Origin of the sequence: Pseudomonas sp. UBA7500 (genome assembly GCF_002478435.1) — a bacterium.
Taxonomy (GTDB): Bacteria; Pseudomonadota; Gammaproteobacteria; order Pseudomonadales; family Pseudomonadaceae; genus Aquipseudomonas; species Aquipseudomonas palmensis.
Genome location: NZ_DLNW01000006.1, coordinates 56895 through 113567, shown reverse-complemented (window position 1 = coordinate 113567; position 56673 = coordinate 56895). Strand labels below are relative to the sequence as shown.

Annotated in this window: 52 protein-coding genes, 1 tRNA gene, 1 pseudogene and 1 riboswitch (2 of these 55 running past the window's edge); of the genes and pseudogenes, 29 read left to right on the top strand and 25 right to left on the bottom strand. The window is 64.4% G+C overall.

Annotated elements, in window-relative coordinates:
• The 5 genes from B4I46_RS05520 to B4I46_RS05500 all read right to left on the bottom strand — a co-directional run.
• On the bottom strand, positions 1–345 hold the start of the coding sequence (locus B4I46_RS05520; protein ID WP_286898958.1) for a LuxR C-terminal-related transcriptional regulator. 2376 nt of this gene lie to the left of the window's left edge; only the first 345 of its 2721 coding nucleotides appear in the window; it begins with the start codon at positions 343–345; its stop codon lies off the left edge, out of view.
• A gap of 252 nt (positions 346–597) precedes the next feature.
• Positions 598–1962 carry a DUF1329 domain-containing protein gene (locus B4I46_RS05515; RefSeq protein ID WP_043864362.1) on the bottom strand — a complete coding sequence of 455 codons (1365 nt, stop codon included), beginning with the start codon at positions 1960–1962 and terminating at the stop codon, positions 598–600.
• A 25-nt stretch (positions 1963–1987) separates the two neighbouring features.
• On the bottom strand, positions 1988–3871 hold the full coding sequence (locus B4I46_RS05510) for a DUF1302 domain-containing protein (RefSeq protein ID WP_043864361.1): 1884 nt from the start codon (positions 3869–3871) through the stop codon (positions 1988–1990).
• A 337-nt stretch (positions 3872–4208) separates the two neighbouring features.
• Positions 4209–5891, bottom strand: a complete 1683-nt coding sequence (locus tag B4I46_RS05505) for a fatty acid--CoA ligase (RefSeq protein WP_054916228.1) — start codon at positions 5889–5891, stop codon at positions 4209–4211.
• A gap of 132 nt (positions 5892–6023) precedes the next feature.
• Positions 6024–6653, bottom strand: a complete 630-nt coding sequence (locus B4I46_RS05500) for a LysE family transporter (RefSeq protein ID WP_043864359.1) — start codon at positions 6651–6653, stop codon at positions 6024–6026.
• 188 nt (positions 6654–6841) lie between these two features.
• Between B4I46_RS05500 and B4I46_RS05495 the strand changes: the two genes are divergently transcribed.
• The 3 genes from B4I46_RS05495 to B4I46_RS05485 all read left to right on the top strand — a co-directional run bounded on the left by B4I46_RS05495 (position 6842) and on the right by B4I46_RS05485 (position 9680).
• A complete protein-coding gene (locus B4I46_RS05495) occupies positions 6842–7804 on the top strand; it encodes a 2-hydroxyacid dehydrogenase (RefSeq protein ID WP_104572244.1) in 963 nt (320 codons plus the stop codon).
• Positions 7805–7846: 42 nt separating this feature from the next.
• Positions 7847–8845: a class I SAM-dependent methyltransferase gene (locus tag B4I46_RS05490; protein WP_058540649.1), complete on the top strand. Its 999-nt coding sequence runs from the start codon at positions 7847–7849 to the stop codon at positions 8843–8845.
• 38 nt (positions 8846–8883) lie between these two features.
• A riboswitch (yybP-ykoY riboswitch) is annotated at positions 8884–9005 on the top strand.
• An 87-nt stretch (positions 9006–9092) separates the two neighbouring features.
• Positions 9093–9680 carry a TMEM165/GDT1 family protein gene (locus tag B4I46_RS05485; protein WP_043864356.1) on the top strand — a complete coding sequence of 196 codons (588 nt, stop codon included), beginning with the start codon at positions 9093–9095 and terminating at the stop codon, positions 9678–9680.
• A gap of 87 nt (positions 9681–9767) precedes the next feature.
• On the opposite strand, the gene B4I46_RS05480 is transcribed toward B4I46_RS05485, so the two are convergent.
• Positions 9768–10583 (bottom strand): M48 family metallopeptidase, encoded by an 816-nt coding sequence (locus tag B4I46_RS05480; protein WP_043864476.1) that lies wholly within the window; start codon positions 10581–10583, stop codon positions 9768–9770.
• Positions 10584–10737: 154 nt separating this feature from the next.
• On the opposite strand from B4I46_RS05480, the pseudogene B4I46_RS25560 reads away from it, so the two are divergent.
• Both B4I46_RS25560 and B4I46_RS25555 read left to right on the top strand, forming a co-directional pair.
• Positions 10738–12024: pseudogene (locus tag B4I46_RS25560) on the top strand (HAMP domain-containing protein); the annotation flags it as partial.
• Positions 12025–12036: 12 nt separating this feature from the next.
• Positions 12037–12879 carry a methyl-accepting chemotaxis protein gene (locus tag B4I46_RS25555; RefSeq protein ID WP_371917308.1) on the top strand — a complete coding sequence of 281 codons (843 nt, stop codon included), beginning with the start codon at positions 12037–12039 and terminating at the stop codon, positions 12877–12879.
• Positions 12880–12964: 85 nt separating this feature from the next.
• Here the strand turns inward: B4I46_RS25555 and B4I46_RS05470 are convergent, their stop codons facing one another.
• The 3 genes from B4I46_RS05470 to B4I46_RS05460 are packed head-to-tail and all read right to left on the bottom strand — an operon-like array spanning position 12965 to position 14037.
• Complete coding sequence (locus tag B4I46_RS05470; protein WP_043864354.1) at positions 12965–13585, bottom strand: SOS response-associated peptidase; 621 nt, start codon at positions 13583–13585, stop codon at positions 12965–12967.
• A gap of 9 nt (positions 13586–13594) precedes the next feature.
• A complete protein-coding gene (locus B4I46_RS05465; RefSeq protein ID WP_054916231.1) occupies positions 13595–13855 on the bottom strand; it encodes a putative signal transducing protein in 261 nt (86 codons plus the stop codon).
• Entirely contained in the window at positions 13855–14037 is a 183-nt protein-coding gene (locus B4I46_RS05460) for a CPXCG motif-containing cysteine-rich protein (protein ID WP_054916232.1), read from the bottom strand. Before B4I46_RS05460 ends, B4I46_RS05465 begins: the two co-directional genes overlap by 1 nt.
• 123 nt (positions 14038–14160) lie before the next feature.
• Between B4I46_RS05460 and B4I46_RS05455 the strand changes: the two genes are divergently transcribed.
• The gene (locus tag B4I46_RS05455) at positions 14161–15324 is read left to right on the top strand and encodes a 1-acyl-sn-glycerol-3-phosphate acyltransferase (RefSeq protein ID WP_043864351.1); all 1164 of its coding nucleotides are present in this window, start codon (positions 14161–14163) and stop codon (positions 15322–15324) included.
• A 107-nt stretch (positions 15325–15431) separates the two neighbouring features.
• On the opposite strand, the gene B4I46_RS05450 is transcribed toward B4I46_RS05455, so the two are convergent.
• On the bottom strand, positions 15432–15692 hold the full coding sequence (locus B4I46_RS05450) for a hypothetical protein (RefSeq protein ID WP_054916233.1): 261 nt from the start codon (positions 15690–15692) through the stop codon (positions 15432–15434).
• 163 nt (positions 15693–15855) lie between these two features.
• On the opposite strand from B4I46_RS05450, the gene B4I46_RS05445 reads away from it, so the two are divergent.
• Entirely contained in the window at positions 15856–16062 is a 207-nt protein-coding gene (locus B4I46_RS05445; RefSeq protein ID WP_043864349.1) for a hypothetical protein, read from the top strand.
• A gap of 72 nt (positions 16063–16134) precedes the next feature.
• Here the strand turns inward: B4I46_RS05445 and B4I46_RS05440 are convergent, their stop codons facing one another.
• Positions 16135–16719 (bottom strand): YajG family lipoprotein, encoded by a 585-nt coding sequence (locus B4I46_RS05440; RefSeq protein ID WP_043864348.1) that lies wholly within the window; start codon positions 16717–16719, stop codon positions 16135–16137.
• 791 nt (positions 16720–17510) lie between these two features.
• Here B4I46_RS05440 and mqo point away from each other — a divergent pair.
• Positions 17511–19016: a malate dehydrogenase (quinone) gene (mqo, locus tag B4I46_RS05435; RefSeq protein ID WP_043864347.1), complete on the top strand. Its 1506-nt coding sequence runs from the start codon at positions 17511–17513 to the stop codon at positions 19014–19016.
• A 54-nt stretch (positions 19017–19070) separates the two neighbouring features.
• Here the strand turns inward: mqo and B4I46_RS05430 are convergent, their stop codons facing one another.
• From B4I46_RS05430 to B4I46_RS05420, 3 genes are all read right to left on the bottom strand, one after another.
• Positions 19071–19358, bottom strand: coding sequence for a PA4642 family protein (locus B4I46_RS05430; RefSeq protein WP_054916234.1), 288 nt, complete (start codon positions 19356–19358; stop codon positions 19071–19073).
• A 71-nt stretch (positions 19359–19429) separates the two neighbouring features.
• The gene (locus tag B4I46_RS05425) at positions 19430–19897 is read right to left on the bottom strand and encodes a hypothetical protein (protein WP_043864345.1); all 468 of its coding nucleotides are present in this window, start codon (positions 19895–19897) and stop codon (positions 19430–19432) included.
• Between the two features lie 154 nt (positions 19898–20051).
• Positions 20052–20609, bottom strand: coding sequence for a hypoxanthine-guanine phosphoribosyltransferase (locus tag B4I46_RS05420; protein WP_043864344.1), 558 nt, complete (start codon positions 20607–20609; stop codon positions 20052–20054).
• 166 nt (positions 20610–20775) lie between these two features.
• On the opposite strand from B4I46_RS05420, the gene upp reads away from it, so the two are divergent.
• Positions 20776–21414: a uracil phosphoribosyltransferase gene (gene upp / locus B4I46_RS05415; protein ID WP_054916236.1), complete on the top strand. Its 639-nt coding sequence runs from the start codon at positions 20776–20778 to the stop codon at positions 21412–21414.
• 2 nt (positions 21415–21416) lie between these two features.
• Positions 21417–22691, top strand: a complete 1275-nt coding sequence (locus tag B4I46_RS05410) for a uracil-xanthine permease family protein (protein WP_043864342.1) — start codon at positions 21417–21419, stop codon at positions 22689–22691.
• Positions 22692–22778: 87 nt separating this feature from the next.
• On the opposite strand, the gene hemH is transcribed toward B4I46_RS05410, so the two are convergent.
• Together hemH and B4I46_RS05400 are read right to left on the bottom strand one after the other, a co-directional pair.
• Complete coding sequence (hemH, locus tag B4I46_RS05405; RefSeq protein WP_043864341.1) at positions 22779–23795, bottom strand: ferrochelatase; 1017 nt, start codon at positions 23793–23795, stop codon at positions 22779–22781.
• A 12-nt stretch (positions 23796–23807) separates the two neighbouring features.
• Positions 23808–24710 carry a TIGR01777 family oxidoreductase gene (locus tag B4I46_RS05400; RefSeq protein ID WP_043864340.1) on the bottom strand — a complete coding sequence of 301 codons (903 nt, stop codon included), beginning with the start codon at positions 24708–24710 and terminating at the stop codon, positions 23808–23810.
• Positions 24711–24895: 185 nt separating this feature from the next.
• On the opposite strand from B4I46_RS05400, the gene B4I46_RS05395 reads away from it, so the two are divergent.
• The 5 genes from B4I46_RS05395 (at position 24896) to B4I46_RS05375 (ending at position 29999) form a co-directional block, all read left to right on the top strand.
• The gene (locus tag B4I46_RS05395; RefSeq protein WP_043864339.1) at positions 24896–25882 is read left to right on the top strand and encodes an NAD(P)/FAD-dependent oxidoreductase; all 987 of its coding nucleotides are present in this window, start codon (positions 24896–24898) and stop codon (positions 25880–25882) included.
• A 112-nt stretch (positions 25883–25994) separates the two neighbouring features.
• Complete coding sequence (locus B4I46_RS05390; protein WP_043864338.1) at positions 25995–26951, top strand: YbgA family protein; 957 nt, start codon at positions 25995–25997, stop codon at positions 26949–26951.
• Positions 26941–27831, top strand: a complete 891-nt coding sequence (locus B4I46_RS05385) for a MerR family transcriptional regulator (RefSeq protein WP_043864337.1) — start codon at positions 26941–26943, stop codon at positions 27829–27831. Before B4I46_RS05390 ends, B4I46_RS05385 begins: the two co-directional genes overlap by 11 nt.
• Positions 27832–27859: 28 nt before the next feature.
• Positions 27860–29287, top strand: coding sequence for a deoxyribodipyrimidine photo-lyase (gene phrB / locus B4I46_RS05380; protein WP_054916240.1), 1428 nt, complete (start codon positions 27860–27862; stop codon positions 29285–29287).
• Positions 29288–29297: 10 nt separating this feature from the next.
• Positions 29298–29999, top strand: a complete 702-nt coding sequence (locus B4I46_RS05375; protein ID WP_158255585.1) for an SDR family NAD(P)-dependent oxidoreductase — start codon at positions 29298–29300, stop codon at positions 29997–29999.
• 57 nt (positions 30000–30056) lie between these two features.
• On the opposite strand, the gene B4I46_RS05370 is transcribed toward B4I46_RS05375, so the two are convergent.
• The 6 genes from B4I46_RS05370 to hemA all read right to left on the bottom strand — a co-directional run bounded on the left by B4I46_RS05370 (position 30057) and on the right by hemA (position 35410).
• Positions 30057–30575: an acyloxyacyl hydrolase gene (locus tag B4I46_RS05370; RefSeq protein WP_043864335.1), complete on the bottom strand. Its 519-nt coding sequence runs from the start codon at positions 30573–30575 to the stop codon at positions 30057–30059.
• Positions 30576–30689: 114 nt separating this feature from the next.
• Positions 30690–31481, bottom strand: a complete 792-nt coding sequence (gene murI, locus B4I46_RS05365) for a glutamate racemase (protein WP_043864474.1) — start codon at positions 31479–31481, stop codon at positions 30690–30692.
• Positions 31474–32229, bottom strand: coding sequence for a molybdopterin-synthase adenylyltransferase MoeB (locus B4I46_RS05360; RefSeq protein WP_043864334.1), 756 nt, complete (start codon positions 32227–32229; stop codon positions 31474–31476). The genes murI and B4I46_RS05360 overlap by 8 nt, the downstream gene beginning before the upstream one ends.
• The gene (prmC, locus tag B4I46_RS05355) at positions 32223–33053 is read right to left on the bottom strand and encodes a peptide chain release factor N(5)-glutamine methyltransferase (RefSeq protein ID WP_286898928.1); all 831 of its coding nucleotides are present in this window, start codon (positions 33051–33053) and stop codon (positions 32223–32225) included. Before prmC ends, B4I46_RS05360 begins: the two co-directional genes overlap by 7 nt.
• A complete protein-coding gene (gene prfA, locus B4I46_RS05350) occupies positions 33054–34136 on the bottom strand; it encodes a peptide chain release factor 1 (RefSeq protein WP_054916244.1) in 1083 nt (360 codons plus the stop codon).
• On the bottom strand, positions 34133–35410 hold the full coding sequence (gene hemA / locus B4I46_RS05345) for a glutamyl-tRNA reductase (protein ID WP_286898924.1): 1278 nt from the start codon (positions 35408–35410) through the stop codon (positions 34133–34135). Before hemA ends, prfA begins: the two co-directional genes overlap by 4 nt.
• Positions 35411–35587: 177 nt before the next feature.
• Here hemA and B4I46_RS05340 point away from each other — a divergent pair, with 177 nt between their 5' ends.
• From B4I46_RS05340 to B4I46_RS05300, 9 genes are all read left to right on the top strand, one after another.
• Entirely contained in the window at positions 35588–37318 is a 1731-nt protein-coding gene (locus tag B4I46_RS05340; RefSeq protein WP_286898921.1) for a tetratricopeptide repeat protein, read from the top strand.
• Between the two features lie 4 nt (positions 37319–37322).
• On the top strand, positions 37323–37940 hold the full coding sequence (gene lolB, locus B4I46_RS05335; protein WP_043864329.1) for a lipoprotein insertase outer membrane protein LolB: 618 nt from the start codon (positions 37323–37325) through the stop codon (positions 37938–37940).
• Complete coding sequence (ispE, locus tag B4I46_RS05330) at positions 37940–38788, top strand: 4-(cytidine 5'-diphospho)-2-C-methyl-D-erythritol kinase (protein ID WP_043864328.1); 849 nt, start codon at positions 37940–37942, stop codon at positions 38786–38788. The genes lolB and ispE overlap by 1 nt, the downstream gene beginning before the upstream one ends.
• 34 nt (positions 38789–38822) lie before the next feature.
• Positions 38823–38897: transfer RNA gene (locus B4I46_RS05325), tRNA-Gln, on the top strand.
• Between the two features lie 47 nt (positions 38898–38944).
• On the top strand, positions 38945–39886 hold the full coding sequence (locus B4I46_RS05320; protein WP_010225730.1) for a ribose-phosphate pyrophosphokinase: 942 nt from the start codon (positions 38945–38947) through the stop codon (positions 39884–39886).
• A gap of 138 nt (positions 39887–40024) precedes the next feature.
• The gene (locus B4I46_RS05315; protein WP_043864327.1) at positions 40025–40621 is read left to right on the top strand and encodes a 50S ribosomal protein L25/general stress protein Ctc; all 597 of its coding nucleotides are present in this window, start codon (positions 40025–40027) and stop codon (positions 40619–40621) included.
• Between the two features lie 75 nt (positions 40622–40696).
• Positions 40697–41281 carry an aminoacyl-tRNA hydrolase gene (gene pth / locus B4I46_RS05310; RefSeq protein WP_043864326.1) on the top strand — a complete coding sequence of 195 codons (585 nt, stop codon included), beginning with the start codon at positions 40697–40699 and terminating at the stop codon, positions 41279–41281.
• A gap of 21 nt (positions 41282–41302) precedes the next feature.
• Positions 41303–42403: a redox-regulated ATPase YchF gene (ychF, locus tag B4I46_RS05305; protein ID WP_054916246.1), complete on the top strand. Its 1101-nt coding sequence runs from the start codon at positions 41303–41305 to the stop codon at positions 42401–42403.
• A gap of 179 nt (positions 42404–42582) precedes the next feature.
• The gene (locus B4I46_RS05300; protein WP_116052796.1) at positions 42583–44787 is read left to right on the top strand and encodes an OsmC domain/YcaO domain-containing protein; all 2205 of its coding nucleotides are present in this window, start codon (positions 42583–42585) and stop codon (positions 44785–44787) included.
• A gap of 99 nt (positions 44788–44886) precedes the next feature.
• On the opposite strand, the gene metE is transcribed toward B4I46_RS05300, so the two are convergent.
• Positions 44887–47175 carry a 5-methyltetrahydropteroyltriglutamate--homocysteine S-methyltransferase gene (gene metE, locus B4I46_RS05295; RefSeq protein ID WP_286898914.1) on the bottom strand — a complete coding sequence of 763 codons (2289 nt, stop codon included), beginning with the start codon at positions 47173–47175 and terminating at the stop codon, positions 44887–44889.
• 208 nt (positions 47176–47383) lie between these two features.
• On the opposite strand from metE, the gene B4I46_RS05290 reads away from it, so the two are divergent.
• The 5 genes from B4I46_RS05290 to B4I46_RS05270 all read left to right on the top strand — a co-directional run bounded on the left by B4I46_RS05290 (position 47384) and on the right by B4I46_RS05270 (position 53996).
• Positions 47384–48760, top strand: a complete 1377-nt coding sequence (locus B4I46_RS05290) for a pyridoxal-phosphate dependent enzyme (RefSeq protein WP_043864322.1) — start codon at positions 47384–47386, stop codon at positions 48758–48760.
• Positions 48757–49923: a trans-sulfuration enzyme family protein gene (locus B4I46_RS05285; RefSeq protein WP_043864321.1), complete on the top strand. Its 1167-nt coding sequence runs from the start codon at positions 48757–48759 to the stop codon at positions 49921–49923. Before B4I46_RS05290 ends, B4I46_RS05285 begins: the two co-directional genes overlap by 4 nt.
• Before the next feature lie 101 nt (positions 49924–50024).
• Entirely contained in the window at positions 50025–50555 is a 531-nt protein-coding gene (locus tag B4I46_RS05280; protein WP_043864320.1) for a sigma-70 family RNA polymerase sigma factor, read from the top strand.
• On the top strand, positions 50552–51520 hold the full coding sequence (locus B4I46_RS05275; protein ID WP_235593668.1) for a FecR domain-containing protein: 969 nt from the start codon (positions 50552–50554) through the stop codon (positions 51518–51520). The genes B4I46_RS05280 and B4I46_RS05275 overlap by 4 nt, the downstream gene beginning before the upstream one ends.
• A gap of 85 nt (positions 51521–51605) precedes the next feature.
• On the top strand, positions 51606–53996 hold the full coding sequence (locus B4I46_RS05270) for a TonB-dependent siderophore receptor (protein ID WP_043864319.1): 2391 nt from the start codon (positions 51606–51608) through the stop codon (positions 53994–53996).
• Between the two features lie 7 nt (positions 53997–54003).
• Here B4I46_RS05270 and B4I46_RS05265 read toward each other — a convergent pair whose 3' ends face one another.
• Positions 54004–55359 (bottom strand): amidase, encoded by a 1356-nt coding sequence (locus tag B4I46_RS05265; protein WP_058540628.1) that lies wholly within the window; start codon positions 55357–55359, stop codon positions 54004–54006.
• A 13-nt stretch (positions 55360–55372) separates the two neighbouring features.
• Positions 55373–56673: the 3' portion of an MFS transporter gene (locus B4I46_RS05260; RefSeq protein ID WP_286898910.1), read on the bottom strand. Its footprint extends 31 nt past the window's final position; the window shows 1301 of its 1332 coding nt (coding positions 32–1332); its start codon lies beyond the right edge, outside the window; the stop codon is at positions 55373–55375.

The following is a 56673-nucleotide window of genomic DNA, read 5'->3' as shown; positions in this document are numbered from 1 at the left end:
GAGCAGGCCCAGGGCCTGGTTGCCCAGGTCCGGGCAGAACTGCTGCAGCCCTTCGAGCAGGCGCTCCAGAAAGCGCCCGGGGTCACTGTCGCGCTGGCTCAGCCCCAGCCACAGGCTGCCCCACGAGGCCGGCAGGCTCTGGCAGAACTCCACGGCCAGCGAGCTCTTGCCGAAACCGGCGGGCGCCGAAACCAGCAGCAGTCGACCGCTAAGGCCGGCGTGCAGGCGCTGGCATAGCCGCGGGCGCGGCACGTGCCCCTCGGGCAGTGGTGGACGGTAGAAGCGGCCCTCCACAGCGCTGATGGCCTGGCTGGCGAACCCTTGCATACGCGACAGATCAGTCATGGCCGGCTCGTTTTAGTTGGAAGTCTTCGGCAGAACAGACCCGCCGAGACTAGCGCTTTAAACGGCACATTTGAAGATGATTGGCGCAGAGGTCGGAAAAAAGACTACAACAAAAAGCGACAAAAACTCACGAAGCGCAGCATTGCGTGCAATTCATCCCGCATTGCCCCTCACGGCCTGTTGTCGGGCCACACACAGAAACGCCCCGGGCAAGCCGGGGCGTTCTGGGGATCACACGGAGGAGGTTCTAACTCAGCGCACACCATCCTGGCGCAGCGCTGCCGGCTGGAAGTCGGCCTTGCTGGCAGTGAAGTCGAAGTTGTAGGCCTTCTGCTCTTCGTTCTTCATGCCCAGCGCCAGGTAACGGCCCGACTGCAGGTCGTAGATGGCTTCCAGGGTGTACCACGGCACCTGCTTGTTGTAGTAGTCCTGGGCATGTGCCTCGGATACCCGCCACAGCTGGCCGCGGCCGTCGTACTGGTCGATCACGGCCGCTTGCCAGGTGTCTTCGTCGATGTAGAAGTCACGCTTGGCATAGATGTGCCGCTGGCCCGGTTTCAGGGTGCCCACCACATGCCACACGCGACGCAGCTCGTAACGGGTCAGGTCCTGGTTGATATGCCCCGGCTTGATGATGTCGGCATACTTGAGGCTCGTCGAATCGAGCTTGTAGCTGTTGGAGGCAATGTACATCTCCTTCTTGCCTTCCAGCTTCCAGTCGTAGCGGTCCGGCGCACCGTTGAACATGTCCAGGTTGTCGGAGGTACGCAGGCCGTCAGCGGCGGTACCCGGGCCGTCATACGACACTTGCGGGGCCTGGCGCACGCGGCGCTGGCCAGCGTTGTACATCCAGGCCTTGCGCGGCTCCTTGACCTGGTCGAGGGTCTCGTGAACCAGCAGCACGGTACCGGCCAGACGCGGCGGGGCGGTCACTTTCTGCTTGAAGTAGAACAGCACGTTGCCAGGGTTGGCCGGATCGAAATCCTTCAGGCGATCGCGGAACATGAACTGTTCCTCGAGCTTCACCATGCTGTAGCTGCCGTTCTGCTGCGGCGTGGCCTGGTTCACCACACGCGTGACGCCACCGCCACGGTAGCGGGTGATGTGGTTCCAGATCACCTCCACACCGCTTTTCGGGATCGGGAACGGAATCGCGATCTGGAAGTTCTCCAGCCCGTTGCCGCCAGCTACCAGGTTGGTGGTGGTGGCGTTCTTCTTGATGGCGGCGAACACCGAGTCCGGCACCGTGGAGCCACGCTGGGTCGGGTACACCGGCAGCTTGAAGGTGTCCGGATAGCGCTTGAACATGGCCAACTGGCCAGGGGACAGCTTGTCCTTGTACTGGTCGACGTTCTGCGCGGTGATGGTGAACTTGGGCTTGTCGTTGCCGTACGGGTCGGACAGGAAGCCCTTGGCATCGACCGAACCGGCCGTGGTGCTCAGGGGCTGCCAGGCGGTGATCGAACCGTCGGCATTGCCGGCCTTCTCGGCGCCCATCGGGGTCAGGCTGGTGCCCAGTTTGGCGGCTTCGTCGGCGGACACCGCCGCCATCACGCCGGTGGCGAGCAGCGACAGGCTCAGCACACCGATTTTCAACAGACTCTTGGTTGCTTTCATGATCTTGGTCTTCCCGGATCAGTGCTTAGAAGTTCACGCCGAAGCTGAGGGCGATGAAGTCGCGGTCATCCACGGTGGTGTACTTGCCATCGAAGAAGTTGGTGTACGACAGGCTCGCGGTGTAGGTGTTCTGGTATTCGGCGTCCAGGCCCAGGCTGACCGCCTTGCGCCCTTCCTCGAAGTTGCCGCCCGGGCCTGGCGAGTAGCCGGACACGTCATGCGACCAGGCCACGCTCGGCTTGAGGTTGACCCCGGCGAACACATCGTTGTAGTCCCAGATCACGCGGCCACGGTAGCCCCACGAGGTGCTGGTGGTGTAGCCGTCCTTTTCGCACTTGCGGCTGCGGTTGGCGGAGGAACCACCGCCAGGCGCGGCGCCACCGATGGTGCCGGCGTTGAGGATGTCCGAGCAGGTGTTGAGGCCGAAGGTATCCGGCAGCGGGCCAGGGCCATACACCGGATCGCGGCCGTAGCGCAGCTTGTCGGCGCTTTCCAGGCCGCCCACGTGGGTCACGCCCACTTCACCTACCACGGTCATGCGGCTGGCGCCCATCACCTGGTCGAAGAAGTGCGTCAGGGTGGTCTGGAACTGGGTGATTTCCTTGCGCTTGTAGCCGTGCAGGTCGGTATCGGCCTGGCCCTTGAGCAGCGAGGCATTGCCGAACGTGCCGCCCAGCTGGGTGACCCCGGCGTACAGGATGTCGGTGGTGTTCAGCTGCACCGGTGCGTTCGGCCGGTAGCTGATTTCACCGCTCCACGCGGTGCCGGTAGGCAGGGTGGTGGAGAAGCTCAGGCCGTACAGGCGGATGTCTTCGGGATACTCGACGAAGTACTTGGAGTTGCCCGCCACGATGGCGGCGCCGGTGCGCGGGTCGACCATGCCGGCAATGGCGTAGGCCTGTGCAGAAGCCCCCGTGGCGCTGAAGATCGGCGCACGGCTGTGGTAGTTCATGGCGTAGGCGCCGAACTCGGTATTGAGCGGTTCGAACATGTAGCGCAGGGCAACACCGAACTGGCCGCTGTCACGGGCATCGCGGTCGGGGCCGCGCGCCACCTTGATGCCTTCCTCGTTCACATCCACGCCGAAGTTGGCCAGGCCGGCGATCTGAGCCGGGGTCATGGTGCGGCTGCTGGACAATACGCGCAGGTTGTCGGTGCAACCGTCGGCGATGATGTCCGGCTGGGAGAAGAAGGTGCCGCAGTTGTCGACGACGGTCTGGTCCCATTCCAGCTGGTAGAAGGCTTCGGCCGACAGGTTGTCGGTCAGGCTCTGGGAGATGTAGAACATGTTGACCGGGATCAGGCCTTCCTTGATCTCGGCACCCGGGCGGCGGAACGCGGAAACGTCGATCGGGTTGATCGAGTTGATGCCACCACCGATGAAGGTACTTTCACCCCAGCTCACCACCTGCTTGCCGAAACGCACCGAACCCGGCAGTTCGCCAATCGAGTAGTTGTGGTAGACGAAGGCGTCGAGCAGCTCGGCACCGGACGACTTGGCGCCCTCTTTGCGGTTGGAGTCGCTGATGTCCTTGAACTGGCGGTGTTCGTCCTTGAGTTCGAAGTCGTACCAGTACTTGCCACGCACGAACACGCCGGTGTCGCCGTACTTGAGCTCCAGGTCGTGGATGCCCTTGAAGATCTTCGAGAAGGTCTCGCCGCGCTTGAAGTTCAGGTGGCCGTCGTCGGAGGTCTGCGACAGCCCCTTGCCGCCGTTGTTGACGCCGATCAGGTTCTGGTTCGGCTTGGCCGTCGACCAGCTGGCCCCCACGGACAGCGACGAGTCGAACTGACCTTCGATTTCACCGATGTTGAAACTGACGCCGAATGCAGGGCCGGCGAGCGTAGAAGCGAGGCTGACGGCCAATGGCAATTTCGCCCGGCGCCAGAACAGATTTACTGATGTCATCGACGCTACTCCATGTACTTTATTTTTATGGCAGTGAGTCCTTTGAGAAACGCATCGAACGACCGACGTGAATACGCCTGCTGGTCGACCAACGTGGCAGTGCGCAGTCATTTGCGCGGGCCCCCGTCCCTAAAAATCCCCTGACCCGACTATAGCCAGCAGGTACCTGTGCTTGATCCCTCTAAAGTGTGATTTGCACGTTGGTACTACACCCAAAGAGCTGATTCGCTCGCCAACTGCGCGGGCAGCGGCAAGGATGGCCTATTTTTTCGCTTTGACAAGGCGCGCAGGTGTCTGGCGCAAGGGTCGCACCCGCCAGGGCGCGACCGGCCCGCCTTCAGAGGGTGGACAGAAATGCGCTGTTGCTGGCCTGCCAGTGGCTGATGTCGACGCGGATGCGCTTCTTGTCCAGCTTGCCCACGCTGGTCTTGGGAATTTCGGTAACAAGGGCGATCTGGCTGGGGATTGCCCACTTGTTGATCATGCCCAGCTCCACGTAGGGCTTGAGGTGCTCCTTGAGCTCGCGGGCGTCGATGCTGGTGCCGTCACGCACCACCAGCAGGGCAAACGGACGCTCGCCCCACTGCGGATCGGGTACACCCACCACCGCCACTTCGCGCACCGAGGGGTGGCGGCTGACGAGGTCTTCGAGGGCCAGCGACGACACCCACTCCCCGCCGGTCTTGATCACGTCCTTGATGCGATCGCGGATATCGACCACGCCCATGCTGTCGATGGTCGCCACATCCCCGGTGTGCAGCCAGCCGCCCTGCCACAGCTCGGCGCCTTTCTCCGGTTCGCGGAAATACCCCATGCTCAGCCACGGCGCGCGCAGCACCAGTTCGCCCTGGGACTCGCCGTCAGCCGGCAGGAAGCCGCCTTCGGCATCCATCACCGCGGCCTCCACCAGCGGCACCGGCACGCCGGCCTTGATGCGGTAGCTGATGCATTCGTCGTCGCTGCCGGCCAGCAGCTCTTCGTTGAGGTGGGCACAGGCCACCAGCGGGCAGGTTTCCGACATGCCATAGGCCGCCGTGAGCTGGATGCCCTGGGCCTTGGCCGACTCATACAGGGCGCGGTTGAGCGAGCTGCCGCCGATGATGATCTTCCAGCCGCCGAAATCCTGGCCCTGCGCGCCCTTGGCGTTGAGCAGCATCTGCAGGATGGTCGGTACGCAGTGCGAGAAGGTGACCTTTTCGTCCCGCCACAGCTGACACAGCATCTCCGGCTCGTAGCGCCCCGGGTAGACCTGCTTGAGCCCGAGCATGGTGGCCACGTAGGGGATACCCCAGGCGTGCACGTGGAACATCGGGGTGATGGGCATGTACACATCATCGGTGCCCAGCAGGCGGATGCTGTCGATGCTGCCGGTCACGGTAGCCACGCCCAGGGTGTGCAGCACCAGCTGGCGATGGGTGAAATACACGCCCTTGGGGTTGCCGGTGGTACCGGTGGTGTAGAAGGTGGTGGCCACCGAGTTCTCGTCGAAGTCGGGGAAGTCGTAGGTGGTGGCCGCGCCCGCCAGCAGGTGCTCGTACTCGCCCACCAGGTTCGGCAGTTCGGCATGCTTGTCGGGGCCGTCGGTGAGCAGCAGGGTCTTCTCGACCGTGGTCAGTTGCGGCGCGATGGACTGATACAGCCCGATGAAATCGCTGTTGACCAGCACGAAGCGGTCTTCGGCGTGGTTCATGGTGTAGAGGATCTGCTCGGGCGACAGGCGCACGTTGATGGTGTGGGCCACCGCGCCGATCATCGGGATGGCGAACATGCACTCCAGGTAGCGATGGCTGTCCCAGTCCATCACCGCCACGGTGTCGCCGGCCTTGACCCCGGCTGCGGTGAGCACGTTGGCCAGGCGCGCGATGCGCTCGCTCAGGGTCAGGTAGTTGTAGCGCAGCTGATCGCGGTACACGATCTCGCGGGTTTTCTCGTAGCGGCTGCCCGACATCAGCAGGCGCTTGATCAGCAGCGGGTATTCGTAAGCGCCCGCAGCGGGGGCGATAATCCTGGTTTGCAGCATGGGAGTCCCTTTTTCGAGTACGCAGGCATGGCAATACGGCGCTTACTCTAGAACGGGACGGGGGCGCTCAAATCAGCCAAAGGAATGATTTGCGCGCCCGCAGGGATGACAGGCCAATGGCCATCAACCGCCTCAGTGCATCTCGGTGAAGGCGATCTTGATACCCAGCGCCACCAGCACCGCGCCCATGCCGCGATCGAACCAGTGGCCCATGCGCGCAAAGCCGGAGCGCACGCGGGCGTGGCTGAACAGCAGGGCCACCAGGCAGAACCACAGGCCGGTGGCCAGCGCCAGGTAGGCCCCGTAGCCGGCCTGTATCAGCAGCGGCGTGTGCGGGTTGATCACCACCGTGAACAGCGACAGGAAGAACAGCGTGGCCTTGGGGTTCAGGCCGTTGGTCATGAACCCTGCCACAAAGGCGGCACGCGGGGTGCGCGCCACGGTCGAGACCTGCACGCTCTCGCTGCCGGCAGGCGCCGGGCGGGCACGCAGGGCCTTGATGCCGATGTACACCAGGTAGGCCGCAGCCAGCCACTTGAGCACGTTGAACAGCATGATCGACTGCGACACGATCAGGCCGATGCCCAGCAGCGAATAGCCCACATGCAGGAAGATCGCCGTGCCCACGCCGAAGGCGGTCCAGGTACCGGCGCGCCGACCGTGGGTAACACTTTCGCGCACCACCACCGCAAAGTCCGGGCCGGGGCTGGCCACGGCCAGCAGGTGGATCAGCGCAACGGTGAGAAATTCTGCCCAGTACATGGGGTGACGCTCCTGGCAAACGATCGGGTGGCGTACCTTACCCACTGCCTGGCAGTTCTGAAAGATACAGTTACAAGTGAATCGGCACAGTCACCTCTCGTGCAGCCGGATGCCTGGCTTTACGCCCACGGCGATGCAGGCTCTAATGCCCCACTACCTGCTCAAACCACACCCCAGGAGCCTGCCCCATGACCTTGCGCCGCGCTGTATTCCTCGACCACAGCTCCCTGGACCTGGGCGACCTCGACCTGAGCCGCCTGCGCGGCTGCTTCGATGAACTGCAGTTGCATCCGACCACTGCCCCCCACGAAGTGGCCGAGCGCCTGCAGGGCGCGAGCGTGGCGATCACCAACAAGGTGCACCTGGACGCCGCCGCCCTCGCCGCCTGCCCCGACCTCAGGCTGATCCTGGTGTCGGCTACCGGCACCAACAACGTCGACCTGCAGGCCGCGCGTGCCCAGGGCATCGTGGTCAGCAACTGCCAGGGCTACGGCACGCCCTCGGTGGCGCAGCACACCCTGGCCCTGCTGCTGGCGCTGGCCACTCGCCTGCCCGATTACCAGCAGGCGGTGGCCGACGGCAAATGGGCCCAGGCCAGGCAGTTCTGCCTGCTCGACTTTCCCATCGTCGAACTGGAGGGCAAGACCCTCGGCCTGCTCGGCCACGGCGAACTTGGCGGTGCGGTGGCGCGCCTGGCCGAAGCTTTCGGCATGCGCGTGCTGTCCGGCCAGTTGCCCGGCCGCCCGGCCCGCGATGATCGCCTGAGCCTGGCCGAGCTGCTGCCGCAGGTGGATGCGCTGACCCTGCACTGCCCGCTCAACGACAGCACCCGCAACATGATCGGCGCCGCCGAGCTGGCCCTGCTCAAGCCCGGCGCGTTCGTGGTCAACACCGCCCGTGGCGGGCTGATCGACGAGCAGGCGCTGGCCGACGCACTGCGCAGCGGGCACCTGGGTGGCGCCGCCACCGACGTGCTCAGCGTGGAGCCTCCGGTCAATGGCAACCCCCTGCTGGCAGGCGATATCCCGCGCCTTGTGGTCACCCCGCACAGTGCCTGGGGCGCGGTCGAGGCGCGCCAGCGCATCGTCGGCCAACTGGCCGAGAACGCCGAAGCCTTCCTGCAGGGCAACCCGCGCCGAGTGGTCAGCTGAGTTCTGCTAGAATTCGCGACTTTTTGCAGAGGGGCGCCGACCATGGACCCGCGTAGTGAAGTGTTGCTCCGTCAGGCCGAGCTGTTCAAAGGCCCCGTGTTGCTGGCCGGCCTGCCCGCCGACGACCTACTGGGCAGCCTGCCCGATGCCCGCGCCTGGAGCTGGCACGCCGGCGACCAGGCCGCGCTCGAGGCGCGATTTGCCGGGCGCAGTCACTATGGCGTGGAGGTGCCGCCGGTGGCTTTCGACGGCGCCGTGCTGTTTCTGCCCAAGTCCCGCGATCTGGCCAACTACCTGCTCAATGCCCTGGCCTCGCGCCTGGGTGGGCGCCAGCTGTACCTGGTGGGTGAAAAGCGCGGGGGTATCGAGGGTGCGGCCAAGCAGCTGCACGCCTTCGGCAAGCCGCGCAAGCTCGACAGTGCACGCCATTGCCAGCTGTGGCAGGTCACGGTGGACACCCCGCCAGAGGCGCAGCCGCTGGAAAGCCTGGCGCAACGATTCGAACTGCCACTGGCCGAAGGCCCGCTGCAGATCGTGAGCCTGCCCGGGGTCTTCAGCCATGGCCGGCTGGACCGCGGCAGCGCGCTGCTGCTGGATAACCTCGAGCAACTGCCCGTGGGCCATGTGCTGGACTTTGGCTGCGGCGCGGGCGTACTCGGCGCGGCGATCAAGCGCCGCTACCCACAAAGCCGGGTAACGCTGCTGGACGTGGATGCCTTCGCCGTGGCCAGCAGCCGCCTGACCCTGGCCGCCAATGGCCTGGAGGGGGAGGTCATCGCCGGTGACGGCATCGATGCCGCGCCCCGCGAGCTGAACGTGATCCTGAGCAATCCGCCGTTTCACACCGGGGTTCACACCAATTACCACGCCTCGGAAACCTTGCTGAAAAAATCGGCCGATCATCTGAAAAAAGGCGGCGAACTTCGGCTTGTGGCCAACAGCTTCCTGCGGTACCAACCGCTCATCGAAGGCGCCTTGGGCAACTGCATGATTCGCGACGAGGGACAAGGCTTTCGGATCTACCAGGCCACACGAACCTAAAAACTTCGCTTGCCCAAACGGTTTTGCCTAGGCAGAATCCGCTCCGTCCTAGGGGAGTAGTCTCCCGCGAGCACCCAGCTCGCCCGGTACGCGTCAACATACTTGGTCCTCAGACCATGGCGCGTACGACCCACGGTCCGCACAGACGGATCCAGGGTTTGACAAGACCTATGACACGCACACCTTACCCGGGGCGGGAAGGCTGTACGTGTCATAGCCGTGTCGACCCGCCCCCGTAGGAATCCTGATGCTGGAATCATTGCTGGTCCCCACCGCCATCGTTGCGCTCGCCGAAATCGGCGACAAGACGCAACTGCTCGCGCTCATCCTCGCTGCACGCTTTCGCAAACCCTGGCCGATCATCGCCGGTATCGTTGCCGCGACCCTGGCCAACCATGCGGCGGCCGGTGCGGTGGGTGCGTGGTTCGGCAGTTTCTTTTCCGAGGCCACATTGCACTGGATCCTGGCCGCAAGCTTTGCCGCCACGGCCCTGTGGACCCTGGTGCCGGACAAGATGGATGACGATGAAGCCAGTACGGCGCGGCGCTTCGGCCCGTTCCTGACCACGCTGATCGCTTTCTTCATTGCCGAGATCGGCGACAAGACGCAGGTGGCCACGGTGATGCTGGCGGCGCAGTACCCGCACCTGATCATGGTGATCATCGGCACCACCCTGGGCATGCTGATTGCCAACGTACCGGTGGTGCTGGCGGGCAATTTTGCCGCCGAGAAGCTGCCGTTGACCCTGATCCGTCGCCTGGCGGCCACGGCATTCGTGGTGCTGGCGCTGGTGGCGGTGTATTCGGCGATGAAGGTCAGCGGGTGGGTGGGCTGATACCGGCTAGCGTGTGAAGCATTCGCCGGCAAGGCCGGCTCCTACAGGTTCAGGTAGGAGCCGGCAGTGCCGGCGAAGGTCACGGCGCTATTTTCTGGCTTGCTCGTACAACGGCATCACCTTGGGAATCGCCGCCTGCAACGACGCGATACGGCTGCTCGAAGCCGGGTGAGTGCTCATGAACTCGGGCTGCGAACCACCCGACGCTTCGGTCATCTTGTTCCACAGGCTGATCGCCGCATTCGGGTTGTAGCCCGCACGCGCCGCCAGCTCCAGGCCGATCAGGTCGGCTTCGTTCTCGTTGCTGCGGCTGTTGGGCAAGGTCATGCTGTACTGCACCACGGTGTCGGCCAGCGCCAGGCTGTCCTGGCCCAGGCCGAACAGGGCACCTGCGCCCTGGCGCGCCATCTCAACACCATAGGCCTTGGACATCGCCTCGCGACCATGCTCGCGCAGGGCGTGGGCGATTTCGTGGCCCATTACCGCCGCGATCTCGTCGTCGGTCAGCTTGAGCTTGTCGATCAGGCCGGTATAGAAAATGATCTTGCCACCCGGGCCGCAGTTGGCATTGAGCTCGTCGCTCTTGATCAGGTTGACTTCCCATTTCCACTGCGCCGCATCGGGGCGGAACTTCGGCGCCTGCACGATCAGCCGATCGGCAATGGCCTGCACCCGCTTGGCGGTGGCACTGGTCTTGTCGAGCATACCTTTGGTGGATGCCTCGCCCAGGGTCTGCTGGTACGACTGCGCGTACATCTGGTTGACCTCATCGGTCGACAGCATGCTGAACATGTACTGCTTGCGCTCCACGCCCACCGCTCCACCACTGGTGGTGTTCACGGCCTGGCAACCGGCCAGCAGCACACTGGCGCTCAGGGCACCGATAACAACTGATCTACGCATGAAAACACTCCCTTCGAACATGCGGCGTATCCTAGGCCGCGCATCATAAACGCGCTACAGCCGTTCGCGAAGAATTGCATCGCCACACTCATGCTTTGCCCCCGGCGCGCCGATAACGCCCAGACAGGCGACCCTCTTTGCGCTCGGAGCTCCCATGAAGTTCAAGTCGATCCAGTTTTCCGTGGCCGCGCTGGCCGGTGCCATCGTGCTGAGCATCGTTGCAGCACTGGTGCTATACGCAGTGTATTCCGGTGCCCGCACCCAGACGCTGGTGCACAACCGCACCCAGCAACAGTTCGAGGCAGTGATCGAGCAACGCCTGACGGCCCTGGCCCAGACCCAGGTCAGCCAGATCCAGCGCAGCCTCGAGGCGCCGCTGCTGATCGCCCGCGGCCTGGCCACCACCAATGCCCTGATCGGCATGCAGGATGCTGCCGGCAACCCGCAGCTCAAGCTCGAACGCGAACAGATGATCGCCCTGCTCAGGCAGACCGCCCTGGACAACCCGCTGTTGCTGGGCGTTTACGTGGGCTGGGAGCCCAATGCGCTGGACCACGACGATGCCCGCTATGCAGGCAGCACGCTGGCGGGCGTCAACCCGCAGAGCGGGCGCTTTCTGCCGTGGTGGTACCGTAACGACGACGGTAGCCTGACCCTCGACAAACTCCAGGATGTGGACGACCGTACCCTGCTGCCCACAGGCGTGCGCACCAGCGAGTACTACCTGTGTTCCAAGGAGACCGGCAAGGCCTGCGCCATCGACCCGGCCCCGTACCAGGTGGGCAACAAGACCGTGATGCTGGCCTCGTTCGTCGAGCCGATCATGGTCAACGGCCAGTTCCAGGGCATCGCCGCCGCCGACCTGTCGCTGAACTTCATCCAGGATATGCTCAAGGCCGCCGACGCCCAGCTGTATGACGGTGCGGGCGAGATGGCGCTGCTGTCCAACAACGGACGCGTGGTGGCCTACACCAAGGATGCGAGCACGTTCGGCAAAAAAGCCAGCGATGTGCTGCAACCCAATGAAGTGGCGGTGCTCGGCAACCTGTCGGGCAAGGCGCTGCACTACGAAATCGACCATGCCAGCGGACAGATCGAGCTGTTCGTGCCATTTGCCGTGGGCAACACCGCCTCGCGCTGGACCTTGCTGCTGCAACTGCCGGTCAGCGCGGTGATGGCCGACCTCGACGCGCTGCAGCGCGAAATGAGCGCCCAGCGCAGCACCGACCTCACCGGCATGATCGTGGTCGGCCTGGGCATCGCCGGGCTTGGCCTGCTGGTCATCTGGCTGCTGGCCCACGGTATCGCCCGGCCGCTGCGCCAGATGGTCGGCATGCTGGACGACATCGCCCAGGGCGAAGGTGACCTGACCCGGCGCCTGAGCAGCGATCGCGCCGACGAACTGGGCGCCATCGCCCGTGGCTTCAATACATTCCTGAGCAAGCTGCAGGCAATGATCAGCCAGGTGGTGGTGTCGGTACAGAAGGTCAGCGACTCGTCCGAGCACACCGCCGACATCGCCATTCGCACCAACCAGGGCGTGCACAAGCAGATGGCCGAGATCGACCTGGTGGCCACTGCGGTGCATGAAATGACCGCGACCGCCCAGGACGTGGCGCGCAATGCCACCCATGCGGCGCAAGCGGCCAGCAATGCCGACCAGGCCGCCAACCAGGGCCTGGAGATCGTGCGCAACACCTCCACCTCGATCAGCGCCCTGGCCGAGGAGATCGGCCGTGCGGTGGGTGTGGTACAGGCCCTGGCGCGCGACAGCGAGAACATCAACGCGATCCTGGTGGCGATTCGTGCAATTGCCGAACAGACCAACCTGCTGGCGCTCAACGCGGCCATCGAGGCGGCGCGAGCCGGTGAACAGGGACGCGGGTTTGCCGTGGTGGCCGATGAAGTGCGCAACCTGGCGCAGAAGACCCAGCAGGCTACCGAAGAGATCCAGCAGATGATCCAGCAGCTGCAGCAGGGCACGCGGGATGTGGTGCAGGTAATGGAGGACAGTCAGGGCAAGACCGAAGTCAGCGTGCAACAGGCGGCGCAGGCGGCCCAGGCGCTGGAGAGCATCACCCGGGCGGTGTCGGTGATCAACGACATGAACACCCAGATCGCCAGCGCGGCGGAGGAGCAGAGCGCAGTGGCCGAGGACATCAACCGCAATGTGATCAATATCGGCCAGGTGGCCAATGAAGTGGCTGGCGGGGCGGATGAGTCAAGCACAGCGAGCGCGGAGCTGACCAAGCTGGCGGAGCAGCAGCGCCGGTTGATCAATCAGTTTCGCGTCTGAGCCAGAAGCTTCGCCGGCAAGGCCGGCTCCTAAAGGGGCATGCAGTGCCTGTAGGAGCCAGCCTTGCCGGCGAAGGGCTCACCACTTACGCCGGGGTCAGGCACTCCGGCGCATTCAACTTCGGATCATTCACCAGGTTCGCCAGCACCCGCTCGCGCAAGGCGGCCTGCGGGCCAGCGAGCAATTCCTGCAACTTCACCAGCGGCGTCTGCGGGTCCAGCCACGCGGCCTGCCCTGCCGCATCCAGAATCAGCGGCCGGCGCTGGTTGACTGCGGCCTGGGTCACCACCGCCGTGCTCAGCCACACCTGGTCCTGCACCGGGTAGGCCTCCCACACGCCGGCAAAGAACAGCGAAGACCCCTCGCCCGGCGTCAGCCAGTAAGGCCGCTTGCGCGCCGTGCCGCGCCATTCGTAGAAGCCGTTGGCCGGCAGCAGGCAACGGCGCAGGCGAAACGCTTCGCGAAACATCGGTTGCTCGGCCAGGGTCTCGGCGCGCGCCTGGGCCGGGGTGCGCGACAGGTCGGTCAGCCACGCCGGGGTCAGCCCCCAGCGCGCCCGCGCCAGCTCCAGCTGGCCTTCGCGCTGACGCTGGATCAGCACCGAGGCGCCGGGCGAGATGTTCCATTGCGCCTGCTGGTCAGGCGGGAACCCGGGCAGCGCGGCAAACGCCGAAGACCAGCGAAACAGGGCGTAACGTCCACACATGAGCAAAACCTAGCAAATCAGTATTCCCGGAAGACTCTCCGGCTCGTCGCCAGGAAGCGGCTGGGCGCCATTGTACGCGGCGATCAGCTGGCGTGCGTATTCGGCCTGCGCATCGGGCACCGCCAGGCCCAGCAGCCCCTGCATCGGCAGCTCGCCCACGGCGCCCATCAGGTCGCGCCCACTCAGGTGCGCCTTGATCCCTTCGCTGCGCAGCATGCCGATCAGAAGCTCGGCCTCCAGCAGACTTTCCGGCTCGTAGATACGCTGCATCACTCGTCCTCGCGCTTGACGTCCAGCATCCACTCCTCGCCATGCACCTGCAGCACGAACACGATCGGCCGGCAACAGACCTGGCAGTCCTCGATATAGCTCTGGTCGCCACCGGACAGGTCAACGGTGGTTTCCACTTGCTCACCGCAGTAAGGACAATCATAGAAAGCAGATTCCACCATCGCAGTCTCCCAGGTGACTTGTGCGTATAATTGCCGGTCTATTTACAGGCCTTGCCGGTGTCTGAGCCGTTTTTCAGTCCGCAGCCCTACTATTACCCTAGCCGTTTCCAACAAGAGAGCATGATGGGCGAATTCGATGCCATCCGACCGTACAACGACGCCGAGGTGCCCGCCGTGCTGGCGCGCCTGCTCAGCGACCCGGCATTTCTGGATATCCTCACCCACTTTCGCTTCCCGCGCATGGCCGGGGCCTTCGGCTGGCTGCTCAAGCCGCTGATCGCTCGGCGCCTGCGCAAGGAATTTGCCGGGGTCAGTTGCGTATCGACCCTGCAGGACAAGGTCGAATACTACGTCGACCACACCATCGACCGCGCCACCGACGGGGTGACCTACACCGGTGTCGAGCAGTTCAAGTCCGGCAGTGCCTACCTGTTCCTGGCCAACCACCGCGACATCGTGATGGACCCGGCCTTCGTCAACTATGCGGTGTACCACGCCGGCCTGCCGACCCCGCGCATCGCGATCGGCGACAACCTGCTGCAAAAGCCGTTCGTCAGCGACATGATGCGCCTGAACAAGAGCTTCATCGTGCACCGCTCGATCACCGGGCGGCGCGAAAAGCTGGCGGCCTATCAGCTGCTGTCGGCCTACATCAACCACTCGATCCGCAACGACTGCGCCTCGATCTGGATCGCCCAGGCCGAGGGCCGCGCCAAGGATGGTGACGACCGCACCGATTCGGCGATCCTCAAGATGTTCCACATGAGCCGCAAGGACGAACCGTTCGGCGCAGTGATCCAGTCGCTGAACCTGAGCCCGGTGTCGATCAGCTACGAGTACGACCCGTGCGACCAGGCCAAGGCCCGCGAGCTGTACATCCGCGCCACCACCGGCACCTACAGCAAGGCGCCTGGCGAGGATGACGTGAGCATCGCCCAGGGCATCACCGGCTACAAAGGCCGCGTGCACATCAACTTCGCCCCGCCGGTGAGCGAGTACTTCGAAGACACCAAGCAGCTGGCGGCGGAAATCGATCGGCAGATACTGGGTGGCTACCGGTTGTTCCCGGTGCATTACCTGGCGTATGCACAGTGGGCCGATGCCGACCCGCAGTTGCAGGTGCCCAGGGCCGCCGAGGTGTTCCCGGCCGATGAGCTGGCCCGAGCCCAGGCCGAGTGGCAGCGGCGCCTGGATGCCTGCCCGGTGGAACACCAGCCGTACCTGGTGCTGCAGTATGCGATGCCGGTGCGCAACCAGTACCGCGTCAAGGCGGGGTTGGCGCTCTAGAGCGCGTCGCCCGTATCGCGGGTCAAGCCCGCTCCCACAGGGATATCACTGGCCTTGAGTACAGTGCAGAACATGTGGGAGCGGGCTTGACCCGCGATGGCTTCACCTCAGATCCAGGTACTGAACCACGACAGCAGCAGCGCCATCGCCAGGCACGAAAACCCCAGGATGTAGTAGAACCGGTTCACCCGCAGGTTCATCCCCTCCACCATCACCTCATCACGCGCCAGCCCCGCCAGCGCCTGCGCGCCACGACGCCGCGCCGCTTGCAACAGCAACCCGCCAGGGCAGGTAATCAACAAGGCCAGCACATTGATCAGCTTGGCCGGGTGGGCCGCCAGCAGCCCCCACATCACTTGCAACGACATCGCACAACCTCGATAAAAAACCAGACCTCGACACGCCGCGCATTCTACCCAAGCGCCAGCGGCTCTCTCGTACTTTGCGACCGATGACAATTAAATCCGGCCGTCACACGTTCGTCATCCCGACAAGCCACTCTATTGCCCTTCAACACTCAGGGAGCTTGTCATGCTGCACGCTGAAAACCAGGACCGCCTCTATCTGATCGCCCCCAGCGATGAACAACAGGCCTTGATCGACGGCCTGGCGTTCAACGTCCAGGACCGCCAGTGGCTGGTGTACTGCGCACTTGGCGGGCATGCCCACCATGACCTGCCGGAGGTCGACCAGGGCACCGGCATCAGCCTGCTGGACTTCTACGTCGAAGCCGCCTGAGCAGGTCACGCCCACTAAAAAGCCCGATGCCTGCAACGAGGCATCGGGCTTTTTCGTTTGCCGTCAGCGGGTTTACTCGCCCAGTACCTGCCCGACCGTCGGGTCCTTGAACAGGCGGGTCAGGGCGTCGCTGAGCACGTCACCCACCAGCTTGGTGTTGGTTTCCTGGTTGGGCGCCATGCCGAAGCGCTGGTCCAGCGAGGCGCCGTAGCGACCACTGTAGCGGCGGTTGGCATTGGACACGTCGGCACGGAAGGTGGCGCCGATGGTGGCCTCGGTCACATACAGGCCTTCCTTGGGCGACTGGTACTTCAGCTCGGCCAGGGTCACGGTCAGCTGCGGGGCGTTGTAGGCGTTCGCCGTGGGCGTGAAGCCCAGCAGACGCACCGCTGCCTCGGCCTGGGCCTGCAGCTTGGGCACGATGTCATTGCCGTTCACGGTGATGGCGCTGGTTTCCGGGTACAGCCCGCCGCGGGTACCCAGGGTTTGCGAAGGACGACCATCGACCACCTTGACCACCACCGGCTGGCCACGACCCACGGGCGCGAGCTGGGCAGTGAGTTTGGGTTGCGGGCTGAGTTGTTGCGGGCTGTGGGCACAACCGACCAGGGTCAGGCTGGTGACAGCGATCAAACCGAACAACAAACGTTGCAACATGCTCATCTCTCCAGGAATAGCAGCAAAGGTCGCCAGTATAACCACCCGGGACCACCCCAGCCATCGGGGCCAGCCACTGTCACAATCGTTTCATCATCGACCGCGTAGACTGCCCACCTGCGCCGGTGAGCGCTCTGTTCAGCCGCCTGCCCCCTGCAGGCCAGCCCGCCACGGCGTGGCCGGCGAAGCAAAGCGCAACAAAAGTCGTTAATAAAGATCGTTTCTGCCCGCGACCTCGTTATAATCTCCCCCCGATTATAAGGACGTCTCCTGATCGGGCCTCGCAGCACCGCCAATGCCATTGCATCGGCATCCCCGAATCGCCCACAGAGAGCCGCCCACACAGGTCTTGCCAAGCTGGTGTGCCCGCGTTCCTTCGGCGCTCTGCTCTGCCTGAACCTGCCGGGTTTGCCATCGTGCACACCCTTTTTGAGGTTCACGACTCCAAAAGAGCGTGAAAAAACGGTTTTCACAACTTCACGAGAGTGTGGCGAGCAATGAACAGTCTGGCATGTGTAAAAGCAGCAACTGCGTCCCTGAAAGCCCCAAACAGCTGGCAACAGCACTCATCTGCGATGGGTGACTAAGGCCGGTCCATAGCGCACGATGGACACCTTGACCATAAGTCGAATTGCCGCACGGGCGGTAAAATGCGTTCATAGGCAACGCAAAGCCCGGTTGGTGGTGTCCGCGGAAGTTGAAAAACCTGCGAAGTAGCGGACATGGAAATCCCGGCCAAGCCTGGGAGCCATGCTGTCAATTTGGTGCTGAAGATTTTTGGAGACGCGTTAATGGCGCAGAACGAAGCAGTCGATGTAGTACTGGTAGGGGCCGGCATCATGAGTGCCACCCTGGCCGTACTGCTCAAGGAACTCGACCCGGCGATGAAGCTGGAAGTCGTCGAGTTGATGGATTCGGGTGCCGCGGAAAGTTCCAACCCGTGGAACAACGCCGGGACCGGCCATGCCGGGCTGTGTGAGCTGAACTACACGCCGCAGGCCGCCGACGGCAGCATCGACATCAAGAAAGCGGTGCACATCAATACCCAGTTCGAGGTATCCCGGCAGTTCTGGGCCTACCTGAGCAAAAAGGGCGCCTTCAAGAACCCGCGTGCCTTCATCAACCCGATCCCGCACCTGAGCTACGTCGAAGGTGACAAGGGCGTCGCGTTCCTGAAAAAGCGCTTTGAATCGCTCAAGCCTCACCACGCCTTCGCCGAGATGGAATACACCGAAGACAAGGCGCTGATGAACGAGTGGATGCCGCTGATGATGCCGGGCCGCCCCGCCGACCAGCACATCGCCGCCACCCGCGTGATGAAAGGCACCGACGTCAACTTCGGCGCCCTGACCAACAAGCTGCTCAAGCACCTGGCCGACACCCCCGAGTCGCAGGTCAAGTACAGCAAGAAGGTCACCGGCCTGCGCCGTAACGGCAGCGGCTGGACCGTCACCATCAAGGACGTCAACAGCGGCAGCAGCCGCGACGTCGATGCCCGCTTCGTGTTCCTCGGCGCCGGTGGCGCGGCCCTGCCGCTGCTGCAGCTGTCGGGCATCGAGGAGAGCAAGGGCTTCGGCGGTTTCCCGGTCAGTGGCCAGTGGCTGCGCTGCGACAACCCCGAGGTGGTCAAGCGCCACCAGGCCAAGGTCTACAGCCAGGCCGCCGTGGGTTCGCCGCCGATGTCGGTACCGCACCTGGATACCCGCGTCGTCGACGGCAAGACCTCGCTGCTGTTCGGCCCGTACGCCGGCTTCACCACCAAGTTCCTCAAGCACGGCTCGTTCCTCGACCTGCCGCTGTCGGTGCGCCTGGGCAATATCGGGCCGATGCTGGCCGTGGCCCGCGACAACTTCGACCTGACCAAGTACCTGGTCAGCGAGGTGATGCAGTCGATGGAACAGCGCCTGGAATCGCTGCGTCGCTTCTACCCTGAAGCCAAGGCCGAAGACTGGCGCCTGGAAGTGGCCGGGCAACGGGTCCAGATCATCAAGAAAGACCCGAAAAAAGGCGGCATCCTGCAGTTCGGTACCGAACTGGTGGCGGCCAAGGACGGCTCGCTGGCCGCCCTGCTGGGCGCCTCGCCGGGTGCTTCGGTCACCGTGTCGATCATGCTGGAACTGATCGAACGCTGCTTCCCCGAGCAGGCCAAGGGCGCCTGGGCGGCCAAGCTCAACGAGATCTTCCCGGCACGGGAGAAGGTCCTGGCGACCGACGCTGCGCTGTACCACAAGATCAGCGCGCAGAACGACGAGGCCCTGGGCCTGGTCGAGAACCAGCCGACGCAAAGCTACGCGTAAGCGTGATGCATGAAAAAACGCCCCTCGGGGCGTTTTTTCATGGCTGCGATGTACTCACTTGCGGGCGCTGTCGATGATCTCGATGTACTCGGGCGCATTGCGCTGGTCGCCGATCACCTGGGCGAAGGTGTTGCCGTGCTCGTCCTTGCCGTCCACATCGTATCCGGCCTCGACGAAGAAGCCGACGAAACGTTCGAAGTCATCGATGCGCAGGCCGCGATAGGCCTTGATCAGTTTGTGGTGCGAGGGCGAGCTGGCATCGGCCGGTTCGAACTGGAGAAACGACTTGATGTAGTCGTCGCTGATCTCATCACCAATCACTTGCTTCTTGTCTTTACGCATTGCCGACTCCAACTGAACCATCACGGACATTTTTCACGGGCCGGCAGTTTACCCCCCGGCAGCGCTGTGGCTCAACGCGCGCGTAGGGTGCCGGTGTGCACATCGGCCCAGATATGACCGTTGGCATAGCTGAGGAACTGCACGTACAGGGTGTCGTTGCGCAGCAGGTCGAGAATCACCCGGTACTGGCTGGCGGGATAGTTGAGGGTCAGGGTGCGGCTCTTGGCGTCGAACGCCGGTTTGCGCAGGCTCTTGCCTTCGCCGTCGAAGCTGATCAGCACCTCGCTGATGGTGGCGCCCTTGTTCAGGGGCTTGCCCTTGAGGCGCATCAGCACCGGTGCCGTGACCGGTATCGGTTGCTGGTTGGACTGTCGCTGGTTGCCGACCACCACCGAATACTGGGTCACCTGCAGCAGTTGCTGGGCGTCAGGGGTTTCCTGGCGCAGGGTAAGGTCGTCGGGCGGCAGGAACTGGCTGTGCAGCGGCGCGGCGGCCAGGGGCAGGCTGGTCAGCAGCAGGAGGGCGAGGATGGCGCGCATGGCAGGCTCCTTGGGGGCGGCCTGGCACTCTAGCATGAGAAATGTACGTAGCTGACGGCCTCTTGTGGGAGCGGGCCTGACCTGCGCTGCAGGCACCGCAAACAGCTGATACCACATCGACCCTTTCGCGGGCCAAGTCAGCTCCCACCCGGTTTTACATGCCCTTCACGGCATAGATGCCCGCCGCATTGCGCCAGTAGCCCTTGTAGTCCATGCCGTAGCCGAACACATAGCGGTCAACGCAGCTCAAACCGCAGTAGTCGGCCTTCAGGTCAGGGCTGGCCTTGCGGTCGTGGTCCTTGTCCACCAGCACCGCGCTGTACACCGCCTTGGCACCGGCATGCTTGCAGAAGTCGATGATGGCGCTGAGGGTGTGCCCTTCGTCGAGGATGTCGTCGATGATCAGCACTTCGCGATCGATGAACGACACTTCGGGCTTGGCCTTCCAGAACAGGTCACCGCCGCTGGTCTGGTTGCGGTAGCGCGTGGCATGCAGGTAGGACGCCTCCAGCGGGAACTGCAAATGGGTCAGCAGCTTGCCGGAGAAGATCAAGCCACCGTTCATCACGCAGAACACCACCGGGTTGCGGTCGGCCAGGTCGGCGGTGATCTGCGCGCCCACACGGGCAATCGCCGCTTCGACTTCGGCTTCGCTGTGCAGGCAGTCTGCTTCACGCATGACTTGACGGATATGCTCGAGATCAGCGGACATGACGCTCTCCAGGGGGGCTGCGGTTGAGAAAAGCGGGCAAAGGTACGCACCCTCACGCATCAGATCAAGCATTTATGGACTAACGTGCACAATGCCTATAGGACACCTGCGGCCGAATAGATTACTCTAGCGCGGTTTTTTTGCCCGCCCCCCGGAGCCTTTCCCTATGCCAACCCGTGAGATCCGCCATCCGCTGATCCGTCACAAGCTCGGCCTGATGCGCCGCGCCGATATCAGCACGAAGAATTTTCGCGAACTCGCCCAGGAAGTCGGCGCGCTCCTGACGTACGAGGCAACCAAGGATCTGCCGCTGGAAAGCTACGACATTCAAGGCTGGTGCGGCACCGTACAGGTCGAGAAGATCGCCGGCAAGAAGATCACCGTGGTGCCGATCCTGCGCGCCGGTATCGGCATGCTCGACGGCGTGCTCAGCCTGATCCCGGGCGCCAAGGTCAGCGCCGTGGGCGTTGCCCGCAACGAGGAAACCCTCGAAGCGCACACCTACCTGGAAAAACTGGTACCCGAGATCGACGAGCGCCTGGCCATGATCATCGACCCGATGCTGGCCACCGGCAGCTCCATGATCGCCACCATCGACCTGCTGAAGAAGGCCGGCTGCAAGGACATCCGCGCCATGGTGCTGGTGGCAGCGCCCGAAGGCATCGCGGCGGTCGAGGGTGCACACCCCGACGTGCACATCTACACCGCCTCGATCGATGAACGCCTGAACGAACACGGCTACATCATTCCCGGCCTGGGCGATGCAGGCGACAAGATCTTCGGCACCAAGCAGAAGGACACCTGAACATGCAGGACGAGTTCAACGACCCGCTCTGGCGCCAGGTCGTCTCCGGCGCGCAGATGCTCTTCGTGGCATTCGGCGCGCTGGTGCTGATGCCGCTGATTACCGGCCTCGACCCCAACGTTGCGCTGTTCACTGCGGGCCTGGGGACTCTGCTGTTCCAGGTGGTCACTGGCCGTCAGGTGCCGGTGTTCCTCGCCTCCAGTTTTGCCTTCATCACCCCCATCATTCTCGCCAAGGGCCAGTTCGGCCTGGCCGAGACCATGGGCGGGGTAATGGCGGCCGGGTTCGTCTACACCTTCCTGGGCCTGGCCGTGAAGATCAAGGGCACCGGCTTCATCGACCGCCTGCTGCCGCCGGTGGTGATCGGCCCGGTGATCATCTCGATCGGCCTGGCGATGGCGCCGATTGCCGCCAACATGGCCATGGGCAAGGCCGGTGACGGCGCCGAACTGCTGCCCTACAGCACCGCAATGATGATCTCGATGCCGGCGCTGCTCACCACCCTCATCGTGGCGGTGTTCGGCAAGGGCATCTTCCGCCTGGTGCCGATCATTGCCGGGGTGCTGGTGGGCTTTGGCCTGTCGTTCTACTTCGGTGTGGTCGACACCGCCAAGATCGCCGCCGCCCCCTGGCTGGCCCTGCCGCACTTTACCGCGCCGGCCTTCAACTGGCAGGCGATCCTGTTCATCGTACCGGTGGCCCTGGCCCCGGCGATCGAGCATATCGGCGGCGTGATTGCAGTGGGCAGCGTGACCGGTCGCGACTACCTGAAAAAGCCCGGCCTGCACCGTACCCTGCTGGGTGACGGCATCGCCACCACCACCGCCGGCCTGTTCGGCGGCCCGCCCAACACCACCTACGCCGAAGTGACCGGCGCGGTGATGCTGACCAAGAACTACAACCCCAAGATCATGACCTGGGCGGCGGTGTTCGCCATCAGCCTGGCCTTCGTCGGCAAGTTCGGCGCGTTGCTGCAGAGCATTCCGGTGCCGGTGATGGGCGGCATCCTGTGCCTGCTGTTCGGCTCGATCGCGGCAGTGGGCATGAACACCATGATCCGCCACAAGATCGACCTGAGCGAAGCGCGCAACCTGGTGATCGTCTCGGTGACCCTGGTGTTCGGGATTGGCGGTGTGCTGGTCGGCACCGGTACCGGCCCGGACGACTGGGGCCTGAAGGGTATCGCTTTGTGCGCCGTGGTGGCCATTGCGCTCAACCTGCTGCTGCCGGGCAATGACGGCTGGAAGAACAAGGTGCTGGACGACCATTTGCCTTGATCTGAAACGCTTCGCCGGCAAGGCCGGCTCCTACAGGGGTTCGCGCAAACCTGTAGGAGCCGGCCTTGCCGGCGAACGCTGCACTACCTAACCCGCCTGCTCACACAACTGCGTAAGCGCCTCCACCCACTGCGGGTGATCATTCAGGCACGGCACCAGCACCAGCTCTTGCCCGCCCGCCTCGACAAACTGCTCGCGCCCGCGATCGCCGATTTCTTCCAGCGTCTCGATGCAGTCGGCCACGAACGCCGGGCACATCACCAGCAGCTTCTTGACGCCTGCCTTGCCCAGCTCGTCCAGGCGCGCCTCGGTGTAGGGTTCGATCCACTTGGCCCGGCCCAGCCGCGACTGGAACGACACCGACCATTGGCCCTCGGCCAGGCCCATCTTCTGCGCGAACAACTGTGCTGAACGCAGGCACTGCGCGCGATAACACACCGCCAGCACCTCGGGCGAAGCGTTGCGACAGCAGTCGGCATTCTGGAAACAATGCGAACCGGTAGGGTCGAGTTTCTTCAGGTGCCGCTCGGGCAAACCGTGAAAGCTCAGCAGCAGGTGATCGAAGCCCTGCTCCAGGTACGGCCTGGCACTGGCCACCAGCGCGTCGATGTACAGCGGCTGATCATAGAACGGACGCAGCACCGGCATCTGCAATGCCAGCTTGTGCTCGGCCACCACGGCCTTGGCCTGCTCGATCACGGTGGTCACGGTGCTGTCGGCAAACTGCGGGTACAACGGCGCCAGGGTCACCTTGGTGACGCCCTGGCCGGCCAGACGCTGCAACACCGTGGACAGCGAAGGCTCGCCATAGCGCATGGCGATTTCCACAGGCCCGTGGGCCCAGTGCGCGCCCATGGCCTGCTGCAGGCGCCGGGTCAGCACCACCAGCGGCGAGCCTTCCTCCCACCAGATGGAGGCATAGGCGTGGGCCGACTGCTCCGGACGCTTGATCAGGATCAGCGAGACCAGCAGGCGACGCACCGGCCACGGCAGGTCGATCACATACGGGTCCATCAGAAACTGGTTGAGGTAACGACGCACGTCGGCGACGGAAGTGGAAGCCGGTGAACCCAGGTTGACCAGCAGCAGAGCATGATCGGTCATGCAACATCCTTTTCAGAGGCGCGCGGACAAGTCATCCAGCGCCGATTGCACATCGTTGTAACGGAACGTGAAGCCTGCCGCCAGCAAGCGCACCGGGCGCGCCCGCTGGCCACCCAGCAGCAATACCGACAGTTCGCCGAGCCCGGCGCGCAGCACCAGCGCCGGCAACGGCATGAACGCCGGGCGGTGCAGCGCACGCCCCAGGCGTCGGGCAAATTCGCGGTTGCGCACCGGCTCCGGCGCGCAGGCATTATAAGGACCGCTGGCATCCTCGCGCTGCAACAGAAAATCAATCAGGGCAATTTGGTCGTCCAGATGGACCCACGGCATCCACTGGCGACCACTGCCAATCGGCCCGCCCAGCCCGAGCTTGAACGGCAGGCGCAGGCGCGACAAAAAGCCGCCCTCGGCCGCCAGCACCAGCCCGGTACGCACCAGCACCACCCGCATGCCCAGGGCCTCGGCGCGCAGCGCAGTTTCTTCCCAGGCAATGCACAGCTGGCTGGCAAAGTCCTCCTTGACCGGCTGCGACAGCTCGGTCAGCTCGCGCTCACCACCATCGCCATACCACCCTACCGCCGACCCCGAGATCAGCACCGCAGGGCGCTGCTGCCGGCCTTGCAGCCAGGCGATCAACTGCTCGGTGAGGGTGATGCGGCTAGCCCATAGCAGCGCGCGTCGGTGCGACGTCCAGGGGCGATCGGCAATCGGCGCACCGGCCAGGTTGACCACGGCGTCCACCGGCTCCTCGCCCAGTTCGTCGAGCCGGGCAATGCCGCGCACCCCTGCCCCGCACACCTGAGCGACCTGCGCCGGACGCCGGCTCCACACCGTCAGGCGGTAACCCTTGTCCAGCCAGAAGCGGCAAAGGTGTCTGCCGATCAGGCCCGTACCACCGGTCAGCAATATATGCATGGCTGTGTCCTCACATGGCGCGCGCTGGTCTATTTTTAAGTTCAAGGCACTTTTTTGACCGAACGCTCTCGGATAAACATAGGCCAACCTGCAACGTCGAGCGGAATCATCTTATACAAGCTGGAGATATTGTACAGGCTTGTCGGGCAGCGTAGGCTGTTTCCAAAAGGTTCGAAGAGGCCATCATGACTGTTCCTATCGCAATCATCGGTGCCGGCATCGCCGGCCTGTCCGCCGCCCAGGCCCTGCAGAAGGCCGGGCACACCGTGCACCTGTTCGACAAGGGCCACGGCAGTGGCGGACGCATGGCCAGCAAACGCAGCGAAGCCGGCGCCCTGGACCTGGGCGCGCAGTACTTCACGGCCCGCGACCGACGTTTCGTCGAACAGGTCCAGGCCTGGCAGGCCAAGGGCTGGGCGGCCGAATGGAAGCCGCAACTGTACAACTACCGCGAAGGTCAGCTGACCCCCTCGCCGGATGAGCAGATCCGCTGGGTGGGTGTACCGCGCATGAGCGCCATCACCCGCGGCCTGCTCAAGGATGTCACCGTCAACTTCAATTGCCGCATTGCCGAGGTGTTCCGCGGCAAGCAGTACTGGCACCTGCAGGACACCGAGGGCGGCAGCCACGGGCCGTTCAGTCGCGTCATCATTGCGGTGCCGGCGCCCCAGGCCACGCAGCTGCTCAGCGCCACCACCAAGCTGGCCGGCATGGCCGCCAGCGTGCAGATGGAGCCCACCTGGGCCATTGCGCTGGGCTTCGATACGCCCCTGGACACCCCCATGCAGGGCTGCTTCGTGCAGGGCTGCGACCTCGACTGGCTGGCGCGCAACCGCAGCAAGCCCGGGCGTGACGAAAAACTCGACACCTGGGTTCTGCACGCCACCGCCAGCTGGAGCAAGCAACACATCGACCTGTCGCGCGAGGCCGTGATCGAGCACCTGCTGGGCAACTTCGCCGAACTGGTGGGCTGCGCCGTGCCGGCCCCCACCTTCACCCTGGCCCATCGCTGGTTGTATGCCCGCCCGAGCAGCAGCCATGAATGGGGCGCGCTGGCCGATGCCGACCTGGGCCTGTACGCCTGCGGCGACTGGTGCATGTCGGGGCGCGTCGAGGGCGCATGGCTCAGCGGCCAGGAAGCGGCGCGGCGCCTGCTCGAACACCTGGAATGACCCCTGCACCGGCTGAAGCTGTACAGAACATTTGACTTGTACAACGCGTTATCTATGATGAGCGAAGCTGTACATAATTTTGTTTCTGTACAAATTTCAGTCGAGAGCGACCATGGCGGCCACCAGACCAAAGATTGCCATCAGTGCATGCCTGACCGGCGAAGAGGTCCGCTACAACGGCGGGCACAAGGCCTCGCGCCTGTGCAATGAAGTGCTGGCCGAGCACTTCGACTTCATCGGCATCTGCCCCGAGGTTGCCATCGGCCTGGGCACACCTCGCCAGGCCATCCGCCTGACCGGTGACCCGGCCAACCCCAGGGCCGTGGGCAGCCGCGATGCCAGCCTGGACGTCAGCCAGGCACTGGATGCCTACGGCGCAGAAATGGCCGGGCAACTGACCGACATCTGCGGCTACATCTTCATGCAGAAATCGCCATCCTGCGGCCTGGAACGGGTCAAGGTGTACCAGGCCAACGGCTACCCGGCCACCGAAGGCGGTCGCGGCCTGTACGCCGCACGGTTCTGCGCCCAGCGCCCCGACCTGCCGGTCGAAGAGGATGGCCGGCTGTGCGATCCGGTACTGCGGGAAAACTTCATCACCCGCGTGTATGCCTACGCCGACTGGCAGCAACTGCTGGCAGGCGGGCTCAGTCGGCATGCCCTCATCGCCTTCCACTCGCGTTACAAGTACCAGCTGATGGCGCACAACCCCCAGCAGTACAAGGTGCTCGGCAAGTTGCTGGGCAGCATGCAGCGCCAGGACGACCCCACCCAGATCGGCCCACGGTATTTCAGCCAGCTGATGAGCGCCCTGAGCCGCTGCGCCAGTCGCGGCACCCACGGCAACGTGCTGATGCACCTGAGCGGCTACCTGCGCCGGTTTCTCGACCCCCGCGACAAACAGGAAATCCGCGCCCTGATCGACCAGTACCAGGCCGGCATCGTCCCGCTGGTGGTGCCGCTGACCCTGCTCAAGCACCACCTGCGCCGCCACCCCGACCCCTACCTCATGCAGCAGGTCTATCTGCAACCGCACCCGGAAAACCTGAGCCTGCGCAATGCCATCTGAAGACGACCTGCTGCCCATTCGTGAAGTCACCCGCCTGACCGGGGTCAACCCCGTGACCCTGCGCGCGTGGGAGCGCCGCTACGGGCTGATCGTGCCGCAGCGCACCGGCAAGGGTCACCGGCTCTACAGCGCCGCACACGTGCAGCGCATCCAGCAGATTCTGCAATGGCTCAACCGCGGAATCGCGGTGGGCCAGGTCAAGCCGCTGCTCGACACCTCCCCAGCAGTGCAACCCGCACCCGGCAACGACGACTGGCACACCCTGCGCCTGCAACTGGTCGACTGCATCGCGCAACTGGCCGAACGCCGACTCGACCAGCTGTTCAACCAGGCCATGGCCCTCTACCCCGCCGCCACCCTGTGCGAGCAACTGTTGCTGCCGTTGCTGCAAGAACTCGACACCCGCTGGCACGGGCACTTTGCCGCCCGCATGGAGCAGGTGTTCTTCCATACCTGGCTGCGCAGCAAACTTGGCGTGCGGGTGTATCACAACAACCGTCAGCTGAACGCCGCGCCCGCCCTGCTGGTCAACGCCTCGGCCCTGCCATTCGACCCGCAGCTGTGGCTGTGCGCCTGGCTGCTCAGTGATGCCGGCTGCGCGGTCGAGGTATTCGACTGGCCGCTGCCACCTCGAGAGTTGGCGTTTGCCGTGCAGCAGCTCAAACCCTGTGCGTTGGTGATGTGCCTGAACGCGGCGCTCGATCCGCGTGAACTGCAGCGCAGCCTCAATGCGATCGATCTGCCGACCCTGCTGCTGGGCAGCATGGCCGCGCTCTACAAGGAGCATGCCGAGGCGGCGGGCCTGCAGGCAGGCAACGTGCATCTGCCGTCCTCTGTGGTGGCGCTGCCCGCCCTGTTGCTGGGCCTGCTGGCCACCTGACGTCTCCCCCACATTCACAGGATTTCGTATGCAACTGATCTGGCTGCGCAACGACTTGCGCGTTCACGACAACACTGCGCTGGCCGCTGCCTGCTCGCGCGGCCCCACCCTGGCGGTGTGGCTGGTAAGCCCCGGGCAGTGGCTCGCCCACGACGACGCCCCGTGCAAGGTGGACTTCTGGCTGCGCAACCTGCACAGCCTGCGCCAGTCACTGGACGCCCTGAACATTCCCCTGCTGATTGTGCCTGCCGACCAGTGGGCCGATGCGCCTCGGGTACTGCTCGCGCTGTGCAGGCAACATGCGGTCAGTGCCGTGCACCTGAACGAGGAATACGGGGTACACGAACAACGTCGCGATCAGGCCGTGCAGCAGGCATTGCGCCAGGCCGACATCCAGGTGCACAGCTACCTGGACCAGTTGCTGTTCAAGCCCGGCAGCATCCTGACCCGCAGCGGCGGTTACTTCCAGGTGTTCAGCCAGTTTCGCAAGGTGTGCTACGAACGCCTTCACCTGGGGCTTCCCTCACGGGTTTCGGCGCCGGCAGCCCAGGCCCGGCTGGCCATTGCCAGCGACACCGTCCCCACCCAGGTGGCCGGCTTCGAGACACCGCCTGACGCGTTGCGCACGCTGTGGCCGGCAGGCGAGGATGAAGCCGCGCGCCGCCTGGCGCGCTTTGTCGACGAGGCCATCGAGGATTATCCGGTACAGCGCGACCTTCCTGCCGTACCTGGCACCAGCCAGCTGTCGGCCTACCTCGCCGCCGGGGTGATCTCCCCCCGCCAGTGCCTGCATGCCGCCCTGGCCTGCAACTTCGGCGAATTCGACAGCGGGAATGCCGGCGCCATCACCTGGATCAACGAACTGCTGTGGCGCGAGTTCTACAAGCACATCCTGGTGGGCTACCCGCAGGTTTCCCGCCACCGTGCCTTCAGGTCACATACCGAAGCCCTGCCCTGGCGCAATGCGCCACAGGACCTGCTGGCCTGGCAACAGGGCCGCACCGGCATCCCTATCGTGGATGCGGCCATGCGCCAGTTGCTCGCCACAGGCTGGATGCACAATCGCCTGCGCATGGTCACGGCCATGTTTCTGACCAAGAACCTGCTGATCGACTGGCGTGAAGGCGAACGCTTCTTCATGCGCCACCTGATCGACGGCGACCTGGCCGCCAACAACGGCGGCTGGCAGTGGAGCGCCTCGACCGGTACCGACGCCGTGCCCTACTTTCGGATCTTCAATCCGGTGAGCCAGTCGCAACGCTTCGACCCTGCAGGGCGATTTCTGAAGCACTGGCTGCCTGAACGCGGCAACCTGGACCACAAGGCCGTCCATTTACCCAATGTCCAGAACGATTTGTTTGCAATAGATGTCTATCCTCATGCAATTGTAGACTTAAGTTCTAGTCGCCAACGCGCACTGGATGCGTTCAAACACTTACCTAAACGCAACGATTGAGGAAAGGATCTTGAGCAGTGATCGACCTCGGCGCATCTGGATTACCGGTGCCAGCAACGGACTTGGGCATGCCTTGGCAGAGGCGCTGCTTGAACAGGGCTGCAAGGTGGCGCTCAGTGTTCGCAATCGCGACGATGCACACCCCCTTGAGACCGACTATCCCGGTAGGGTCCTTGTGCTTGCCGGCGACCTGCACCAGTTGCCGCAGGCCAGGCGCGCCTGCGCCACCCTGACCGAACAATGGCAGGCCATCGACGGCCTGATCGTCAACGCCGGCACCTGCGACTACCTGCCGTTGCCGATTACCCAGACACTGCTGCAGGACGTGGTGCGGAGCAACCTGGCCGCCGCCTCGCACTGCCTCGATGGCGCGCTCCCCCTTCTGGACAAGGGGCGCGCCCCGCAGGTGGTGGGGATTCTCAGTGCGTACTCTGCCCTGCAGCTGGGCGAGCCCGGACAGCCGCGGCGCCCTGCCAACAGCATCGCGTCACTGTTCGAAGACGCCCGCCCCCTGCTGGTCGCACACGGCATCGACCTGACCATCGTGGCCCCTCAGACGCCTGCACAGGGCATGAACACACCCACTGCCATCCCGGATGAGTGGGACGCCAGTTCGGCTGCCAGCGCCATCCTGCAACGCCTGGGCGAACGCCCGCAGCAGTTGACCCTGCAGGCGCTGGCGGTCAATGAGCTGTGGCCGCTGCCAAAATGAAAAAAGGCCCTGACGCAAGTCAGGGCCTTTTTCGTGGTGCAGGGTACCGGCCGGCCGTCAGAGCGGCATGCGGTAGTGCAGCGAATAGCTTTCCACGCCATCGTTGGGGCTTTGCAGGCCCGCGTTCGAATAGTGGATGGCGCGCACGCCTACCTCGTGTCCGCCCGCGAAGCGCAAGCCGAACCCGATGCGGTCTTCGAACTGGAACGACGAGCCGAGCTTGTTGGTTTCAAGCTTGGTGCTGGAGAAGGCCGCTACACCGATACCCGCCTCGATGTAGGGTTTGACCGACTCACCGGCGAACTCGTAGACGAACACGGGCGCGAACGAGAGGCTGTGGTTGCTGGAAGTCTTGTCGCCGTCCCAGTAGGTGTAGGCACCGTCCCAGTAGCCGGTCACGCGGCCGACGCTGGTCTGCCACCAGCTGGCGTCCCAGTTGGACTGCAGCCCAAGGCGATAGACCATGGTCGAGTCACCGGTCTGCCCTACGGAAAACGAGGCGTCAGCGGCGTTTGCGGTGAAAGAGTGCCCCAGGGTAACGGCTGCAATCGCAGCCAAGCAAAGCAGTTTCTTCATGAGAAACGTCCCTTTTCCTAAATGCTGTTGTGGTTTTGTGTCTCATCAGACGATTGAATAGAAATCGGCAGTAGTACGATAGTTCAGGAAAAAAATGCATTTTTCACAGTTTTTTTACAAGTCGAAGCTTCGCACACTGTCAGATTTATTCCACAACATCGGCAGAATCTTTACTAAATGTGCCGGACTGCCGCTGGTCCAGAACTGCGCAGGCTGCGCCGGGCCGTGGGCCAGCAGGTCCCGTTCACCCAGCAAACGCTGGAGTTGCCGGGCCACCGCAGCGCCGGTATCGATGATGGCCACGGCCGGCGGTACCATGTGCGCCAGCAGCGGTTTCAGGAAGGGGTAATGGGTGCAGCCCAGGATCAGGGTGTCGCAGCCGGCGGCCAGCAGCGGCTCGACATAGCCCTGCAACAACTGGCGCAGTGCGGGGCTGTCCAGGTCGCCCGCCTCGATCAGTTCCACCAGCCCCGGACACGGCTGGGTAACTACACGAACGTCGCTGGCAAAGCGATCCAGCAACGCGGCGAACTTGGCGCTCTGCAGGGTGCCAGTGGTTGCCAGCACCCCTACCACGCCACTGCGGGTGGCCGCTGCCGCCGGCTTTACCGCCGGCTCCATGCCCACCAGCGGCCAGTGCGGGTAGCGCTCGCGCAGATCGGCCACCGCCGCCACGGTGGCGGTGTTGCAGGCCAGCACCATGGCCTTGGCGCCCTGTTGCTGAAAGAACTCCGCTACCAGGCGGCAGCGCTGGCGGATGAACTCGGGCGACTTCTCGCCATAGGGAATATGCCCGCAGTCCGCCACATACAGCAGCGACTCGTCGGGCAGCAGGCGGCTGATTTCCGCCAGCACCGACAGCCCGCCCACGCCCGAATCGAACACCCCGACCGGCGCTTCACGCATGGCCGGCGCCACACACGCTGCAGGCCGGGTCGCGCTTGACCCGCAGCTCGCGAAACCGCGTTCCCAGGGCATCGACGAGCAGCAGGCGACCCACCAGCGGCTCGCCAAACCCGGCCAGCAGCTTCAAGGCCTCCAGCGCCTGCAGGCTGCCCACCAGGCCTACCAGCGGGCCGAGCACACCGGCTTCGCTGCAGGTCAGCTCGGCTTCGCTGCCATGCCCGTACAGGCAGTGGTAGCAGGGGCTGAGCGGGTTGCGCGGATCGAACACCGACAGCTGGCCTTCCAGGCGAATGGCCGCACCGCTGACCAGCGGCTTGCCGGCCGCGACGCAGGCAGCGTTCACCGCCTCGCGGGTGGCAAAGTTGTCACAGCAGTCCAGTACCAGGTCGACCGCCCCCACCGCCTGGGCCAGGGAGTCTTCATCCAGGGCCTGGCGATGGGCAACCAGGGCGACCTGCGGGTTGATCGCCTGCAGCCGGGCCATGGCCGAATCGACCTTGCTCAGGCCCACGGCGGCCGTGTCGTGCATCACCTGGCGTTGCAGGTTGGTCAGGTCGACCGTGTCGAAGTCGGCCAGGTGCAGCTCGCCGACCCCGGCCGCCGCCAGGTACAGCGCCACCGGCGAACCCAGGCCGCCCAGGCCGACGATCAGTACCCGGCTGCCCTTGAGGCGCAACTGCCCGTCGATATCCACCTGGGCCAACAGGATCTGCCGGCTGTAGCGCAACAGCTCCTCGTCGTTCAGCATGCCAGGCGCCCGAGGCTGATGCGCTCATGGCCGCCAAGGTCGGTGCGGCTCTGGATCTGCTCGAACCCGTGTCGCGCCAGCAGTTCGCGCACCGCTGCAGCCTGGTCATAGCCATGTTCCAGCAGCAGCCAGCCGCCGGGCAGCAGGTGCTGCGGGGCCTGTGTGATGATCTGGCGCAGGTCGTCGAGCCCGTCGCTGCCGGCCACCAGCGCACTGCTGGGCTCGAAGCGCACGTCGCCAGCCGCCAGGTGCGGGTCCTGCTCGGCGATGTAGGGCGGATTGCTGACGATCAGCGCAAAGCGCTGCCCTTGCAGGGCGTCGAACCAGTGGCTGGCAAGCACCTTGGCGTTGTCCAGCTGCAAACGCTGGCGGTTGCGCTCGGCCAGGGCCACGGCTTCGGGCACCCGGTCGACGGCCATCACCTGCCAGCCGCCGCGCTCGCTGGCCAGGGCCAGGGCGATGGCGCCGCTGCCGGTGCCCAGGTCGAGCACCTGCAATGGCGTTGCCGGCAGCAGCTCAAGGGCGACCTCCACCAGCAGCTCGGTGTCCGGCCGCGGGATCAGCGTGTGCGGGGCCACTTCCAGGTCAAGCTTCCAGAAGCCCTGCTGGCCGAGGATATAGGCCACCGGCTCGCCTTCGCTGCGCCGCTGCAGGTAGGTGGCGAAGGTTGCGGCCGCTTCGCTGCTGACGATGCGCTCGGGCCAGGTGTGCAGGTAGCTGCGCGATTTGCCGATGGCCGCAGCCAGCAGCAGCTCGATATCCAGGCGCGCGGTGGGCGAGTCGGGTAGCTGCGCCCCGCGCAGCAGGCTGGCAATGATGGTCATTTACTCACCCAGTGCGGCCAGTTGATCGGCCTGGTATTCGGACAGCAGCGGCTCGATGATCGCATCGACGCCGCCCGCCAGTACTTCATCCAGCGAATACAGGGTCAGGTTGATGCGGTGATCGGTCACCCGGCCCTGTGGATAGTTGTAGGTACGGATACGCTCGGAGCGGTCACCCGAGCCCACCAGCAGCTTGCGCTCGCTGGCGATCGCGTTCTGCGCGGCACTGGTCTGCATGTCGTTGAGCCTGGCCGACAGCCAGGACATCGCACGGGCGCGGTTCTTGTGCTGCGAGCGCTCTTCCTGGCATTCGACCACGATGCCGGTGGGCAAGTGGGTGATGCGGATGGCCGAGTCGGTCTTGTTCACGTGCTGGCCGCCCGCGCCGGAGGAGCGGTAGGTGTCCACCCGCAGGTCGGCCGGGTTGATCTCGATGGCCACCTGCTCGTCGGGCTCGGGCAGCACCGCCACGGTGCACGCGGAGGTGTGGATGCGGCCCTGGGACTCGGTTTCCGGCACCCGCTGCACGCGGTGTGCGCCAGACTCGAACTTGAGCTTGCCGTACACGCTGTCGCCCTCGACGCGGGCGATGATTTCCTTGTAGCCGCCGTGCTCGCCCTCGTTCTCGGAGAGGATTTCCAGGCGCCAGCCGCGACGCTCGGCATAACGCGAGTACATGCGAAACAGATCGCCGGAGAAGATCGCCGCCTCGTCGCCACCTGTGCCGGCACGGATCTCGAGGAACACGTTGCGCCCGTCGTTGGGGTCCTTGGGCAGCAGCATGCGTTGCAGTTGCCCTTCGATAGCGGCCAGTTGCTCCTTGGCCTCGCGTACTTCTTCGACCGCCATTTCGCGCAGGTCCGGGTCGCTGTCCTTGAGCAAGGCCTGGGCACCCTCCAGGTCAGCCTGCACCTTGCGCCACTGCGCGTAGGTCTGTGCCACGGGCTCGACCTCGGCATATTCGCGCGAGTAGGCACGGAAGCGCGTCTGGTCCGAAATCACTTCGGCGTCACCCAGCAGGGCGGTCAATTCCTCGAAACGGTCCTGGAGCGTGTCCAGTTTATTCAGCAGCGACGCTTTCATTGCGGGGTTTTATCCGTGGAGCCCTCGTTGAGGGCAAAGAGTTCCTGGGCCATGGCCAGCGCATCGAGGCGGCCTTCGGCAGACAGCTTTTTCAGTTGCACGCTCGGCGCGTGCAGCAATTTGTTGGTCAGGCCGCGGGCCAACTGCGCCAGCACCTCTTCGGCGTTGCTGCCGTTGGCCAGCAGGCGCTGGGCCTTTTGCAGCTCTTCGTCGCGCAGGCGCTCGCTCTGCTGGCGGTAGGCCTTGAGCACATCCACCGCAGCCAGCTCGCGCAGGCGCAGCATGAAGTCCTCGGCGCCCACGGTGACCAGCTCTTCGGCGGCCTGGGCGGCGCCCTGGCGGCTCTTGAGGTTTTCGGCCACCACATCATGCAGGTCGTCGACGGTGTACAGGTACACGTCGTCCAGATCGCCCACCTGCGCCTCGATGTCGCGGGGCACGGCGATGTCGACCATGAAGATCGGCTTGTGACGGCGCTGCTTGAGCGCACTCTCGACCGCGCCCTTGCCCAGGATCGGCAACTGGCTGGCAGTGGAACTGATCACGATATCGCTGTTGACCAGCTCCTGCGGGATGTCCGACAGCAGCACCGCATGGGCACCGAACTGCTCGGCCAGGGTGCTGGCGCGCTCCAGCGTGCGGTTGGCCACCACGATGCGGCGCACGCCCTGCTCGTGCAGGTGTCGCGCCACCAGCGTGATGGTTTCGCCGGCACCGATCAGCAGGGCCTGGCTGCGGCCCAGGTCGCTGAAGATCTGCTTGGCCAGGCTCACGGCGGCAAATGCCACCGACACCGGGTTTTCACCGATGGCGGTATCGGTACGCACCTGCTTGGCGGCGCTGAAGGTCGCCTGGAACAGGCGCCCCAGCAGCGGGCCGATGGTGCCGGCCTCGCGCGCCACGGCATAGGCCGATTTCATCTGGCCGAGGATCTGCGGCTCGCCCAGCACCAGCGAGTCGAGCCCGGAGGCCACCCGCATCATGTGCCGCACGGCGCCATCATCTTCATGGATATAGGCGCAGGCGCGCAGTTCATCCAGGCTCAGCTTGTGATAATCGGCCAGCCAGCGCAGTACGCTGTCCGCCGCCAGGTGATCCTGTTCGATGTACAGTTCGCTGCGATTGCAGGTCGAAAGGATCGCAGCTTCGCGGCTGGCGGTCAGTCGACACAGCTGCTGCAAGGCTTCGACCAGCTGCTCGGGCGTAAACGCCACGCGCTCGCGTACGTCTACCGAGGCAGTCTTATGGTTGATACCGAGGGCAAGAAAGGCCATTCAAGGTCGCTGATTGTGACGAGAAGCCGATAATTGTCCTACTTCGCCGGATAGAGAACAACCACCGCTCGTTATTGTCTCTTATAGTCTGTATCCAAAAGCCCCATCGACGATGGGTTTGCCATGATCCTTGTGTCATGATGATCCGACCGCAGGTAAGCCGCCCAAATCCTCCCTATGAATAGATCTTCCGCGTTATTCCTCGCCTTTGCCTTGCTCCAGGGTTGCCAGACGCTGACCCCGGGCGCCCGGGACGCCACGGCGCCTGCCGACGATGCGGCCACGGTCGCCGAGGCCAAGAAGCCCACGGTGTACGGCTCGTTCACCCAGGACACGGTGTACAGCCTGTTGACCGCCGAGCTCGCCGGGCAGCGCAACCGCTTCGATATCGCCCTGGACAACTACGTCACCCAGGCGATCAAGACCCAGGACGCGGGCATTTCCGAGCGGGCATTTCGCATTGCCGAGTACCTGGGCGCCGATCAGGCCGCCCTCGATACCGCACTGATATGGGCCAGGAACGACCCCGAGAACCTCGACGCACAACGCGCCGCCGCCATCCAGCTGGCGCGCAGTGGACGCTATGACGATTCGATGGTGTTCATGGAGAAGGTGCTGCAGGGTCAGGGCGACACGCATTTCGACTTTCTCGCGCTGTCGGCGGCCGAAACCGACCAGGACACCCGCGACGGCCTGCAGAAAAGTTTCGACCGCCTGCTGGTCAAGTACCCCGACAACAGCCAGCTGGTGTTCGGCAAGGCCCTGCTGCTGCAGCAGGACGGCAAGTCCGAGGCCGCCCTGGCGCTGCTCGAAGCCCACCCGCCGGCGGACGGTGAAATTGCCCCGATCCTGTTGCGTGCGCGCCTGCTGCAATCGCTCGACCGCGGCCCCGAAGCCCTGCCGCTGCTGCGCAAGGCCATCGCCCGCAACCCCGACGACAAGCGCCTGCGCCTGACCTACGCGCGCACCCTGGTGGAGCAGGACCGCATCGACGACGCCAAGGTCGAGTTCGCCAACCTGCTGCAGCAATACCCCGAAGACGACGAACTGCGCTATTCGCTGGCGCTGGTGAGCATCGAGGCCAAGGCGCTCGACGAAGCCACCAGCTACCTGCAGGAACTGATCGAGCGCGACAGCCACGTGGATGCGGCGCACCTGAACCTGGGGCGCATCTTCGAAGAGCGCAACGATTCCGAAGCGGCCCTGACCGAGTACGCCCTGGTCGGCCCTGGCAACGACTACCTGCCCGCGCAACTGCGCCAGGCCGACATCCTGATTGCCAACGGGCGCACCGACGAGGCCAGCCGGCGCCTTGCCGAAGCCCGCGAGGCGCAGCCGGACTACGCGATCCAGCTGTACCTGATCGAGGCCGAAACCCTTGGCAACAATGGCAAGGACGCCCAGGCCATGCAGGTGCTGCAGGCAGCGATCCGGCAGTACCCGGACGACCTGAGCCTGCTGTACAGCCGTGCCATGCTCGCCGAGAAGCGCGACGACCTGGCCCAGATGGAAAGGGACCTGCGCAGCATCCTGCAACGCGAACCGGAAAACGCCATGGCGCTCAATGCGCTGGGCTACACCCTGGCCGACCGTACCACCCGCTATGCCGAAGCCAAGGGCCTGATCGAGAAAGCCCTGCAGATCAACCCCGAAGACCCGGCCGTGCTCGACAGCCTGGGCTGGGTCAACTACCGCATGGGCAACCTGGACGAGGCCGAGCGCCTGCTGCGCCAGGCCCTGGAGCGCTTCCCCGACCACGAGGTCGCGGCGCACCTGGGCGAAGTGCTGTGGGCCAACGGCAAGCGTCGTGAAGCCCGCCAGGTTTGGGCCAAGGCCTTCGAAGGCCAGCCCGACAGCCCTATTCTGCGCAAGACCGTCTTGCGCCTGACCGGATCCGAGACTCTATAAGCTTATGTTACTGCGCCATTTCATCACCTTCAGCCTGATCGCCGTGCTTGCCGGCTGTTCCAGCTTCGGCTCCCGCGAGGCCGTGCAGGGCCAGGGCAACGCGCAACTGTGGCGTGAACACAAACAGCAGTTGAGTACCCTCGACGGCTGGCAGATCAACGGCAAGGTGGGCATCCGCGCACCAAAAGACTCCGGCAGTGGCACCCTCTTCTGGCTGCAACGCCAGGACTACTACGACATTCGCCTGTCCGGCCCGCTGGGTCGCGGCGCCGCACGGCTCACCGGCCGTCCGGGCCAGGTGGTGCTGGAAGTGGCCAACCAGGGCCGTTTCGAGGCACAAAGCCCGGAAAGCCTGCTGGCCGAGCAACTGGGCTGGGAACTGCCGGTATCGCACCTGGTGTGGTGGGTACGCGGCCTGCCCGCCCCCGACAGCAAGAGCCAGCTGACCCTGGACGGCGACAGCCGCCTGGCCAGCCTCAAGCAGGACGGCTGGAGCGTCGAGTACCTGAGCTACACCGAACAGAACGGCTACTGGCTGCCCGAGCGCCTCAAGCTGCACGGCCAGGACCTCGACGTGACCGTGGTGGTCAAGGAATGGCAACCGCGCCAGCTGGGGCATTGATGATGAGCCGATTGACCCTGCCGGCCCCGGCCAAGCTCAACCTGATGCTGCACATTCTCGGCCGCCGCGACGACGGCTACCACGAGCTGCAGACGCTGTTCCAGTTTCTGGACCATGCCGACGAACTGAGTTTCGACCTGCGCGACGACGGCCAGGTGATCCTGCACAGCGACCTCAAGGATGTGCCCCACGAGAGCAACCTGATCGTGCGCGCGGCGCGCAAGCTGCAGCAACTGACCGGCTGCCCCCTGGGCGTGGACATCTACCTGAAGAAGGTACTGCCCATGGGCGGCGGCATCGGCGGTGGCAGTTCGGATGCCGCCACCACCCTGCTCGGTCTCAACCACCTCTGGCAGCTTGGCTGCAGCGAAGACCAGCTGGCCGAGCTGGGCCTGACACTGGGCGCCGACGTGCCGGTTTTCGTGCGCGGGCACGCGGCGTTTGCCGAAGGCGTGGGCGAGAAGCTCACCCCCGTCGACCCCGAGGAACCCTGGTACGTCGTGCTGGTACCGCAAGTATTTGTAAGTACAGCAGAAATTTTTTCGCATCCGTTGTTGACACGTAATTCACCGCCCATTAAGATGCGCCCCGTTCCCAAGGGAAACAGTCGTAATGACTGCCAACCGGTAGTAGAGCAGAGTTACCCGGAAGTACGTAACTCACTGAATTTACTAGGTAAATTCACGGATGCTAGGCTAACCGGAACTGGAAGTTGTGTGTTTGGGGCCTTCCCAAGCAAAGCTGAAGCTGATAAAGTTTTGGCCCTTCTTACAGAGACCCAAACAGGGTTTGTGGCTAAAGGAAGCAACATCTCGATGTTGCATCGCACGCTGCAAGGTCTGCTCTAGGAATCGAGTATCAGGTACTCGCAGCAACAGATACAGGGGCGTCGCCAAGCGGTAAGGCAGCAGGTTTTGATCCTGCCATGCGTTGGTTCGAATCCAGCCGCCCCTGCCATTTTCCTATACTCATCCAGGTATACCCTCAGCCTTCAGGTACTGCGCGTGTCCAAGATGATGGTCTTTACGGGGAACGCTAACCCCGATCTGGCTCGGCGTGTCGTACGTCAGCTGCATATCCCTCTCGGTGACGTCTCTGTCGGTAAGTTCTCCGACGGCGAAATCAGCACTGAGATCAATGAAAATGTTCGTGGTAAAGACGTTTTCATTATTCAGCCGACTTGCGCGCCAACCAACGATAACCTGATGGAACTGGTAGTGATGGCCGATGCCTTCCGCCGCTCCTCAGCGTCTCGAATCACTGCCGTGATTCCTTACTTCGGATATGCCCGCCAGGATCGCCGTCCGCGTTCGGCGCGTGTAGCTATCAGCGCCAAAGTGGTTGCCGACATGCTCACCGTCGTCGGGATCGACCGTGTTCTCACCGTCGACCTGCACGCTGACCAGATCCAGGGTTTCTTCGATATTCCGGTAGATAACATCTACGGCTCCCCCGTTCTGGTGGATGACATCGAAGACCAGCGTTTCGAGAACCTCATGATCGTGTCCCCGGACATCGGCGGCGTCGTGCGTGCACGTGCTGTTGCCAAGTCCCTGGGCGTCGATCTGGGTATCATCGACAAACGCCGCGAGAAGGCCAATCACTCCGAAGTGATGCACATCATCGGCGACGTCGAAGGACGTACGTGTATTCTCGTCGACGACATGGTCGACACCGCCGGCACCCTGTGCCACGCGGCCAAGGCCCTGAAAGAACACGGCGCGGCAAAGGTTTACGCCTACTGCACGCACCCTGTCCTGTCGGGTCGCGCGATCGAGAATATCGAAAACTCCGTGCTGGACGCACTGGTGGTGACCAACACCATCCCGCTGTCCGCTGCAGCACAAGCCTGTGACCGTATCCGTCAACTGGATATCGCACCGGTCGTGGCCGAAGCGGTTCGCCGCATCAGCAACGAAGAATCGATCAGCGCGATGTTCCGCTGAGGGCCTGGCCCTCGCGAGATCACGTTGACGTAAAGCGCCCCGCCCCAGCACTGGTTGTTGGGGCGGGGCTTTTTTGCCCTCCCCGGTTTGGCGCTGGTCGCAAACGCCGCCGGGGTCTGGCTATTTTGGAGAAACAACATGACTGATTTCACTCTGAACGCCCAAGCGCGTACCGACCTGGGGAAAGGTGCGAGCCGCCGCCTGCGTCGTCTCGCCGCCCAAATCCCTGCCGTTGTCTACGGTGGTGACAAAGAAGCGCAATCCCTGACCATCGTGGCCAAGGAAATCGCCAAGCTGTTCGAAAACGAAGCTGCCTTCAGCCACGTGATCGAACTGAACGTTGACGGCACCAAGCAGAACGTCATCGTCAAGGCCCTGCAGCGTCACCCAGCCAAGCAGTTCATCATGCACGCCGACTTCGTGCGCGTTGTTGCTGGCCAGAAACTGACCGCTATCGTTCCTGTGCACTTCGTCAACGAAGAAGCACCGGTCAAGAAAGGCGGCGAAATCTCCCACGTAGTGTCGGAGATCGAAGTTTCCTGCGAAGCCAAAGACCTGCCTGAGTTCATCGAAGTCGACCTGGCCAAGGCCGAAATCGGCACCATCATCCACCTGTCGGACCTCAAAGCTCCGAAAGGCGTAGAGTTCGTCGCTCTGGCCCACGGTGATGACAAGGCTGTTGCAAACGTTCACGCTCCGCGTGTTGCGCCTGAAGCAGAAGGCGCTGCCGAGTAATCCACTCGACACGCCGGCGTTGACCGGGTTGCAGCCCCGCGCTGCAACCCACAACTCCAAGGAAGAGCCCCTGACGTGACCGCCATCCAACTGATCGTCGGCCTGGGAAACCCCGGCCCCGAATACGAACAGACCCGGCATAACGCAGGGGCTCTTTTCGTGGAACGCATTGCCAGCGCCCAGCGCGTCAACCTGACCGCTGACCGCAAGTATTTCGGCCTGACGGCTAAATTCAGCCATCAGGGCCAGGACGTTCGTCTGCTGATCCCCACCACCTACATGAACCGCAGCGGCCAGGCCGTTGCTGCACTGGCGAACTTCTTCCGCATCCCGCCAGATGCCATCCTGGTGGCCCACGACGAACTCGACCTGCCCCCCGGCGTCGCCAAGCTCAAGAAAGGCGGCGGCCATGGCGGGCACAACGGCCTGCGCGACATCATCGCGCAGCTGGGCAACAACAAAGACTTTCACCGTCTGCGGCTTGGCATCGGCCACCCGGGTGACAGCACCAAGGTGTCCGGTTTTGTCCTTGGCAAGGCGCCCCGCGCCGAGCAGGAAAAACTCGATGCCAGTATCGATTTTGCCCTCGGCGTGCTGCCGGACATCCTCGCCGGCGATTGGACGCGTGCGATGAGAGAGCTGCACAGCCAAAAGGCCTGACTCCACGAAGAGGGATTCACCATGGGTTTCAATTGCGGCATCGTCGGCCTGCCCAACGTCGGCAAGTCCACCCTGTTCAACGCCTTGACCAAATCCGGCATCGCGGCAGAAAACTTCCCCTTCTGCACCATCGAGCCGAACAGCGGCATCGTGCCGATGCCCGACCCACGTCTGGATGCCCTGGCTGCGATCGTCAAGCCCAACCGCGTGCTGCCGACCACCATGGAGTTCGTCGACATCGCCGGCCTGGTGGCAGGTGCGTCCAAGGGTGAAGGCCTGGGCAACAAGTTCCTGGCCAACATCCGTGAAACCGATGCCATCGCCCACGTGGTCCGCTGCTTCGAAGACGAGAACGTGATTCACGTCTCCAACAGCGTCGACCCCAAGCGCGACATCGAGATCATCGACCTGGAACTGATCTTCGCCGACCTGGACAGCTGCGAGAAGCAACTGCAGAAGGTCGCGCGCAACGCCAAGGGCGGCGACAAGGATGCCCTGGCACAAAAGGCCATCCTCGAGAAGTTGATTGCGCACTTCACCGAAGGCAAGCCGGCGCGCAGCCTGATGAAGACCATGGCCGACGACGAGAAGGCGCTGGTACGCGGTTTCCACCTGCTGACCAGCAAGCCGGTGATGTACATCGCCAACGTTGCCGAAGACGGCTTCGAAGACAACCCGCACCTGGACGTGGTCAAGGCCATTGCCGAGGAAGAGGGCGCGATCGTGGTACCGGTCTGCAACAAGATCGAAGCCGAGATCGCCGAGCTGGAAGACGGTGAAGAGAAGGACATGTTCCTCGAAGCCCTGGGCCTCGAAGAGCCAGGCCTGAACCGCGTGATCCGTGCCGGTTACTCGCTGCTCAACCTGCAGACCTACTTCACGGCCGGCGTGCAGGAAGTGCGGGCCTGGACCGTTCGCGTGGGCGCCACCGCGCCTCAGGCGGCCGGCGTGATCCACACCGACTTCGAAAAGGGCTTCATCCGTGCCGAAGTGGTCGCCTACGACGACTTCATCCAGTACAACGGTGAAAGCGGCGCGAAGGAAGCCGGCAAATGGCGTCTGGAAGGCAAGGACTACATCGTCAAGGATGGCGACGTGATGCACTTCCGCTTCAACGTCTAAGCCCCGAGCCGGGTCGCCACGACGCCCGACGCACACCAAACCCCTTGAGCGTTTACGCCTCAGGGGGTTTTGTTTTTACCGGTGTCGGTCACGCCTTCGGGTGACATGCCAAGACTTCCGGGCAAAAAGCCGGATAATGGCGGCCAATTCGTTTCGCACTTTCAGCACGGTATTCCCGCATGGAAATCAAGGTCAATTTTCTCGACAACCTTCGACTTGAAGCCAAGTTCGATGACTTCACGGTGGTGGCCGACCAACCCATCCGCTACAAGGGCGATGGTTCGGCACCCGGCCCGTTCGACTATTTCCTGGCCTCCTCGGCCCTGTGCGCGGCCTACTTCGTCAAGCTGTACTGCGAAACGCGCAACATCCCCACCGACAACATTCGCCTGTCGCAGAACAACATCGTCGACCCGGAAAACCGCTACAACCAGATCTTCAAGATCCAGGTCGAGCTGCCGGCCGACATCTCGGCCAAGGACCGCCAGGGCATCCTGCGTTCCATCGACCGCTGCACCGTGAAGAAGGTGGTGCAGACCGGTCCCGAGTTCGTGATCGAGGAAGTCGACAACCTCGATGCCGACGCCCAGGCCCTGCTGATGCTGGACGCCCAGGCGCAGACGCGTACCGTGATCGCCGGCAAGGACCTGCCGCTGGAACAGACCATCGCCAACATGTCGGGCATCCTCGCCAGGCTGGGGATGAAGATCGAGATCGCCTCGTGGCGCAACATCGTGCCCAACGTCTGGTCGCTGCACATCCGCGATGCGCATTCGCCCATGTGCTTCACCAACGGCAAGGGCGCAACCAAGGAAGGCGCACTGGCCTCGGCGCTGGGCGAGTTCATCGAACGCCTGAACTGCAACTTCTTCTACAACGACCAGTTCTGGGGCGAGGACATCGCCAACGCCGACTTCGTGCACTACCCCGACGAGCGCTGGTTCAAGCCGGGCCGCAAGGACGCGCTGCCGGCCGAGATCCTCGACGCCCACTGCCGCGACATCTACAACCCCGACGGCGAACTGCGTGGCTCGCACCTGTACGACACCAACTCGGGCAACACCGAGCGTGGCATCTGCGCCCTGCCCTTCGTGCGCCAGTCCGATGGCGAGGTGGTGTACTTCCCGTCCAACCTGATCGAAAACCTGTACCTGAGCAACGGCATGAGCGCCGGCAACACGCTGGCCGAGGCGCAGGTGCAGTGCCTGTCGGAGATCTTCGAGCGCGCGGTCAAGCGCGAGATCCTCGAAGGCGAGCTGGCCCTGCCCGACGTGCCGCAGGACGTCATCGCCAAGTACCCCGGCATCCTCGCCGGCATCCAGGGCCTGGAGGCCCAGGGCTTCCCGGTGCTGGTCAAGGATGCGTCGCTGGGCGGTGAATTCCCGGTGATGTGCGTGACCCTGATGAACCCGCGCACCGGCGGCGTGTTCGCCTCGTTCGGCGCGCACCCAAGCCTTGAAGTGGCGCTGGAACGCAGCCTCACCGAGCTGCTGCAAGGGCGCAGCTTCGAGGGTCTGAATGACCTGCCGCAGCCGACCTTCGAAAGCCAGGCGGTGACCGAGCCGAACAACTTCGTCGAGCACTTCATCGACTCCAGCGGCGTGGTGTCGTGGCGCTTCTTCAGTGCCAGGGCCGACTTCGAGTTCGTCGAGTGGGACTTCTCCGGCCAGGGTGAAAACTCCAACGCCGAAGAAGCTGCCACCCTGTTCGGCATCCTCGAAGGCATGGGCAAGGAAGTGTACATGGCGGTGTACGAGCACCTGGGTGCCACCGCCTGCCGCATCCTGGTACCGGGCTACTCGGAGATCTACCCGGTCGACGACCTGGTGTGGGACAACACCAACAAGGCGCTGCTGTTCCGTGCCGACATCCTCAACCTGCACCGCCTGGACGATGACGCCCTGCAAGCGCTGGTCGAGCGCCTAGAAGACAGCGAACTGGACGACTACACCGACATCACCACGCTGATCGGCATCGAGTTCGACGACAACACGGTGTGGGGTCAGTTGACCATCCTGGAGCTCAAGCTACTGATTCACCTGGCGCTGGAGCGTTTCGAGGAGGCCAAGGAGCTGGTGGAGACCTTCCTGCAGTACAACGACAACACCGTCGAGCGCGGGTTGTTCTACCAGGCGTTGAACGTGGTGCTGGAAGTGGTGCTGGACGACGAGATGGCGCTTGAAGACTACGCCGTCAACTTCCGGCGCATGTTCGGGGACGAGCGCATGGATGCCGTACTGGGCTCGGTGGATGGCAGCGTGCGTTTCTACGGCCTGACCCCCACCAGCATGAAGCTCGAAGGTCTGGACCGTCACCTGCGCCTGATCGACAGCTACAAGAAGCTGCACGCGGCACGTGCCCGTGCGGTAGCGGGCACACGCTGATACAACGCCGATCCTGCAGGCCATGGCCTGCAGGATCGGCGTTGCCAGGCTTGTTCGTTCGCCAACAGGTCGCGGTGGCGGCCAACAAGCCTCAAGCGATCACCCCAGCTCGCTGCGCAACAAGCGGGCAGCACTCACCATGTTCGCCAGCGCCGCCTCGGTTTCCGGCCAGCCGCGGGTCTTCAGGCCGCAGTCCGGGTTGACCCACAGGCGCTCGACCGGAATGCGCCGGGCAGCCTTGCGCACCAGCTCGGCCATTTCCGAAGCCTCCGGCACCCGGGGCGAGTGGATGTCGTAAACCCCCGGGCCGATCTCGTTCGGGTAGTGGAAGGCTTCGAATGCCTCCAGCAGTTCCATGTCCGAACGCGAGGTTTCAAGGGTGATCACGTCGGCATCCATGGCGGCAATCGATTCGATCACATCGTTGAACTCGCTGTAGCACATGTGGGTGTGGATCTGGGTTTCGTCGCGCACGCCAGAGGCGCACAGGCGAAACACTTCGGTAGCCCAGTCCAGGTACTGCTGCCACTGCGCCCGGCGCAGCGGCAGGCCCTCGCGAAACGCCGCCTCGTCGATCTGCACGATCTTGATGCCGGCCGCCTCCAGGTCCACCACTTCATCGCGGATGGCCAGCGCCAGTTGCCGCGCCTGCACCTCGCGCGACACATCTTCACGCGGGAACGACCACATCAGCAGGGTCACCGGCCCTGTCAGCATGCCCTTCATCACCTTGTCGGTCAGGCCCTGTGCGTAGCGGATCCACTCCACCGTCATGGCATGCGGTCGACTCAGGTCGCCGAAGATCACCGCCGGTTTCACACAGCGCGAACCGTAGCTCTGCACCCAGCCGAAGCGGGTGAACCCGTACCCATCGAGCTGCTCGGCAAAGTACTCGACCATGTCGTTGCGCTCGGCTTCACCGTGCACCAGCACGTCCAGGCCCAGGCGCTCCTGCACCTGCACGGCGTGGCGAATCTCGCTGTGCATCGCCTCCACGTATTGGCCCTCGCTCAGCTTGCCCTGCCTGAACGACTGGCGTGCCAGGCGAATCGAACCGGTCTGCGGGAACGAACCGATAGTGGTGGTCGGCAACAGCGGCAGGTTCAGGCGGGCACGCTGGCGGGCGATTCGCGTGGCAAAGGGCGAGTGGCGCTGGCTGTCCTTCTCGCTGATGGCGGCCACACGGGCCTGCACCGCCGGCTTGTGGATGCGCGTGGAGGCAGCGCGGCTGGCCTGCACTGCACGGCTGCGGGCCAGGGCCTGCACCACCGGGGCCGCCTCGGGCTGGTCGAGGGCATGGGCCAGGATCGCGACTTCCTCGCACTTCTGCACGGCAAAGGCCAGCCAGCTCTTGAGCTCGGCATCGAGGGCGTCTTCACGGCCCAGGTCTACCGGGCTGTGCAGCAGCGAGCACGACGGCGCCACCCACAGGCGCTCGCCCAGGCGTTCATGGGCGTGCCGCAGCACGGCCAGGGCCTTGTCCAGGTCGCAGCGCCACACGTTGCGGCCGTTGACCACACCCAGCGACAGCACCTTGTAGGCCGGCAGGCGGTCGAGAATGGTCGGGTACTGCTCGGGGGCGCGCACCAGGTCGATGTGCAATCCGTCGACCGGCAGGTTGGCCGCCAGCCCCAGGTTCTCCTCCAGGCCACCGAAGTAGGTGGCAACCAGCTTTTTCAGCGGGTCGCGCTGGATCAGGTTGTAGGCACGCTCGAAGGCGTTCTTCCACGCCTGCGGCAGGTCCAGCGCCAGGATCGGCTCGTCGATCTGCACCCACTCCACACCCTGTGCAGCCAGGCGCTGGAAAATCTCGCCGTACAGCGGCAACAGGCGCTCGAGCAGCTCGAGCTTGTCGAAGTCGCCGCCCTTGGTCTTGCCCAGCCACAGGTAGGTCAGCGGGCCGATCACCACCGGCTTGACGTCGTGGCCCAGGGCCCTGGCCTCGGCCACTTCCTCGAACAATTGTTCCCAGCCCAGGCTGAACTGCTGGTCGGCGCTGAATTCAGGCACCAGGTAGTGGTAGTTGGTGTCGAACCACTTGGTCATCTCCTGGGCATGCGCACCGCCACAACAGCTGTCGCTGACGCCACGCGCCATGCCGAACAGGGTCTGCAGGGTGGCCTTGCCGTGCTGCGGGCGAAAGCGCTCGGGCACCACGCCGAACATCAGCGAATGGGTCAGTACCTGGTCGTACCAGGCAAAATCGCCCACCGGCAGCAACTGGATGCCGGCCTGGCGCTGCAGGGCCCAGTGGGCCTTGCGCAGTTCGCTGCCCACAGCACGCAGGCCCGCCTCGTCCAGCTCGCCTTTCCAGAACGCTTCCTGCGCCTTTTTCAGTTCGCGGTCGCGACCGATACGGGGGAATCCGAGTGAGTGGGCCAATGCCATGACAATGCTCTCCTTAGGGGGTGATGGCAGCCATTGTCGTCAGGGCCGCAGAATGAGACAAACTCATTTAATTTCACATCAAATCAAGTTCTGCTCATGCAAAGACATCGACAGCGCTGCGCCTGGAGGCGCAACCGGCTGGCCGGACAGGGTTGCGAGGCCCCTGATCTGCGCCTAAGGTCAAACGACCCCGAAGCGAGATGACGTCATGCCCAACGCCTCGAACCCCGCCGTACTTGCCCTGATCGGCAACACCCCGATGGTGCAGGTGAGCCGCTTCGATACCGGCCCCTGCACACTGTTCCTCAAACTCGAATCACAGAACCCCGGCGGCTCGATCAAGGACCGCATCGGCCTGGCCATGATCGATGCCGCCGAGCGCGACGGGCGCCTGCGCCCCGGCGGCACCATCGTCGAGGCCACCGCCGGCAACACCGGCCTGGGCCTGGCGCTGGTCGGGCGGGCCAAGGGCTACCGGGTGGTGCTGGTGGTGCCCGACAAGATGTCCACCGAGAAGGTGCTGCACCTCAAGGCCATGGGCGCCGAGGTGCACATCACCCGCTCCGACGTCGGCAAGGGCCACCCCGACTATTACCAGGACGTGGCCGCACGGCTGGCGGCGGACATCCCCGATGCGTTCTTCGCCGACCAGTTCAACAACCCCGCCAACCCGCTGGCCCACGAGACCAGCACCGCCCCGGAAATCTGGGCGCAGACCCAGCACGATGTGGACGCCATCGTGGTCGGCGTGGGCTCGGCCGGCACCCTTACCGGGCTGACCCGTTTCTTCAAGCGCGTGCAGCCGGGCCTGGCCATGGTGCTGGCCGACCCGGTGGGCTCGGTGATGGCCGAGTACAGCCGCAGCGGCACCCTGATCACGCCTGGGGCGTGGGCGGTAGAAGGCATCGGCGAGGACTTCGTGCCCTCGATCGCCGACCTCTCCAGCGTGCGCCAGGCCTACTCGATCAGCGACGAGGAAAGCTTCGAGCATGCGCGTCAGCTGCTGCGCGCCGAAGGCATTCCGGGCGGCTCCTCCACCGGCACCCTGCTGGCCGCCGCGCTGCGCTACTGCCGCGAGCAGACCGAACCCAAGCGCGTGGTCAGCTTTGTGTGCGACACCGGCACGCGCTACCTGTCCAAGGTCTACAACGACCAGTGGATGACCGACCAGGGCCTGCTGCAGCGCACCCGATACGGCGACCTGCGCGACCTCATCGCGCGCCGCTTCGAGGATGGCCGGGTGATCAGCGTGCGCCCCGACGACACCCTGCTCACTGCCTTCCAGCGCATGCGCCTGGCCGACGTGTCGCAATTGCCGGTGCTGGTCGACGGCCAGCGCCTGGTGGGCGTGATCGATGAATCCGACATCCTGCTGGGCATGCATGAAGACCCGTCGCACTTCTCCCTGAGCGTGGCCAGCGCCATGACCGACCAGCTGGAAACCCTGCCGCCGTCTGCCAGCCTGGCGGCGCTGCAGGCCGAACTGGACCGTGGCCTGGTGGCGATCATTGCCGACGCCTCGGGCTTTCACGGCCTGATCACCCGTGTCGATATGCTTAACCACTTGCGCAGAGCACTCCCATGACCCAGCACGACAAGACCGCCTTCGCCACCCGCGTGATCCATGCAGGGCAATCGCCCGACCCGTCCACCGGCGCGCTGATGCCGCCGATCTATGCCAACTCCACCTACATCCAGCAGAGCCCCGGCGTGCACAAGGGCCTGGACTACGGGCGCTCGCACAACCCCACGCGCTGGGCACTGGAGCGCTGCGTGGCCGATCTGGAGGGCGGCACCCAGGCGTTCGCCTTCGCCTCCGGGCTGGCGGCGATCTCGGCGGTGCTCGAACTGCTGGATGCCGGCTCCCACATCGTTTCGGGCAATGACCTGTACGGCGGCACCTTCCGCCTGTTCGAACGGGTGCGTCGGCGCAGCGCCGGGCACCGCTTCAGCTTCGTCGACCTGTCCGACCTTGCCGCGTTCGAGGCAGCGTTGCAGGACGACACGCGCATGGTGTGCATCGAAACCCCGAGCAACCCGCTGCTGCGCCTGAGCGACCTGGCGGCCATCGCACGCCTCTGCCGCGCACGCGGCATCCTCTGCGTGGCAGACAACACCTTTGCCAGCCCATGGATCCAGCGCCCGCTGGAACTGGGTTTCGACATCGTGGTGCACTCGAGCACCAAGTACCTCAACGGGCATTCGGACGTGATCGGCGGCATTGCCGTGGTGGGTGACAACGCCGAGCTGGCCGAGCGCCTGGGCTTCATACAGAACGCAGTGGGCGCCATCGCCGGCCCGTTCGATGCCTTCCTCACCTTGCGCGGGGTCAAGACCCTGGCCCTGCGCATGGAGCGCCACTGCAGCAATGCCCTGGCACTGGCGCAGTGGCTCGAACAGCAACCGCAGGTGGCGCGTGTGTACTACCCCGGCTTGCCCTCGCACCCGCAGCACGCCCTGGCGCGCCAGCAGATGCACGGTTTTGGCGGGATGATCTCGCTCGACCTGGCTACCGACCTGGCCGGTGCCCGACGCTTCCTGGAGCAGGTACAGATCTTTGCCCTGGCCGAAAGCCTGGGCGGTGTGGAAAGCCTGATCGAGCACCCGGCGATCATGACCCATGCCACCATCCCCGAGCAGACGCGCGCGCAACTGGGCATTGGCGACGCCCTGGTGCGCCTGTCGGTAGGCGTGGAAGACCTCGATGACCTGCGCGCAGACCTGGCCCAGGCACTCGCACGTATCTGACCCCCATCAGCGCAAGCCAGCCCCTTGCTTGCGCTGATTGCCCAATGCCCGCCGGCTGAATATACTTGATAACTATTCTCATTCGGTACGGGCGCCACACGATGACCTCCCCTCCTTGCGGCTACCGTACCAACGTGGCCAGCCTCTACAGCGACAATCACGGCTGGATCCAGCAGTGGCTGGCGCGGCGTCTGGGCAACGTGCACGATGCCGCAGAGCTGGCCCACGACGTATTCCTGCGCCTGCTCGCGCAACCGCGCGAGTTCAGTAGCGACGGGCATGCGCGGGCCTACCTGAGTACGGTGTCCAAACACCTGTATGTGGATTTCCAGCGCCGCAAGCAGGTCGAGCGTGCGTGGCAGCAGACGCTGGCCAACCAGCCGCAACGCATCGCCCCCTCCGAAGAGCACCAGGCGTTGATCCTGGAGACCCTGGGCCAATTGCAGGCCATGCTCGAACGCTTGCCGGCACCTGTGGCCGAAGCCTTTTGCCTGGCGCAATTGCAGGGCCTGAACTATCGCCAGATCGCCACGCAGCTGGGTGTAAGCGAACGCACGGTCACCAAGTACATGGCCCAGGCCATGCTCCAGTGCCTGCTGCTGGAAGTGGAGCTGGACGGGGCCTTGCTGTGAGCGCGGCCCTGGACTCTGCCACCCTGGAGCAGGCCGCCGACTGGTTCGCACGCCTGCGCGCCGCGCCAGCCGATGCGGCCTTGCGGGGCCAGTGGCAACAGTGGCTGGAACAACAGGAACAGCATCGTATCGCCTGGACCTACGTGGAGCGCATCAGCCAGCGCTTCGACAGCCTGCAACCGCAAGCCGGGGCGGCGCATCAGACGCTCGCCAGCCTGCGGCGCATGCAACGCTCCCGCCGCCAGGTGCTAAGCAGCCTGTGCGTGCTCAGCGGTGGGGCGACGCTGGGCTGGCTGGGCTGGCAACGCCACTGGGTGGACGACCTGCAAGCGCTCACTGCCGGCACCACCACCGCAGTGGGCGAGGTACGTCGCCAGGTGCTGGCCGACGGCACCATCCTGTGGCTCAACAGCGCCACCGCCCTGGATGTACAACTGGACGGTCAGCGCCGGCTGCTGACCCTGTACAGCGGTGAAGTGCTGATCGAGACCGCCGCTGAGGCGCGGCCCTTCCAGGTGCAGACCCGGGCCGGCAGCCTGGTGCCCCTGGGTACGCGCTTCAGTGTGCGCCAGCAGGGCGCCCGCACCCTGCTCAACGTGTACGACGGCGCGGTACGCGCCACCTGTGCCGCCAGCGCAATACAGCGGGTCGCCAATGCGGGGCAGGGCCTGGGCTTCGATGCCAGCACCATGGCCGCCACCACGCCGGCCTGCGCCCAACGCCAGGCCTGGAGCCAAGGCCTGCTGGTGGCGCAGGACATGCCACTGGGGGATTTCATTGCAGAGCTGGCCGACCATCGGCGCGGGCACCTGGCGGTGAACCCGCTGATCGCATCGTTAAGGGTCATGGGCACCTACCCGCTCAACGATACCGACCAGGTGCTTGCCATGCTCGAAAGCGCCTTGCCGGTGCGAGTGTCGCGACGCTTCGACTGGTGGGTGACCCTGGAGCCTGCCGAAAAATAAAAAGCGTCAGGTGCTTCCGGTTTTTGCGGCTCATTCGAATTAGAGGAGAACACCCTTTCACCCCTGCGCGCCCGAAGGATTCTGCATGCCACTCGCCTCTGCCCCTGCCCTGTTGAAACGCCCCCTGGCCCTGCTCATTGCACTCGCCAGCGGCGCCGCCACCGCCGCGCCACTGGACATCCCCGCCGGCCCCCTGGCCAGCCAGTTGAACCAGCTGGCAAGCCAGGCCGGTATCTACCTGGCCAGCGACGCCGCCCTGACCGCCGGCAAACAGAGCCGGCCCGTGACCGGCGCAAGTACCCCTGAGCAGGCCCTGCACGGCATGCTTGCCGGCACGGGCCTGAGCGTGGTGCGCACTGGCGAAAACCGCTACCAGCTGATCACCGCCCCCACCGGCAACGCCGTGGAACTGGGCGCCACCAGCATCAACGGCGCAGGCCTGGGCGAGACCACCGAGAACACCGGCGCCTACACCACCGGCCAGACCCGCACCGCCACCAAGCTCGGCCTGTCATTGCGCCAAACCCCGCAGTCGGTCACCGTGATCCCGCGCCAGGTACTGGACGACCACAAGCTTGCCTCGCTCGACGATGTGGTCAAGTTCACCCCCGGCCTGTCGAGCAACCACCGCGACAGCGACCGCTATACCTTCTACTCGCGCGGTTTCCAGATCCAGAACATACAGTACGACGGCATCCCGACCCAGGTGGCCAACGAGTCGCAGCAATTCACCAGCACCCTGTCGGACATGGCGATCTACGACCGTGTCGAAGTGGTGCGCGGTGCCACCGGCCTGCTCAGCGGTGCGGGCTCGCCCTCGGCCACCCTGAACCTGGTGCGCAAGCGGCCCACGGCCGACTTCCAGGGCTACGTCTCGGGAGAAGCCGGGGCCTGGGACCGCTACCGGGGCGAATTCGACGTCGCCGGCCCGCTGACCGACTCGGGTGCGGTGCGCGGCCGCCTGGTCAGCGCCTATGAAACCGCCAACTCGTTCGTCGACTGGTACAAGACCGACAAGCGCGTGATCTACGGCGCACTGGATTTCGACCTGAGCGAAAGCACCCTGCTGCGCGTGAGCCTGGACTACCAGAACAACAACTCCGACGGGGTCAGCTTCGGGCACATTCCGCTGTTCAACAACAATGGCAGCGCGACGAACTTTTCCCGCTCGTTCAACCCCGGAGCCCGCTGGAGCTACCTGGACAACACCCAGTACAACTTCACCAGCGTGCTGGAGCAGAAACTCGCCAACGACTGGAGCCTCAAGGCGTCCTACAGCCACCAGTACGCCTACCGCCGCGGCGTGACCGGTTCGGCCAGTGCCGGGGCGCCCGACCCGCAGACCGGCGCTGGCGTGTCGATGTACATCAACCGCCTGGACAGCTACCAGACCCAGGACAACGCCGACCTGTACGCCAGCGGCCCGTTCGAGCTGGGTGGGCGCGAGCATGAACTGGTGGTGGGTGCCAACATCGCCTACACCCACCTCAACTACCCGACCTATCAACGTGCCAACCCGGCGGTCGACGATATCAACCAGTGGGATGGCAACCCGGGCGGCAAGCCGCACCTGTCCAAGACCGAAGAAAGCCTGACCCGCCTGAGCCAGTCGGGCACCTACACGGCCCTGCGCCTCAAACCCTATGACCCGCTGTCGATCATCCTCGGCACCCGGGTCAGTTGGTGGGATCAGAAAGACGACAGCAGCGACGAACTGACCGGCGCCAGCACCAGCCGCGACCGTACCAGAAAATCCGGCGTGGTCACCCCGTATGCCGGTGTGGTGCTGGACCTGAACGACACCTTCTCGGTGTACGCCAGCTACACCAACATCTTCCAGCCGCAGACCTACTACAAGACTGCCAGCAACACCTCGCTGGAGCCGCTGCAAGGCGACAACTACGAACTGGGCATCAAGGGCGAGTTCTACGACGGTGCGCTGAATGCGAGCCTGGCGCTGTTCGAAGTGCAGCAGAAGAACACCCCGCAGTACGTCGGCGAGTCCCCCCAAGGGCGCGAAATCTACCGGGCCATTGCCGGTACCACCACGCGCGGCATCGAAACCGAAGTGTCCGGCGAAGTGCTGCCGGGCTGGAACATCATCGGCGGCTATACCTACCGTGAATCCCACGACAAGGACGGCAATCGGGTCGAAACCAACCAGCCGATGAACCTGTTCAAGCTCGGCACCACCTACCGCCTGCCGGGGCAGCTGAACCGCCTGACCGTGGGCGGCAACCTGGTCTGGCAGAGCGACATCTACGCGGTCAACGGCACCTACGGCACCAAGGCACACCAGGGTGACTACGGGGTGGTCGGGTTGCTGGCCAACTATGCGGTGGATGAACACCTCACGGTCGGCCTGAACCTCAACAACCTGTTCGACACCCATTACTACGACGGCCTGGGCACCTTCAACTCAGGCTCCTACGGCGAACCGCGCAATGCCATGGTGAATGCCAAGTGGACGTTCTGAGGCTGCATCAAGTGCGAACGTAGCGCTGCGCCAGCAACTGCAGCAGCTGATCGTCGGCACCCGCCGCACCGATCACCTGCAGCCCCACCGGCATGCCCCGCACCTGCCCTGCCGGCAGGCTGATGGCCGGCAGGCCGGTGAGGTTCCAGGCACTGGTGTAACTGAGCACTGCAGCACGCACGTCGATACATTGCTCACCCACCTGTACCTCGCGCGCATCCACCGGCGTCGCGGTGATCGGCACGCTGGCCGAGACCAGGAAGTCATAACGCTCGAACAGCCGCGCCATCGCCGCCTTGAGCCGAGCCTGGCCGGCCTGGGCGCGAATGTACTGCCAGCCCCTGACCTCGCGTGACAGCTCAAGGCGTTCGCGCACCTCCTGCTCGAACAGCTGCGGCGCCGTCTGCATGCGCTCGGCATGCACGTCGTAGGCCTCGGCGCGCTGCAGGGTGAGCAAGGTGTCCTTGAGCTGCGCCACCAACGGCTCCAGCTCGCCGGTCTGCTCCAGTGCATCGCCAAACAGCTGCTGCGCAGCCTGGTACACCTGCCCCTGAACGTCGGCGTCCAATGGCCCGAAAGTGCCCGGCTCGATCCAGCCTACACGCAGCGGGCGACGCAGCGTGGCCGGCGCGCAGGTACGCGCGGCGATCACTTCGAACACTACCCGGGCATCGTCCACATGGTTGGCAATCGGGCCCACGTGGTCGAGGCTCGACGACAGCGGGAACACCCCGTCCAGCGGCACGGCAGCAAACGACGGCTTGAAGCCGACCGCGCCGCACAAGGCCGCCGGAATGCGGATCGAGCCGCCGGTGTCGGTACCCAGCGCCAGCGGCACCATGCCGCTGGCCACCGCCGCTGCACTGCCAGCGCTCGAACCGCCGGTGATGCAGCGCGCATCCCACGGGTTGCGCGCCGCGCCCTGCAGCGAGCGGTCGCCGGTGGGGCCATAGGCGAACTCGTGGGTCAGGGTCTTGCCCACGATTACCGCGCCGCCCTCGCGCAGGCGCTGCACGCACAGGGCGTCCTGCGTGGGGCGAAAGCCTTCGAAGTGCGCCGAACCATAGGTGGTCACGTGGTCGAAGGTGTCGATGTTGTCCTTGATCGCTACCGGTATGCCGTGCAGCGGGCCCAGGTCCAGGCCCTGGGCAAACAGTTCGTCGGCCTTGCGCGCCTGCGCCAGCGACACCTCGGCATCCACGGCGACAAAGGCATTCAGTGCCGGGTTCAGGCGCTCGATGCTGTCGAGCGCGGCCTGGGTCAGCTCGACACTCGTCAGGCTGCCGGCGCGCAGGCGCCGCGCCAGGTCGCCGACCGACAGGCCAAAAAAGTATCCAGTGTGGGTTGGCTTGGCCAGGTTCATACAGGCAACTCCATCAAACCGTTGCAGGTGTAGGGGAAGGGACAACCTGCCGGCTGCCGGGGCGCACCATCAGCATCGCGCTCATGCCCAGGGCCGTGGCCACGGCGGCGGCCACGAACATCGACGAGTAGCCATAGCGCACGGTCAGGTAGCCGGTGAGCATCGGCGCGATGAACGAGGCGGTGTTGGCGATGAAGTGGGTCATGCCGCTGTAGGCACCGACGCGGTTGGATGGCGCGGTGTCGATCACCACGGCCCAGTAGACCGAGTTGGGCAGCGCGTTGAGGGCGTTGGCCAGGGTCATCAGGGCGATCACGCCCCATACGGTCTGGGCCTGCGACACCAGCATGAAGCACAGCGTGGTCAGCAGCAGGCAGGTTGCGGCCAGCCAGCTGCGCGCCACCTTCAGGTTGCCGGTGCGACGCAGCAGCAGGTCGGAGATCTTGCCGCCCAGCAGCACGGTGAAGCAGGCGCCGGTCCACGGGATCATGCCCATGTACCACAGCGACGACAGGTTGTAGTGGAACTCGTCCTGCAGGTACTTGGGGGTCCAGGTCAGCAGCAGGAAGGTGACGTACACGAACGAGAAGTAGCCCACCGCATTGAGCAGCAGGTCCTTGTTCTTGAAGAAGTGCCAGATCGGCGCAACGCTGGTGGTCGGGGTGCTGGCGTTGGCGGCAGCGGCACGCTCCTGGCGCAGGAACTCGCGCTCGGCCTCGGACACCCGCGGGTTTTCATCCGGGGTGTTGGTGAAGCGGGTCATGAAGAAGATCAGCAGCGCCAGGCTGACCACGCCCAGTACCACGAACATGCTGCGCCAGTCGCCGGTCAGGGTCTGCAGGCCGACCGCCACCGGGGCGGTGAGCAAGGCGCCCAGCGGTGTGCTGAGCAGGCCCACCGAGACCACGAAGCCGCGTTCCTTGGGCGTGGCCCAGTTGGCCACGCTCTTGTTGATCACCGAGTACGCCGGGCCTTCGGCAAAGCCGAACAGCACGCGGATGGTGGCAAAGCCGGCCATGGCCGAACCGCCCATGAAGGCCAGGCCCATGTCGCCGGCAAAGGCGGTGGCGATCTCGAAGATCGACCAGGTGCCGCCGGCGATCAGCCATACGCGCCTGGCGCCGAAACGGTCGGCCAGGATGCCGCCGATCAACGCACCGACGATGTAGCCGTAGCCGAAATAGCCCAGCACGTTGCCCCAGTCGGCCTTGTCGAAACCGTACTCGGGGAGAATGCTGGCCGAGGCATACGAAATGGCACCACGATCGATGTAGTTGAGCAGCGCCATCAGCATGATCAGGAAGAAAATCTGGT

Coding starts and splice junctions, on each gene's coding strand:
- B4I46_RS05515 (WP_043864362.1), bottom strand. CDS start 1,962: ATGAAAGCAACCAAGAGTCTGTTGAAAATCGGTGTGCTGAGCCTGTCG.
- B4I46_RS05510 (WP_043864361.1), bottom strand. CDS start 3,871: ATGACATCAGTAAATCTGTTCTGGCGCCGGGCGAAATTGCCATTGGCC.
- B4I46_RS05505 (WP_054916228.1), bottom strand. CDS start 5,891: ATGCTGCAAACCAGGATTATCGCCCCCGCTGCGGGCGCTTACGAATAC.
- B4I46_RS05500 (WP_043864359.1), bottom strand. CDS start 6,653: ATGTACTGGGCAGAATTTCTCACCGTTGCGCTGATCCACCTGCTGGCC.
- B4I46_RS05495 (WP_104572244.1), top strand. CDS start 6,842: ATGACCTTGCGCCGCGCTGTATTCCTCGACCACAGCTCCCTGGACCTG.
- B4I46_RS05490 (WP_058540649.1), top strand. CDS start 7,847: ATGGACCCGCGTAGTGAAGTGTTGCTCCGTCAGGCCGAGCTGTTCAAA.
- B4I46_RS05485 (WP_043864356.1), top strand. CDS start 9,093: ATGCTGGAATCATTGCTGGTCCCCACCGCCATCGTTGCGCTCGCCGAA.
- B4I46_RS05480 (WP_043864476.1), bottom strand. CDS start 10,583: ATGCGTAGATCAGTTGTTATCGGTGCCCTGAGCGCCAGTGTGCTGCTG.
- B4I46_RS25555 (WP_371917308.1), top strand. CDS start 12,037: ATGATCAGCCAGGTGGTGGTGTCGGTACAGAAGGTCAGCGACTCGTCC.
- B4I46_RS05470 (WP_043864354.1), bottom strand. CDS start 13,585: ATGTGTGGACGTTACGCCCTGTTTCGCTGGTCTTCGGCGTTTGCCGCG.
- B4I46_RS05465 (WP_054916231.1), bottom strand. CDS start 13,855: ATGCAGCGTATCTACGAGCCGGAAAGTCTGCTGGAGGCCGAGCTTCTG.
- B4I46_RS05460 (WP_054916232.1), bottom strand. CDS start 14,037: ATGGTGGAATCTGCTTTCTATGATTGTCCTTACTGCGGTGAGCAAGTG.
- B4I46_RS05455 (WP_043864351.1), top strand. CDS start 14,161: ATGGGCGAATTCGATGCCATCCGACCGTACAACGACGCCGAGGTGCCC.
- B4I46_RS05450 (WP_054916233.1), bottom strand. CDS start 15,692: ATGTCGTTGCAAGTGATGTGGGGGCTGCTGGCGGCCCACCCGGCCAAG.
- B4I46_RS05445 (WP_043864349.1), top strand. CDS start 15,856: ATGCTGCACGCTGAAAACCAGGACCGCCTCTATCTGATCGCCCCCAGC.
- B4I46_RS05440 (WP_043864348.1), bottom strand. CDS start 16,719: ATGTTGCAACGTTTGTTGTTCGGTTTGATCGCTGTCACCAGCCTGACC.
- mqo (WP_043864347.1), top strand. CDS start 17,511: ATGGCGCAGAACGAAGCAGTCGATGTAGTACTGGTAGGGGCCGGCATC.
- B4I46_RS05430 (WP_054916234.1), bottom strand. CDS start 19,358: ATGCGTAAAGACAAGAAGCAAGTGATTGGTGATGAGATCAGCGACGAC.
- B4I46_RS05425 (WP_043864345.1), bottom strand. CDS start 19,897: ATGCGCGCCATCCTCGCCCTCCTGCTGCTGACCAGCCTGCCCCTGGCC.
- B4I46_RS05420 (WP_043864344.1), bottom strand. CDS start 20,609: ATGTCCGCTGATCTCGAGCATATCCGTCAAGTCATGCGTGAAGCAGAC.
- upp (WP_054916236.1), top strand. CDS start 20,776: ATGCCAACCCGTGAGATCCGCCATCCGCTGATCCGTCACAAGCTCGGC.
- B4I46_RS05410 (WP_043864342.1), top strand. CDS start 21,417: ATGCAGGACGAGTTCAACGACCCGCTCTGGCGCCAGGTCGTCTCCGGC.
- hemH (WP_043864341.1), bottom strand. CDS start 23,795: ATGACCGATCATGCTCTGCTGCTGGTCAACCTGGGTTCACCGGCTTCC.
- B4I46_RS05400 (WP_043864340.1), bottom strand. CDS start 24,710: ATGCATATATTGCTGACCGGTGGTACGGGCCTGATCGGCAGACACCTT.
- B4I46_RS05395 (WP_043864339.1), top strand. CDS start 24,896: ATGACTGTTCCTATCGCAATCATCGGTGCCGGCATCGCCGGCCTGTCC.
- B4I46_RS05390 (WP_043864338.1), top strand. CDS start 25,995: ATGGCGGCCACCAGACCAAAGATTGCCATCAGTGCATGCCTGACCGGC.
- B4I46_RS05385 (WP_043864337.1), top strand. CDS start 26,941: ATGCCATCTGAAGACGACCTGCTGCCCATTCGTGAAGTCACCCGCCTG.
- phrB (WP_054916240.1), top strand. CDS start 27,860: ATGCAACTGATCTGGCTGCGCAACGACTTGCGCGTTCACGACAACACT.
- B4I46_RS05370 (WP_043864335.1), bottom strand. CDS start 30,575: ATGAAGAAACTGCTTTGCTTGGCTGCGATTGCAGCCGTTACCCTGGGG.
- murI (WP_043864474.1), bottom strand. CDS start 31,481: ATGCGTGAAGCGCCGGTCGGGGTGTTCGATTCGGGCGTGGGCGGGCTG.
- B4I46_RS05360 (WP_043864334.1), bottom strand. CDS start 32,229: ATGCTGAACGACGAGGAGCTGTTGCGCTACAGCCGGCAGATCCTGTTG.
- prmC (WP_286898928.1), bottom strand. CDS start 33,053: ATGACCATCATTGCCAGCCTGCTGCGCGGGGCGCAGCTACCCGACTCG.
- prfA (WP_054916244.1), bottom strand. CDS start 34,136: ATGAAAGCGTCGCTGCTGAATAAACTGGACACGCTCCAGGACCGTTTC.
- hemA (WP_286898924.1), bottom strand. CDS start 35,410: ATGGCCTTTCTTGCCCTCGGTATCAACCATAAGACTGCCTCGGTAGAC.
- B4I46_RS05340 (WP_286898921.1), top strand. CDS start 35,588: ATGAATAGATCTTCCGCGTTATTCCTCGCCTTTGCCTTGCTCCAGGGT.
- lolB (WP_043864329.1), top strand. CDS start 37,323: ATGTTACTGCGCCATTTCATCACCTTCAGCCTGATCGCCGTGCTTGCC.
- ispE (WP_043864328.1), top strand. CDS start 37,940: ATGATGAGCCGATTGACCCTGCCGGCCCCGGCCAAGCTCAACCTGATG.
- B4I46_RS05315 (WP_043864327.1), top strand. CDS start 40,025: ATGACTGATTTCACTCTGAACGCCCAAGCGCGTACCGACCTGGGGAAA.
- ychF (WP_054916246.1), top strand. CDS start 41,303: ATGGGTTTCAATTGCGGCATCGTCGGCCTGCCCAACGTCGGCAAGTCC.
- B4I46_RS05300 (WP_116052796.1), top strand. CDS start 42,583: ATGGAAATCAAGGTCAATTTTCTCGACAACCTTCGACTTGAAGCCAAG.
- metE (WP_286898914.1), bottom strand. CDS start 47,175: ATGGCATTGGCCCACTCACTCGGATTCCCCCGTATCGGTCGCGACCGC.
- B4I46_RS05290 (WP_043864322.1), top strand. CDS start 47,384: ATGCCCAACGCCTCGAACCCCGCCGTACTTGCCCTGATCGGCAACACC.
- B4I46_RS05285 (WP_043864321.1), top strand. CDS start 48,757: ATGACCCAGCACGACAAGACCGCCTTCGCCACCCGCGTGATCCATGCA.
- B4I46_RS05280 (WP_043864320.1), top strand. CDS start 50,025: ATGACCTCCCCTCCTTGCGGCTACCGTACCAACGTGGCCAGCCTCTAC.
- B4I46_RS05270 (WP_043864319.1), top strand. CDS start 51,606: ATGCCACTCGCCTCTGCCCCTGCCCTGTTGAAACGCCCCCTGGCCCTG.
- B4I46_RS05265 (WP_058540628.1), bottom strand. CDS start 55,359: ATGAACCTGGCCAAGCCAACCCACACTGGATACTTTTTTGGCCTGTCG.